This is a genomic window from Pseudomonas sp. FP1762 (assembly GCF_030687105.1).
Lineage (GTDB): Bacteria > Pseudomonadota > Gammaproteobacteria > Pseudomonadales > Pseudomonadaceae > Aquipseudomonas > Aquipseudomonas siliginis.
The window spans coordinates 5,346,404-5,404,074 of sequence record NZ_CP117458.1 but is presented as its reverse complement, the minus strand read 5'-3'; the positions used below and the strand labels follow the sequence as shown (position 1 = coordinate 5,404,074).

At 60.4% G+C, this 57,671-nt stretch carries 48 protein-coding genes and 1 tRNA gene (2 of these 49 running past the window's edge); 20 read left to right on the top strand and 29 right to left on the bottom strand.

Translation table 11 applies throughout. The annotated features are described in order from the left end of the window. Both PSH90_RS24215 and PSH90_RS24210 read left to right on the top strand, forming a co-directional pair. Positions 1–476, top strand: partial view of an aspartate aminotransferase family protein gene (locus tag PSH90_RS24215; RefSeq protein ID WP_305381640.1) — the final stretch only. The gene continues 751 nt to the left of window position 1, outside the view; the window shows 476 of its 1,227 coding nt (coding positions 752–1,227); the start codon falls outside the window, past its left edge; its stop codon occupies positions 474–476. Positions 477–668: 192 nt separating this feature from the next. After that, entirely contained in the window at positions 669–827 is a 159-nt protein-coding gene (locus tag PSH90_RS24210; protein ID WP_003228885.1) for a YqaE/Pmp3 family membrane protein, read from the top strand. A 142-nt stretch (positions 828–969) separates the two neighbouring features. Here the strand turns inward: PSH90_RS24210 and PSH90_RS24205 are convergent, their stop codons facing one another. From PSH90_RS24205 to rpsU, 15 genes are all read right to left on the bottom strand, one after another. After that, on the bottom strand, positions 970–2,769 hold the full coding sequence (locus PSH90_RS24205) for a S9 family peptidase (protein WP_252868389.1): 1,800 nt from the start codon (positions 2,767–2,769) through the stop codon (positions 970–972). Next, the gene (gene pqqE / locus PSH90_RS24200; RefSeq protein ID WP_305381639.1) at positions 2,735–3,907 is read right to left on the bottom strand and encodes a pyrroloquinoline quinone biosynthesis protein PqqE; all 1,173 of its coding nucleotides are present in this window, start codon (positions 3,905–3,907) and stop codon (positions 2,735–2,737) included. Before pqqE ends, PSH90_RS24205 begins: the two co-directional genes overlap by 35 nt. Beyond that, entirely contained in the window at positions 3,879–4,154 is a 276-nt protein-coding gene (gene pqqD / locus PSH90_RS24195; protein ID WP_041476711.1) for a pyrroloquinoline quinone biosynthesis peptide chaperone PqqD, read from the bottom strand. Before pqqD ends, pqqE begins: the two co-directional genes overlap by 29 nt. Further along, positions 4,151–4,903: a pyrroloquinoline-quinone synthase PqqC gene (pqqC, locus tag PSH90_RS24190; RefSeq protein ID WP_039757691.1), complete on the bottom strand. Its 753-nt coding sequence runs from the start codon at positions 4,901–4,903 to the stop codon at positions 4,151–4,153. Before pqqC ends, pqqD begins: the two co-directional genes overlap by 4 nt. 135 nt (positions 4,904–5,038) lie before the next feature. Then, a complete protein-coding gene (gene pqqB / locus PSH90_RS24185) occupies positions 5,039–5,950 on the bottom strand; it encodes a pyrroloquinoline quinone biosynthesis protein PqqB (RefSeq protein ID WP_305381638.1) in 912 nt (303 codons plus the stop codon). 81 nt (positions 5,951–6,031) lie between these two features. Beyond that, positions 6,032–6,106: a pyrroloquinoline quinone precursor peptide PqqA gene (gene pqqA, locus PSH90_RS24180; protein ID WP_003444522.1), complete on the bottom strand. Its 75-nt coding sequence runs from the start codon at positions 6,104–6,106 to the stop codon at positions 6,032–6,034. A gap of 156 nt (positions 6,107–6,262) precedes the next feature. Next, complete coding sequence (gene pqqF / locus PSH90_RS24175) at positions 6,263–8,674, bottom strand: pyrroloquinoline quinone biosynthesis protein PqqF (RefSeq protein WP_305381636.1); 2,412 nt, start codon at positions 8,672–8,674, stop codon at positions 6,263–6,265. Positions 8,675–8,712: 38 nt separating this feature from the next. After that, positions 8,713–9,507: a carbon-nitrogen hydrolase family protein gene (locus tag PSH90_RS24170; protein ID WP_252877002.1), complete on the bottom strand. Its 795-nt coding sequence runs from the start codon at positions 9,505–9,507 to the stop codon at positions 8,713–8,715. Between the two features lie 12 nt (positions 9,508–9,519). Next, the gene (locus PSH90_RS24165) at positions 9,520–11,202 is read right to left on the bottom strand and encodes an NAD(P)/FAD-dependent oxidoreductase (protein ID WP_024014552.1); all 1,683 of its coding nucleotides are present in this window, start codon (positions 11,200–11,202) and stop codon (positions 9,520–9,522) included. Positions 11,203–11,425: 223 nt separating this feature from the next. Further along, complete coding sequence (locus tag PSH90_RS24160; protein ID WP_041476707.1) at positions 11,426–11,887, bottom strand: Lrp/AsnC family transcriptional regulator; 462 nt, start codon at positions 11,885–11,887, stop codon at positions 11,426–11,428. A gap of 453 nt (positions 11,888–12,340) precedes the next feature. After that, positions 12,341–12,417 (bottom strand) — tRNA-Ile (locus PSH90_RS24155). Between the two features lie 15 nt (positions 12,418–12,432). Beyond that, positions 12,433–16,179, bottom strand: a complete 3,747-nt coding sequence (locus tag PSH90_RS24150) for a bifunctional diguanylate cyclase/phosphodiesterase (RefSeq protein ID WP_305381634.1) — start codon at positions 16,177–16,179, stop codon at positions 12,433–12,435. Between the two features lie 125 nt (positions 16,180–16,304). Beyond that, positions 16,305–18,152 carry an RNA polymerase sigma factor RpoD gene (rpoD, locus tag PSH90_RS24145; RefSeq protein ID WP_024014550.1) on the bottom strand — a complete coding sequence of 616 codons (1,848 nt, stop codon included), beginning with the start codon at positions 18,150–18,152 and terminating at the stop codon, positions 16,305–16,307. A gap of 67 nt (positions 18,153–18,219) precedes the next feature. Further along, a complete protein-coding gene (gene dnaG / locus PSH90_RS24140) occupies positions 18,220–20,184 on the bottom strand; it encodes a DNA primase (protein ID WP_056786653.1) in 1,965 nt (654 codons plus the stop codon). A 486-nt stretch (positions 20,185–20,670) separates the two neighbouring features. Continuing rightward, positions 20,671–20,886, bottom strand: a complete 216-nt coding sequence (rpsU, locus tag PSH90_RS24135; protein WP_002551877.1) for a 30S ribosomal protein S21 — start codon at positions 20,884–20,886, stop codon at positions 20,671–20,673. Positions 20,887–21,085: 199 nt separating this feature from the next. Here rpsU and tsaD point away from each other — a divergent pair, with 199 nt between their 5' ends. Then, a complete protein-coding gene (gene tsaD / locus PSH90_RS24130) occupies positions 21,086–22,111 on the top strand; it encodes a tRNA (adenosine(37)-N6)-threonylcarbamoyltransferase complex transferase subunit TsaD (RefSeq protein ID WP_039757706.1) in 1,026 nt (341 codons plus the stop codon). A gap of 23 nt (positions 22,112–22,134) precedes the next feature. Here the strand turns inward: tsaD and plsY are convergent, their stop codons facing one another. Next, positions 22,135–22,704 (bottom strand): glycerol-3-phosphate 1-O-acyltransferase PlsY, encoded by a 570-nt coding sequence (gene plsY, locus PSH90_RS24125; RefSeq protein WP_041476705.1) that lies wholly within the window; start codon positions 22,702–22,704, stop codon positions 22,135–22,137. Between the two features lie 74 nt (positions 22,705–22,778). Here plsY and folB point away from each other — a divergent pair, with 74 nt between their 5' ends. After that, positions 22,779–23,135: a dihydroneopterin aldolase gene (gene folB, locus PSH90_RS24120; RefSeq protein WP_016772885.1), complete on the top strand. Its 357-nt coding sequence runs from the start codon at positions 22,779–22,781 to the stop codon at positions 23,133–23,135. Further along, a complete protein-coding gene (folK, locus tag PSH90_RS24115; protein ID WP_305381633.1) occupies positions 23,126–23,644 on the top strand; it encodes a 2-amino-4-hydroxy-6-hydroxymethyldihydropteridine diphosphokinase in 519 nt (172 codons plus the stop codon). Before folB ends, folK begins: the two co-directional genes overlap by 10 nt. Positions 23,645–23,729: 85 nt before the next feature. On the opposite strand, the gene PSH90_RS24110 is transcribed toward folK, so the two are convergent. From PSH90_RS24110 to PSH90_RS24060, 11 genes are all read right to left on the bottom strand, one after another. Then, on the bottom strand, positions 23,730–24,959 hold the full coding sequence (locus PSH90_RS24110; protein ID WP_252878992.1) for a multifunctional CCA addition/repair protein: 1,230 nt from the start codon (positions 24,957–24,959) through the stop codon (positions 23,730–23,732). Between the two features lie 63 nt (positions 24,960–25,022). Further along, on the bottom strand, positions 25,023–26,585 hold the full coding sequence (locus PSH90_RS24105) for a SpoVR family protein (protein ID WP_024014545.1): 1,563 nt from the start codon (positions 26,583–26,585) through the stop codon (positions 25,023–25,025). After that, a complete protein-coding gene (locus tag PSH90_RS24100) occupies positions 26,582–27,853 on the bottom strand; it encodes a YeaH/YhbH family protein (RefSeq protein WP_039757709.1) in 1,272 nt (423 codons plus the stop codon). The genes PSH90_RS24105 and PSH90_RS24100 overlap by 4 nt, the downstream gene beginning before the upstream one ends. A gap of 119 nt (positions 27,854–27,972) precedes the next feature. Further along, complete coding sequence (locus PSH90_RS24095; RefSeq protein ID WP_016772892.1) at positions 27,973–29,895, bottom strand: PrkA family serine protein kinase; 1,923 nt, start codon at positions 29,893–29,895, stop codon at positions 27,973–27,975. 296 nt (positions 29,896–30,191) lie between these two features. Next, entirely contained in the window at positions 30,192–30,521 is a 330-nt protein-coding gene (glpE, locus tag PSH90_RS24090) for a thiosulfate sulfurtransferase GlpE (RefSeq protein WP_095181409.1), read from the bottom strand. 34 nt (positions 30,522–30,555) lie between these two features. Beyond that, positions 30,556–31,437, bottom strand: coding sequence for a symmetrical bis(5'-nucleosyl)-tetraphosphatase (locus PSH90_RS24085; RefSeq protein ID WP_056786666.1), 882 nt, complete (start codon positions 31,435–31,437; stop codon positions 30,556–30,558). Then, positions 31,437–31,817 carry a Co2+/Mg2+ efflux protein ApaG gene (gene apaG / locus PSH90_RS24080; RefSeq protein WP_122506055.1) on the bottom strand — a complete coding sequence of 127 codons (381 nt, stop codon included), beginning with the start codon at positions 31,815–31,817 and terminating at the stop codon, positions 31,437–31,439. The genes PSH90_RS24085 and apaG overlap by 1 nt, the downstream gene beginning before the upstream one ends. A 113-nt stretch (positions 31,818–31,930) precedes the next feature. Further along, positions 31,931–32,749 (bottom strand): 16S rRNA (adenine(1518)-N(6)/adenine(1519)-N(6))-dimethyltransferase RsmA, encoded by an 819-nt coding sequence (gene rsmA, locus PSH90_RS24075; RefSeq protein ID WP_016772896.1) that lies wholly within the window; start codon positions 32,747–32,749, stop codon positions 31,931–31,933. Then, positions 32,746–33,735: a 4-hydroxythreonine-4-phosphate dehydrogenase PdxA gene (pdxA, locus tag PSH90_RS24070; protein WP_136493051.1), complete on the bottom strand. Its 990-nt coding sequence runs from the start codon at positions 33,733–33,735 to the stop codon at positions 32,746–32,748. The genes rsmA and pdxA overlap by 4 nt, the downstream gene beginning before the upstream one ends. Continuing rightward, complete coding sequence (gene surA, locus PSH90_RS24065; RefSeq protein WP_252886887.1) at positions 33,732–35,054, bottom strand: peptidylprolyl isomerase SurA; 1,323 nt, start codon at positions 35,052–35,054, stop codon at positions 33,732–33,734. Before surA ends, pdxA begins: the two co-directional genes overlap by 4 nt. After that, a complete protein-coding gene (locus PSH90_RS24060; protein ID WP_095181412.1) occupies positions 35,029–37,827 on the bottom strand; it encodes an LPS-assembly protein LptD in 2,799 nt (932 codons plus the stop codon). Before PSH90_RS24060 ends, surA begins: the two co-directional genes overlap by 26 nt. 130 nt (positions 37,828–37,957) lie before the next feature. On the opposite strand from PSH90_RS24060, the gene PSH90_RS24055 reads away from it, so the two are divergent. Genes PSH90_RS24055 through PSH90_RS24045 form a run of 3 tightly spaced genes read left to right on the top strand, consistent with a single transcriptional unit; the run spans position 37,958 to position 40,414 of the window. Further along, on the top strand, positions 37,958–38,977 hold the full coding sequence (locus tag PSH90_RS24055) for an aminoglycoside phosphotransferase family protein (protein ID WP_041476695.1): 1,020 nt from the start codon (positions 37,958–37,960) through the stop codon (positions 38,975–38,977). Further along, positions 38,974–39,645, top strand: coding sequence for an N-acetylmuramate alpha-1-phosphate uridylyltransferase MurU (murU, locus tag PSH90_RS24050; RefSeq protein WP_252884915.1), 672 nt, complete (start codon positions 38,974–38,976; stop codon positions 39,643–39,645). Before PSH90_RS24055 ends, murU begins: the two co-directional genes overlap by 4 nt. Before the next feature lies 1 nt (position 39,646). Further along, positions 39,647–40,414 (top strand): TerB family tellurite resistance protein, encoded by a 768-nt coding sequence (locus PSH90_RS24045; RefSeq protein ID WP_056786687.1) that lies wholly within the window; start codon positions 39,647–39,649, stop codon positions 40,412–40,414. Positions 40,415–40,537: 123 nt separating this feature from the next. On the opposite strand, the gene PSH90_RS24040 is transcribed toward PSH90_RS24045, so the two are convergent. Then, positions 40,538–41,524 (bottom strand): alpha/beta hydrolase family protein, encoded by a 987-nt coding sequence (locus PSH90_RS24040; RefSeq protein ID WP_236167646.1) that lies wholly within the window; start codon positions 41,522–41,524, stop codon positions 40,538–40,540. A gap of 74 nt (positions 41,525–41,598) precedes the next feature. On the opposite strand from PSH90_RS24040, the gene PSH90_RS24035 reads away from it, so the two are divergent. The 10 genes from PSH90_RS24035 (at position 41,599) to trpE (ending at position 54,192) form a co-directional block, all read left to right on the top strand. After that, a complete protein-coding gene (locus PSH90_RS24035) occupies positions 41,599–43,995 on the top strand; it encodes a transporter substrate-binding domain-containing protein (RefSeq protein ID WP_305381632.1) in 2,397 nt (798 codons plus the stop codon). Positions 43,996–44,079: 84 nt separating this feature from the next. After that, positions 44,080–44,709: a response regulator transcription factor gene (locus PSH90_RS24030; RefSeq protein WP_305381631.1), complete on the top strand. Its 630-nt coding sequence runs from the start codon at positions 44,080–44,082 to the stop codon at positions 44,707–44,709. Positions 44,710–45,042: 333 nt separating this feature from the next. Further along, a complete protein-coding gene (locus tag PSH90_RS24025; protein WP_252868383.1) occupies positions 45,043–46,167 on the top strand; it encodes an ABC transporter ATP-binding protein in 1,125 nt (374 codons plus the stop codon). Positions 46,168–46,215: 48 nt separating this feature from the next. Continuing rightward, entirely contained in the window at positions 46,216–47,259 is a 1,044-nt protein-coding gene (locus PSH90_RS24020) for an ABC transporter substrate-binding protein (protein ID WP_016772907.1), read from the top strand. A 258-nt stretch (positions 47,260–47,517) separates the two neighbouring features. Next, complete coding sequence (locus PSH90_RS24015; RefSeq protein ID WP_252886884.1) at positions 47,518–48,765, top strand: ABC transporter permease; 1,248 nt, start codon at positions 47,518–47,520, stop codon at positions 48,763–48,765. 12 nt (positions 48,766–48,777) lie between these two features. Beyond that, the gene (locus PSH90_RS24010; protein ID WP_016772909.1) at positions 48,778–49,602 is read left to right on the top strand and encodes an ABC transporter permease; all 825 of its coding nucleotides are present in this window, start codon (positions 48,778–48,780) and stop codon (positions 49,600–49,602) included. Positions 49,603–49,887: 285 nt separating this feature from the next. After that, on the top strand, positions 49,888–51,036 hold the full coding sequence (locus PSH90_RS24005; RefSeq protein ID WP_252868381.1) for an iron-containing alcohol dehydrogenase: 1,149 nt from the start codon (positions 49,888–49,890) through the stop codon (positions 51,034–51,036). A gap of 114 nt (positions 51,037–51,150) precedes the next feature. After that, complete coding sequence (gene rpe, locus PSH90_RS24000) at positions 51,151–51,825, top strand: ribulose-phosphate 3-epimerase (RefSeq protein WP_007918813.1); 675 nt, start codon at positions 51,151–51,153, stop codon at positions 51,823–51,825. Then, the gene (locus PSH90_RS23995; RefSeq protein ID WP_041476686.1) at positions 51,822–52,640 is read left to right on the top strand and encodes a phosphoglycolate phosphatase; all 819 of its coding nucleotides are present in this window, start codon (positions 51,822–51,824) and stop codon (positions 52,638–52,640) included. Before rpe ends, PSH90_RS23995 begins: the two co-directional genes overlap by 4 nt. A 70-nt stretch (positions 52,641–52,710) precedes the next feature. Then, positions 52,711–54,192 carry an anthranilate synthase component I gene (trpE, locus tag PSH90_RS23990; RefSeq protein WP_252886883.1) on the top strand — a complete coding sequence of 494 codons (1,482 nt, stop codon included), beginning with the start codon at positions 52,711–52,713 and terminating at the stop codon, positions 54,190–54,192. A gap of 173 nt (positions 54,193–54,365) precedes the next feature. Here trpE and estP read toward each other — a convergent pair whose 3' ends face one another. Then, the gene (gene estP / locus PSH90_RS23985) at positions 54,366–56,273 is read right to left on the bottom strand and encodes an esterase EstP (protein ID WP_258707264.1); all 1,908 of its coding nucleotides are present in this window, start codon (positions 56,271–56,273) and stop codon (positions 54,366–54,368) included. 407 nt (positions 56,274–56,680) lie between these two features. On the opposite strand from estP, the gene PSH90_RS23980 reads away from it, so the two are divergent. Together PSH90_RS23980 and trpD are read left to right on the top strand one after the other, a co-directional pair. Beyond that, complete coding sequence (locus tag PSH90_RS23980; RefSeq protein ID WP_041476683.1) at positions 56,681–57,274, top strand: aminodeoxychorismate/anthranilate synthase component II; 594 nt, start codon at positions 56,681–56,683, stop codon at positions 57,272–57,274. Positions 57,275–57,283: 9 nt separating this feature from the next. Next, a protein-coding gene (trpD, locus tag PSH90_RS23975) for an anthranilate phosphoribosyltransferase (protein WP_041476682.1) crosses the window boundary here: on the top strand, positions 57,284–57,671 show its beginning. It continues 662 nt past the right edge of the window; 388 of the gene's 1,050 nt are visible here — the first part of the coding sequence; its start codon is at positions 57,284–57,286; the stop codon falls past the right edge of the window.

The following is a 57,671-nucleotide window of genomic DNA, read 5'->3' as shown; positions in this document are numbered from 1 at the left end:
GCAAAGGCCTCGGCGGCGGCTTGCCGCTGGCGGCCTTGCTGGCGCGAGGCAAGGCCTGTTGTTTCGCCATCGGCGAGCTGAGCGGCACCCATCACGGCAACGCATTGATGACGGCGGCCGGTCTGGTAGTGCTCGACAGCATCCATGACCGCAGCTTTCTCCAGCAGGTTAACGACAGCGGCCAGCATTTGCGCGAAGGCCTTGCGCGACTGGCGCACCGCTACGGCCACGGCGAGTTGCGCGGCCAAGGCCTGTTTTACGGGTTGACGCTGTCCGACGAATGCGCCGACGCCGTCGTCCATGCCGCACTTCACGAAGGCCTGATATTGAACGCCGCGCAGCCTGACTGCCTGCGCTTCACCCCGGCCCTCACTGTCAGCAAAGCCAACATCGACGAAATGCTCCTGCGCCTGGGCCGCGCCTTCTCGCGAGTGCGCACCGCCCAAGTGCAATGTCGCAAGGGCATTGCCGTGTGAGCTGAGCAGCCCCAACCGATTACCCGAACCGTCTCGCGGTATAACGCACGCCCCACGCCTGATTCTTTTGGCGTGGGGCGTTTTTTTGTGGTGCTGGCGATCAAATAGCAAGCGTAATGAACCCTGACGAACGGCGCGTGTCGATTAGCTTGTATGGCTCAAGTGAGCCAACCCCCATTCAGGAGCTGCCCCATGGATTTCATTCGTATCATCATCGCTATTCTGTTGCCGCCACTGGGCGTGTTTCTGCAGGTCGGGTTTGGCGGGGCGTTCTGGCTGAACATTCTGCTGACGCTGTGCGGCTACATTCCAGGGATCGTGCATGCGGTGTATATCATCGCCAAGCGTTGAGTCCAGTGGCGTCTGATCAATAGCTATCGCGGGCAAGCCCGCTCCCACAGTGTTATGAGTGATCACAATTTTTGTGTACACCAAATAACCTGTGGGAGCGGGCTTGCCCGCGATTGGAGCGACGCAGTCTCAAAGTGAGGGCTCAGTCAGTTAGCCCCATCACCCGCCGATAAAACGTCCACTCCTGCTCCAGCGCATGTGCCTGGTTGGCCGCGCGGCGGAAGCCGTGGCGTTCGTCAGGGTAGTAATGCGCCTCGACCGGGATGCCGTTGTGCTCCAGCGCCGCGACCATGTCGCGGGTTTGTTGCGGCACGACCACCGCGTCCAGTTCACCTTGAAAGAAACTCACCGGCACGCGAATGTTGTCTGCGTGCAGCAGTGGCGTGCGGGAGGCATAGCGTTCGGCATCTCCTTCGGGATCGCCGATCAGCCAATCCAGATAATCGCCCTCGAACTTGTGCGTGGCCCGGGCCAGCGCGACCGGGTCGCTGACGCCGTAGAGGCTGGCGCCTGCGCGGAAAACCTGTCTGAACGCCAGCGCACACAGCGTTGTGTAGCCACCCGCACTGCCGCCGCGAATGAACGCGCGGTCACCATCGATCAAACCTTGGCCAGCGAGATAGCTGACCACCGCGCAGGCATCCTCGACATCCACCTCGCCCCAGCGCAGATGCAGCGCTTGGCGATATTCGCGACCATAGCCACTGCTGCCGCGATAGTTGAGGTCGGCGACAGCAAAGCCGCGCTGCGTCCAGTACTGGATGCGCGGGTCGAGTATCGGATAGCACGCCGACGTCGGGCCGCCGTGGATAAACACCACCAGCGGAGGTTTCGCTTCACCGCTCATGGCCGGGTAAAAGAAACCGTGCGCCTCGCCGGAGCCGCTCGGATAACGCAAGGTCTGCGGACGGCTGATGCGTTCGGCAGGCAATGGAGCCACGCCGCCAGCGAGGATTTTCACGGCATGCGACACACGATCAATGGCGATCACTGCCGACGGGCTGGTCGGCGATGCAGCGATGCAATAGATGAATTGTTGATCCATCGCCAAGTGGCGGAAGCGGCTGTAGTCACCGCTGAAATCTTCACTTCCAAGGGCCAGGCGACCGAAACCATCCTCGCTCCAACTGGCTAAAAATTGATCACCGACAGGCAGCCACGTGCAGCCGCCTAGCTGCCACGGCGCGGGCGCGTGATCGGCCGCGACGCTGGCCAGCGCTTTCAGGCCATCGGTCGTTTCGCCCCACGGCTGCCAGTAGCCGTCACGGTCCGTCAGGCAATAGAGCCGCCCATCAGCGTCGAATCGCGGCTGCTGGATCGACTCCTCCATCTGCGTACCGGCAACACAGCGAGGCGCAGAAAAATCGCCTTGCGCGACCATCAAGCGCGTCGAGGTCCACGGCTGATGCGGGCGACTCCACTCGATCCACGCCAGCCGCTGGCCATCGGGGCTGAGCGTTGGTGACGCATAAAAATCCGCACCCTCGGCCAGCACCTGTCGCGTACCGGTCGCCAGATCAATTGCCACCAGGCGATGCCGATCCTGCTGCTCTTCAACCGCCAATACCCGGCCAGCGGCGAATTGCAGATCGCCGTAGCGGCAGTCAGTCGACGTCAGCGCGACCGGCTCGCCATCCAGCGCCTGCCGATACATCTGCTGATCCGCTTCATTGACGAAAACCACCCCGTCAGGCGTCAGACAAAACGCACCACCGCCATATTCGTACACGCGGCTACGCACGCTGAAGCCGTCCGGCGTCAGACTTTTCGCTGCGCCATCGCGCCAATGCCAGATCCGGCATGCGGCATCCTCGGGGCGGTATTCATTCCAGAACACACCATGGGCGCCGAGCTGCAGTTCGGCGAAGTCGGTTCCGGCGGCGACGGCTTGGGCGGCGCTGAAAGGCTCAGCCCTTGGCGATGAGGCGTGAGTTTCGTTCATTGCGAAAGGCCAATTGTTCGATGGTTTGAGTGGCGGTCTCGGCTTCTTCGCGGGCCTTGAGGATCACGCCGTGATGTTCGGACTTGCTGCACACCGGGTCGGCATTACTGGCATCACCGGTGAGCGTGAACGCCTGGCAACGGCAGCCGCCGAAGTCTTTTTCTTTCTCGTCGCAAGAGCGGCATGGCTCGGGCATCCAGTCGTAACCGCGAAAACGGTTGAAGCCGAACGAGTCATACCAGATGTGCTGCATGCTGTGCTCGCGCACGTTGGGAAACTGCACCGGCATCTGGCGGGCACCATGGCAGGGCAGGGCGGTGCCGTCCGGGGTGACGGTCAGAAAGATGCTGCCCCAGCCGTTCATGCAGGCTTTCGGGCGTTCTTCGTAATAGTCCGGAGTGACGAAAATCAGCTTGCACGGATGCCCTTCGGCTTCCAGCCTGGCCCGGTATTCGTTGGTGATGCGTTCGGCGCGCACCAGTTGCTCCTTGGTCGGCAGCAGGCCAACACGGTTGAGCTGCGCCCAGCCGTAGAACTGGCAAGTGGCGAGTTCGACGAAGTCGGCCTCCAGCGCAATGCACAGTTCGATAATGCGGTCGATCTTGTCGATGTTGTGCCGATGGGTGACGAAGTTCAGCACCATCGGATAGCCGTGGGCCTTGACTGCGCGAGCCATTTCCAGCTTTTGCGCAAAGGCCTTTTTCGAACCGGCGAGCAGGTTGTTCACTTGCTCGTCGCTGGCCTGAAAACTGATCTGGATGTGATCGAGCCCGGCCTTTTTGAAGTCGCTGATTTTCTGCTCGGTCAGGCCAATGCCGGAGGTGATCAGGTTGGTGTAGAAACCCAGCTGCCGCGCTTCATGGATCAGTTCGGCCAAGTCCTGACGCACCAGCGGTTCGCCGCCGGAAAAGCCCAATTGCGCCGCGCCCATCTCCCGCGCTTCGCGGAACACCTTGATCCATTGCTCGGTGGTCAGCTCTTTGCCCTGCTCGGCGAAATCCAGTGGGTTTGAGCAATACGGGCATTGCAACGGGCAACGGTAGGTCAGCTCGGCGAGCAGCCACAGCGGCAGGCCGACTTCAGGTTTTGGCGGGACTTGCACGGACGAATCAGGCAAGTTCGATCCAGTGCTGCGCACGGGCAACCTCCATGAATTGCTCGATGTCGTCACCAAGCTCGGGCACGCCGGGGAACTGCTCGTCGAGTCTGGCAATGATCGCCGCGACATCGCGTTCACCATCAATCAAGCCGCCGATCAGTGCGGCGCTGTCGTTGAGTTTGATCATGCCTTCAGGGTAGAGCAGCACGTGACCCTTTTGCGCCGGCTCGTATTGGAAGCGATAGCCCGGGCGCCAGCTCGGCACTTTGCTGCGGTCGAAACTCATAAGATGATTCCTTTATGCCAGACCCGTTGTTCGGTCACGCTGTGATACGGCGGACGGTTCAGTTCGTAGGCCATGCTCATGGCATCGAGCATGCTCCAAAGAATGTCCAGTTTGAACTGGAGAATTTCCAGCATGCGCTCCTGGCCTTCGCGGGTCTTGTAGTGCTCGAGGGTGATCGCCAGCCCATGTTCGACGTCACGCCGCGCCTGACCGAGGCGGGTGCGGAAATATTCATAACCGGCCGGGTCGATCCATGGGTAATGCTGCGGCCAACTGTCCAGACGCGACTGGTGGATCTGCGGCGCGAACAGTTCGGTCAGCGAGCTGCTGGCGGCCTCCTGCCAACTGGCGCGACGGGCGAAGTTGACGTAGGCATCGACGGCGAAACGCACGCCGGGCAGCACCAGTTCCTGGGAGCGCAATTGGTCCGGGTCGAGGCCAACAGCCTGGCCCAGACGCAGCCAGGCTTCGATGCCGCCATCTTCACCGGGTGCGCCGTCGTGGTCGAGCAGGCGCTGAATCCACTCGCGGCGGATTTCCCGATCCGGGCAATTGGCGAGGATCGCTGCGTCCTTCAGGGGAATGTTCACCTGATAGTAGAAGCGGTTGGCGACCCAGCCCTGAATCTGCTCGCGGGTCGCGCGGCCTTCGTACATCGCCACGTGGTAAGGGTGGTAGATGTGGTAGTAGGCGCCCTTGGCGCGCAGGGCCGCTTCGAATTCGGCGGGGGACAGCGGGGTGTCGGTCATGTCTGTTCTCCGGAAACAACCCTGGAAATCTCTGGTGTCTGTCAGGACGTCATCGCTGGCAAGCCAGCTCCCACAGGTTTTGTGTACGGCACAGATCCAGTGTGGGAGCGAGCTTGCTCGCGAAGAGGCCGGTCGCTACAACACAATACTCATGCCGTCGTACGCTACTTCAACGTCACGCCGCGCCAGTTCGGCACGCTCCGGCGAATCCTCGTCGAGGATCGGGTTGGTGTTGTTGATGTGGATAAGTACCTTGCGCTGCTCGGGCAACTGCTCCAGCACTTCGAGCATACCGCCGGGGCCGTTCTGCGCCAGATGGCCCATCTCGCGACCGGTGCGGGTGCCGACGCCACGGCGCTGCATTTCATCGTCATCCCACAGCGTGCCGTCGACCAGCAGGCAATCGCTGCCCGCCATGATTTCCAGCAACGGCGCATCGACCTTGCCCAGTCCCGGCGCGTAGAACAGCTTGCCGCCAGTGTTGAGGTCTTCAACGATCAAACCGATGTTGTCGCCCGGATGAGGATCGAAACGGTGCGGCGAATACGGCGGCGCGGCGCTGCGCAACGGCAACGGGGTGAAACGCAGATTCGGGCAGGCGGCTACGGTGAAGCTCTGGTCGAGCTCGATACGGTTCCAGTCCAGCCCGCCGTTCCAGTGGGTGAGCATCTTGAACAGGGGAAAACCGGTGCTCAGGTCTTCGTGAACCATGTCCGTGCACCAGACCTGATGCGGGCAGCCTTCGCGCAGACTCAGCAGGCCGGTGGTGTGGTCGATCTGGCTGTCCATCAGGATGATCGCGCTGATGCCGGTGTCGCGCAGCGCCCGGCCCGGTTGCATCGGGGCGAAGCTTTGCATTTGCGCGCGGATGTCCGGCGAGGCATTGCACAGCACCCAGTTCACGCCGTCATCGGAAATGGCGATGGACGATTGGGTGCGGGCCTTGGCATTCAGGCTGCCGTCGCGAAAGCCTGCGCAGTTGACGCAGTTGCAGTTCCACTGCGGAAAACCGCCACCGGCGGCCGAACCCAGAATCTGGACGAACATGAACGCTCCATCATTTCAACGCGGAAAATAAAACGCCTCGGCGAGCCGAGGCGTTGCACTGCGATTCTGCGTAGGCAGAACTCAGCGGCTTGCGAAGTACATGGTGACTTCGAAGCCGATACGCAGGTCGGTGTAAGCAGGTTTGGTCCAGGCCATGAGATGTCTCCTTCTGAGGGTTGGGATAGCGCTATCCATAGTTATAGTCCACGGCAGCGCGGTGATGTTCCAATTAGTTAGGCGGCTATGTTACTCAAAATTTCAACGCCGTGACCCGTGAATCTTTGAGAAAGCTCCTTGCAGCCTCGGTAATGATCAGTTTGCCGCTTGCCACGGTGTGCCCGGCATCGATTCATTGGCCAGGCAATGCCAGCCACTCTCGGCATTGATCAGGCGCTGCGCAGCGGCCAGCAAAGCCTGGCGATCGAGTTGCCGGATCGCCGTGACCAACTGCTCCCGGTAATCCGACGAATGGCCGACAAGCTTGCCTTGCCAGAGGAGTTCGGCGGCATCCTTGGTGGACAGTGTGGTGTCGTCGAACTGATCGGCGAGGCTTTGACGCTGTTGCTCGAGGCTTGCTTCATCGAGCGTTTCGATCAACGCGGGAATGCTGTTGAAGAACTCCTGAATGTATTCGAGCAACTTGCCCGCCGGGTTCGTCGGCGATTGCACGCCAAAGACAATCGCGGTCATGCCGTGCAACTGGCGCAGCGCGCTGAACACGGCGTACCCCAATTGCAATTCGACACGCAGGCGCTGATAGAAAGGCGTCTGGTACAACTGAGCCAGAAGGCGCCACGCTGCTTCATCAGCGATGTCGCTGCTGGCAGTCGGGCAGATCAGCAGCAAGGCGTGTTCGCTGGAGGCCGTGTTGATCTGGCTCCAGTGGTACTTGCCTTGGGCGATCGGTGTCACCGGTAGCTGATTGTCCGGTGTGCCGGGAATGCGGCTCAGCGCCAGGCCCAAGGCTGACTGGGTTTGTTGGTTAAGGCCTAGAGCGAGGCCGTCCCAGCGCGAAGTTGTCCACAGCTGATTGGCGTCATCGCTGGTTTCAATCGTGGGCAGGGATTTCTCTGGCAACGCTTCGAGTAGTTGGCGGATCGGCATCGACGGTATCTGCACCTCGTCGCGCGGCGAATCGGCGCCGATCATCGTCAGACATTTCAGCGCATGCTCGAGGACGCTGGGCATCGGTTCCTGTAGTCCGGTCATTTTCAGCAGGCATTGGTTACCTGCGGCGCTGAAAGACAAGTCCACTCCGGCTTCGGACGCATCCTGTCGGGTCTGGCGCAGACTGCGCTGCAATCTTGCGCGCAGATCGGCGCTGGCCGCCGTCTCGACCTGCCAGCGCAGGTAAATCGCGCCCTCATCGCTGTTGTCCGGCAGCGCCTGGCTGAACTGCATGGGCGATCGCTCGCGGCGACTGCGCGAGCGATCCTGGGCGAAGGTGCGCAGGCCACGGTGGGCGCTGGTCTGGCCGCGAATCAGCCCGGCGTTTGCCAGTGGCTCGCTGGCTCGCAGAAAAGGATTGGCGGCGGGCAGATGCCAATGATCGCTGAAGTTATCCACAACGCCGATTTCGCGAAGGATGTGCTCAAGTGCGGCAGCGCCGGATTCGGACAGGCCGAATGCTTGCTGCTCAATGTCTAGGCGCGCCAGTTGCAACGCGCCGCTGACTTGCTGCTGGCGCTGAAGCAGGGCGGCGTATTCCTCGCGCAACGGCGTCCAGTCCTGACGGGCGAAGAAGCTCAGCCAATCCAGCAGCCGTTCGTGAATGGCGTTCAACTGCTCGCCGTCGGCATGGAATTGAAGATGCAGCAGCGCTTGGCCGGCGAACTGGTAAAGCGGCGTGGCTTTCAGGCTGTCAGCCAGATTCTGTTGATGCAGGTATGCGAGCAATCCACCAGGTTTTGCGCTATTCAACCAATGACAGAGAAAGGCCATCGCCTCGGCGGATGACTCGGGCAATGCGTCGAAAGCAAATAACAGGTTCGTGTGAACGCCGACCTGTTGATAACTTTTCACTGCCAACGGTGGCGGTGCGGCCTGGGCAACTTTATCCCCAACCGGCAACACCGCTGCGAATTGCTGCGCCAGCTCCCCAAGCTCATCGATACTTTGTGGCCCGACCAGACTCAGGCTCATTTGCCCGGTTCGATAAAAGCGCTGATGGAGATCTTTCAGCGCCGACTGAAACCCAGGCGATTCGACCTGCAAGCTGTCCCGATTGCCCGCATGAAACCCACGCAACGGGTGCTGCGCGGGTAAACCTTCATACAGGGCAAACTGCTGCTGTGCTGTCGGATCCTGCGACCAGGCGACAAATTCCGCCTGCAGCACTTCCCGTTCACGCAGTTGATCGTCCCGATTCATCCGTGGCCGGGCGAGCATGTCTGACAGACGCTCGAGCCCCGCGCTGAAGGACGACACAGGCAACTCGAAGAAAAAGTCCGTGGTGCGCTCACGGGTGCTGGCATTCACTTGGCCGCCGTGACGTTGCACGTAGGCCATCAGCCCTTCGTCTGTGGGAAAACGCTCGGTGCCGAGAAACAGCAAGTGCTCGAGAAAATGCGCCAGCCCCGGCCATGCCAATGGCACGTCATGGCTGCCGGCCGCCACGCGCAACGCGGCAGCGCTGCGCTTGAGACCGGGCACGTGGCGCAGGGTCACGCGCAGGCCGTTGGCCAGGGTTTCAGAGTGGGGGCGGGGATGAGTCGGCGCGGGCATGGGCACTTCCAGAACAGTGAAGTGCTCATGCTAGCGGATTAGCGGCGGTTGAGCGCGCCGTAAAGCTCCGGGCGGCGATCGCTGAGATAGCGATTGGCCTGGCGTGAATCGTTCATCAGTTGTCGGTCCAGTTCGCCGACGATCAACGCCTCGTCCAGACCTGCCAGAGCGATGCGGCTGCCGTCCGGCGCGGCAATGCTGCTTTGCCCGCAATACTGGATATCGCCTTCATGTCCGCAGTAATTGGCGTAAGCCACGTAGCACTGGTTTTCGAAGGCGCGGGCACGCACGGTGACATCGGCAACGAAATCGAACGGAATCATGTTGGCCGTCGGCACCACGATCAGCTCGGCGCCGGCCAAGGCCAGGCGCCGCGCGTTTTCCGGAAACTCCAGGTCGTAGCAGATCAGGAAGCCGAGCTTCCAGCCGTTCAATTCAACCACCGGCAAGTCGGAGTCACCGGGGCTGAACATCGACCGATCGAGGTCGCCGAACAGATGCGACTTTCGATAGTTGCACAGGCGCTCGCCGTGGGCGTCGATCAGTTGCACGGCGTTGTAGATCTGCCCGTCGGCGGTGCGCTCCGGGTAGCCGTAGACAATCGCCAGACCGGCAGCCTTGGCAATCCGGCCGATCTGCTGCGCCCATTCACCGTTATAGACCTCGGCCAGCGTGCCGACCGCTTCGGCGCCGATGTTGTAGCCGGTCATGAACATCTCCGGCAGCACCAGCAGATCGGCGCCTTTGGCCTCCATCGCTACTTGATGCAGGCGATGCAGGTTGGCGGCGGGGTCCAGTGGCAGCGGTGGACATTGGTAAACGGCTACGCGCATCGGGGAATCCTCTTACTCGGGCAGGGCGATAGGGCCGATGTCTTTGAACACATCACCCGGGCCGGGGTTCTCTTTATGTGTGGATCCGCCGAAATGTTTCATGATGCCCCACACCGCGTTGAGCGAAGTCTGCACCGCGCCTTCGACCCACGCCGGTGTCCACGACACGTCGTCGCCGGCGATGAAAATCCCGCGCTGTTCGGCCGGCATGTCGTCCTGCATGAAGTGCGCATACATGCGCTGGTTGTAGCGGTAATGGCCGGGCAGGGCGCCTTTGAAGGCACCGAGGAAATACGGATCGGCTTCCCACGACACGGTGATCGGATCGCCGATGATCCGCGCGGCGATGTCGACTTTCGGGTAGATCTTCTTCAGCGCGTTCAACGCCAGCTCAACACGTTTCTCCACCGGATGCGGGAGCATTTTCAACGCGTCGCTCATCCACGAGTACGACAGGCAGATCACCCCCGGCTTGTCGTCGCCGTTGTCGAACAGATAGGTGCCACGGGTCAGGCGATCGGTGAGGGTCATGCTCATCACGTCGCGGCCGGTCTCCGGATCCTTGTCTTTCCAGAATGGCCGGTCGACCATCACGAAGGTTTTCGACGACTGCATGTAGCGCGTGCGGTCGAGGGCCATCCACATCTTCTGCGAGAACAGGGTTTCATCGCATTCGATCTGAGTGGTCAGCAGCCAGCTCTGGCAGGTTGTCAGGACGGCGGCGTATTCGCGGGTGTCACCGTTGTTGTCGGTAACGGCGAAACGGCCCTCCGGTGCATGAGCAATTTTCTTCACGCCGGAACGCGGCGCGCCACGGTGCAGGGATTTCAGGCTGGTGCCGGCCGGCCAGTGCACACAGCGCTCCGGCACATGGCGCCAAATGCCCTGTGGCACCTGCTCGACGCCACCGACCACCAGGTGTTGGTGATCGTCGCAATTGGTCATCACCACGCGGAAGATTTCCAGCATCGAATTGGGGAAGTCCGAATCCCAGCCGCCGGTGCCGAAACCGACCTGCCCGAACACTTCGCGATGCTGGAACGACAATTTGGCAAAGGCTTTCGAGGTGGCGACGAAGTCATAAAAGGTCCGGTCGTCCCACAGCGGCACCAGCTTGTTCCACAGCTCTTTCAGGCGCGGCACATCGCGATCGCGAATGGCTTGCTGGATATCGGAGAACTGCGAACCGGCTTCCAGCGCATCTGCCCAGGCGTCAGCGACTTCCTGGAACAAAGCAGGAAGATCCTTCAGGCTTTCGGCGTAATAGGTTTCGCCTTCCAGATCGATCACGGTACTGCCCGAAGCACCGGTCAGCGGGTTGGGGAAAGGCTTGGTTTCGAGGCCGAGCTTGTCCACGTAGTGATAGAACGCCGTGGAGGACACTGGAAAGCGCATGCCGCCAAGCTCCGCGACGATGGCGTCGGTACCGTTGAAGGCTTGCGAGCGCAGACGACCGCCGAGTTTCGACGCCTCGTACACCACCGGTTTCAAACCGAGTTTCATCAGTTCATACGCAGCCACCAGACCGGCAATGCCCGCCCCGACAATCGCCACCTCAGCGCCATGGTGCTGCTCGGGAATGCTCCCCAGGCCGGCGGGATGCTCGATCCAGTCGTCAAACGCGAACGGAAAGTCCGGACCGAAAATGGTGACTGGTTTTTTTCCGTCTGCAGGATGGCGGTTGTTCTTGTTCATGGCTGACCTTGTTGACGACCCGACGCAGGATTCGCGTCTGAGTATAGGAAAAGATGTCAGCCATTCTAGGGAGCGTGGAGCGCGTTAATAAGACGCAATGTGTCGTCGTTTTGCCTGATTATTGTGCAGATTGACGATTTCAGGCTGCATACCGACCAAAATGTGGGAGCGAGCCTGCTCGCGAAGAGGCTCTGAAATTCACCCGAGAAGCTCGATCAAAATCTTAAACCGGCTGCCCCCGATCTATCTTGCTACTCAGAATGATCGACGTCGTGGTCTTCTCCACCCCATCGACACTGCCAATCTGATCCAGCAGCTGATCGAGCTGCTCCGGCGAATCGGTGCGTAACCACGCCACATAATCAAACTCGCCACTCACCGCACACAACTGCTGCACCTGCGCCATCGCACTCAAACGCCGCAACACGTCCTTGCCGGAACGCGGCTGCACCTTGATCCCGACGTACGCCTGCAAGCCACCATCGACCACACGCTGACCAAGACGCACGCCATAACCGGTGATCACTCTGGCCTTTTCCAGCCGGGCCAGGCGCGACGTCACCGTCGTGCGAGCAATGCCTAGCTGACGGGCGAGCATGGCCACGCTTTCGCGGGCGTTGATTTGCAGCGCGGCGATTAGCTGACGGTCGATTTCGTCGAGGATGGGTTGGCGGGTGTCTGGCAAGGTGGGCTCCGATGGCGTGGGCGATGAGATTGCCGATGGTACAGGGTCAAGCGCATTGGGGCATATTTGGAACCCATCGCTCGATGAGAGGGATAACGGCTGTGACGGTTGCTCTTGTCAGGTTCAAGGGCTATGATCGGTACGTCAGCACAGACCGGAACTTTGTAAGCAAAGGGTGTTGATTTCGGTGGCGCAAGCCACTCCTAGCCAGTGAGCGGGATAAGCGGGAAACCGTAAAAGGACAGGCCGATATTTCAGATTTACAGAAAGCCCCGTTGCGCACGCATCGGGGCTTTTTGCTTTCTCTCACACGGATTTTTGTCTAACCGCTCAAAACCGCAGCTTAGGATCTTTCCTACAGCTCTGGTTAGGTCTTCCGAACATTGCGCCCGCCGAGACGAAACCCAACCACTCGCCCACAAAAAAGCCGCGCATCAAGCGCGGCTTTTAATTTGGTGGGCCCACACGGACTCGAACCGTGGACCAAAGGATTATGAGTCCTCTGCTCTAACCAACTGAGCTATAGGCCCTCAGTAGGCCGCGGATTATAGCGACGGTTTCGCGGCTGTGCTATCCGAAAAATCCGATACGGTTATATGCAGAAACGTCGCGGCGAATTCGTCCGGGGGCAGCGGCAGGCTGACGATGTAGCCCTGTATCTGTTCGCACCCTTCAGCAGCGAGGAATTGTTGTTGCGCCTGGGTTTCCACGCCTTCGGCAATCACGGTGAATTGCATGCTGCGGCCGAGCGCGATGATGGCGCGCACAATGGCCGCGTCGTGGGGATCGTCAGGCAGTCCGCGGACGAAGGACTGGTCGATCTTGAGGATGTCCAGCGGCAGGCGTTTGAGGTAGCTGAGCGAGGAGTAGCCGGTGCCGAAGTCATCGATCGCCAGTTGCACGCCGAGGTGTTTGAGCTGGTGCAGCACTGCCAGCGCCTCTTCGGCCTGACTCATGATGAAATTCTCGGTAATTTCCAGTTGCAGTAAATCCGGCCTGAGGCGGTTGTCCTTGAGCAGTTGCTCGATGCGCACCAACAGGTTCGGCTGACGCAGCTGCGCGCCAGCGAGGTTCACCGAGAGCGGCCCCAGCGGTTGGTAGATTCGGCTCCACTCGAACATTTGCCGGCAAGCGGTCTCCAGCACCCAGTCACCGATCTGCAGGATCATGCCGTTCTCTTCGGCCAGCGGAATGAAATGCTCGGGCGGCACGTCGCCGAAGGTTGGGTGGCGCCAGCGAATCAGCGCCTCTGCACCGACCAGACTGTGGTCGACCAGGCTGATTTTCGGTTGGTAATAGAGAAACAGCTCATCGCGCTCGATGGCGCGGCGCAGTTCGTGTTCCAGCGCTACGCGCTCGCTGGCCTGGGCGGTGAGGTCGCGGGTGTAGCTTTCGACGCGGTTACGCCCCTTGGCTTTGGAGCGGTACATCGCCGCGTCCGCGTTTTTCACCAGGGTGGCGACATCGCAGCCGTCGCGGGGATAGAGGCTGGTGCCGATGCTCGCGCTGATAAAAAACTCGTGTTCGCCGGCCTGGAACGGCGCACCGAAGCAGTTGAGCAGTTTCGTCGCGATGTTGTCGGCATCGCTGGCTTGCTGCAGGCCCGGCAGCAGAATGATGAACTCGTCGCCGCCCAATCGCGCGACCGTGTCGATATCGCGCAATTGTTCTTTCAAGCGCACGGCAATGCCCTTGAGCAACAGGTCGCCGACCGGGTGGCCGAGGCTGTCGTTGATGTGTTTGAAGCGGTCGAGATCGAGAAACAGCACCGCGCCCTGGCCGCCATTTTCCTGCTGGCTGGTCAGGGCCATTTGCAGGCGGCTCTCGAACAAGGTGCGGTTTGGCAAGCCGGTGAGCGGGTCGTGGTGAGCCTGGTAATCAAGCTTGGCCTGCGCATGCTTGAGGCTGGAAATATCGGCGAACACCGCGACGAAGTGAGTGATGAACTTGTCGCGATTGCGCACGGCGCTGATGGTCAGCCAGCTCGGGTACAGCTCGCCGTTCTTGCGCCGGTTGGAAATCTCGCCTTGCCAGTGGCCTTCGTCAGTCAATTGGTGCCACATCGCCGCGTAGAAAGCGCTGTCATGCAGCCCTGACGCCAGCAAGCGTGGCGTGTGGCCCAGCGCTTCACTTTCGCTGTAACCGGTGATTTCGGTGAAAGCGCGATTGACGGCGCTGATGTGTTGTTGAGTATCGGTGATCAACACGCCCTCGGCGGTGCTCTCGAAAACGGTCGCGGCCTGCTGCAGTTTTTCCTGCATGAGATGGCGTTCGGTGATGTCGCGGGCGATGGTCAGCATGCAATCCTCGTCGCCGATCGGCAGCGGTCGACTGGACACTTCGCACAGGCGAATCTGCCCGTCGCTGCGACGGATGTGGCAAGTGAAGTCGCGGACAAACCCGTCGCGCTTTAGCAGATCGAGCATCTGCTTGCGTTCGTTGAGGTTGACCCAGATACCCAGGTCCAGTGTCGACCGATCCACCGACATGGCGCTGTTGAAACCGGTGATGCGGCTGAAACCTTCGTTAACCTCCAGCAGCAGGCCGTCGCTCTGGCGCGACAGCAACAGGCCGTCGGGCGACGCATGGAAAGCCTTGGCGAATTTCTCTTCAGAGGTTTGCAGTTGCTGTTGGGTTTCCTTGAGCTGGCTGATGTCGCGAACTACCACCACCAGCGCCGGGGTGGTGTCGAGGTCGAAAGGCTCGGCGGAAATCAGCCCGGTGAACAATTGGCCGTTGTTGCGGCGAAAGGGCATTTCCAGATTACGGATGCTGCCGGCCTGCAAACGCTGCAAGAGGCCCGGCCCGACCCCGGGAATGCCCCAGATATTGAGGTTGGTGGCGGTCTGGCCGATCACATCCTCGGCCCTGAGGCCGATCTGCTCCTCGAAGGCCTCGTTGACCTCCAGCAGGCAGCCGTCGGACAGGCGCGCAATCACCAGAATGTCCGGGCATTGCTCAAACACCGAAGCGAACTTCTGCTCGGACAGCCGCAGCGCTTCTTCGGTGCGTTTGATTTCGCTGATATCGATCATCAACCCGCGCATCACCGGTTCGTGGCCATGCTCGATCAGGCTGACAATGTCGCGCACCCACAGGCAGCGGCCGTCGGCGGTGATCACGCGATAATCGACGATGTGATCGCGGCCCTGGCGCAGCGCTTCCCTGCAATAGTTTTGCGTGCGGGTCAGGTCGGCCGGGTGAATGATGTTGTGCCAGAAACCCGGAATCAGCCAGTGAGACTGTGGATACCCGAGCAGGTCTTCAGCATGGGGCGACACATAGCTGTAGGTGAAGTCGCTCATCCGCGCTTCCCAAGCGATCGCCGACAAGCTCTCCACCAGACCGCGATAGTGATATTCGCTGCTGCGCAGTTCTTGTTCGAGGTCGATGCGCCGGCTGATTTCCGAGCTCAGGCGGCGGTTGATACGAATCACCACGGCCAGCACCGTCATCAACAACAACAGACCGGGCAGGCCATACATCAGCAGATCTGACCAGAATGTGCGGTGGTCGAGCACATTACCGACCCAATGTTCCTGAATGCTGCTGATTTCCGCCGGTGTCATATCGGCCAGGACTTTATCGAGGATGCCCACCAACATCTTGTTATCGCGAGGCACGGCCATTGCCAGTTGATAACGATACGGGGTTTCGCCGCTGACGTAGAGGCCGTCGAGTTTGAGCTGGCGCAGGCTCCACACGCTCGAAGCCAGATCGCCGACCACCGCGTCCACTTCGTCAGTCGCCAGGGCTTGCAGCGCCGAACTGACATTGGGCATGGCCACCAGATTCAGATCGGGATGGTGAGTGCGCAGCAGTTCGTGGGGGGCATAGTTTTCCACTACGGCGATTTTCAGACCGTACAGGTCGTCGAGTTTGCGCGGCTGGGCGCCGCCCACATGGGCGAGGATGACGATCGGGAAGTCCAGGTACGGCCGGGTAAACGACAGATAGTTCTGGCGCTCCGGCGTGGACATGATTCCCGGCAGCAAATCGATCTTGCCTTTTTTGACCTGCTCCAGCACCACTGTCCAGCTTGCTGGCTCGATGGGCGTCAGCTTGATCGCCAAACGTTGGCGAATCACGTCGATATAGTCAGCGGCGAGACCCTGGTAGCGGTTCTGGTCGTCACGAAATTCGAAAGGCGGCCACGATGCATCAACACCCAGGCGCAAGTCAGGGTGAGCCGCCAGCCAGCTGCGTTCTTCATCGGTGAGAGTCAGCGCGTCAGCCGTGGCGGTGCAGATCATCAATGACAGCAGAAAAAGCACGGGCGCCAGTCTGGGCATAACGCTCTCGTCAGGGCTTGAAGTGATTGTTTCGAGTGTAGACGGGGTACGCGGCGGGGAGGGCGGAGCGGGGAATTTAATCTGCCATAAAACAAAACCCCCGGCCTGGGCCGGGGGTTCTGGTATCACTCGTCGAGGAAGGAGCGCAGATGCTCGCTTCGCGTCGGGTGGCGCAGCTTGCGCAGCGCCTTGGCTTCGATCTGACGGATCCGCTCACGCGTTACGTCAAACTGTTTGCCCACCTCTTCGAGCGTGTGGTCGGTGTTCATGTCGATACCGAAACGCATGCGTAGTACCTTGGCTTCACGGGCAGTGAGGCCGGACAGCACTTCGCGAGTCGCTTCCTTCAGGCTTTCCACTGTGGCGACATCGATTGGCGACTGCATGGTCGAGTCTTCGATGAAGTCGCCCAGATGGGAGTCTTCGTCATCACCGATCGGGGTTTCCATGGAGATCGGCTCTTTGGCGATCTTCAGTACCTTGCGGATCTTGTCCTCAGGCATTTCCATGCGTTCGCCCAGCTCTTCCGGAGTCGGTTCGCGACCCATTTCCTGCAACATCTGCCGGGAAATACGGTTGAGCTTGTTGATCGTCTCGATCATGTGCACCGGGATACGGATGGTGCGCGCCTGGTCGGCGATCGAGCGAGTGATCGCCTGACGGATCCACCAGGTGGCATAAGTCGAGAACTTGTAACCGCGACGGTATTCGAACTTGTCCACCGCCTTCATCAGGCCGATGTTGCCTTCCTGGATCAGATCGAGGAATTGCAGGCCGCGGTTGGTGTACTTCTTGGCGATCGAGATCACCAGACGCAGGTTGGCTTCAACCATCTCTTTTTTCGCGCGGCGGGCCTTGGCCTCACCGATCGACATGCGACGGTTGATGTCCTTGATTTCTGCGATGGTCAGGCCGGTCTCGGTTTCCAGCGCAATCAGCTTCTGCTGGCAACGGATGATGTCCGGCTGCACGCGACCGATAGCTTCGGCGTACTTGCTCTTGCCTTTGGCCAGGGCGTCGGACCAGCTTTCGTCGACTTCGTTGCCCGGGAACTGACGCAGGAAATCGGCGCGCGGCATACGTGCATCACGTACGCACAGCTGCATGATCGCGCGCTCTTGCTGACGCAGGCGATCCAGGGCACTGCGTACACGCTCGACCAGGGCTTCGAATTGCTTCGGCACCAGTTTGATCGGCATGAACAGCTCGGCCAGGGCCAGCAACTCGGCAACGGCTGCCTTGTTGTGACGACCGTGCTTTTTCAGGGCCTTGCGGGTGATTTCCATCTGGTCGGCGACGGCACCGAAGCGCTGCGCAGCGATGACCGGATCCGGACCGCTTTCGGCTTCTTCTTCATCGTCGGAAGATTCGGCATCATCGTCGTCGGTATCGTCGTCGGCCTTGACGGCTTTCGGGTCAACCGGCGGCGGCACTTCTGCCGCAGGCGGCGCGATGCCGTCGTCCGGGTCGATATAACCGCTCAGGACGTCGGACAGGCGACCACCTTCGGTGGTGACGCGGGTGTACTCGGAGAGAATGTGGTCAACCGTGCCTGGGAAGTGCGCAATCGCGCTCATCACTTCACGAATGCCTTCTTCGATCCGCTTGGCGATTTCGATTTCGCCTTCACGGGTCAGAAGCTCGACCGTACCCATTTCACGCATGTACATGCGCACCGGGTCAGTGGTGCGACCGATATCGGTCTCCACCGCCGCCAACGCAGCGGCTGCTTCTTCCGCAGCGGCCTCGTCGGTATCGGCGTCGGCCAACATAAGGGCGTCCGCATCCGGAGCACTCTCGTGTACGGGGATCCCCATGTCGTTAATCATGCGGATGATGTCTTCCACCTGCTCCGGATCTGAAATATCCTCGGGCAGGTGGTCGTTGACCTCGGCGTAAGTCAGATACTTCTGCTCACGACCCAGTTTGATCAACTCAATAATACGAGACTGCTGTTGCGCTTTTCCGGACATAACACCCTATCCACTGAAGGTCTTGGCGGGCAAAAAACAAGCCGAGGATTATACCTGAGCTATGACCTCACGCGCCAGTTGAGGTCGGGTTTGATGCGGAAACATTGCGACTTAAAAGGTCGCGCAGTTGATTTTTCTCTTCGACGCTCAGTTCGCTTTGCCGCGCTTTCCTGAGTAACTGTTCGAGATTTCGCTCGCGTTGGCGGGCGGACAAGCTAGTAATGGTGTCGAAAAACTGTTGTTCAAGGTTATCTCCGTCAATCAGCCATTCCTTTTCTGCCAGCGCCTTGAGCAAGCGACCCTGTTCAGTACCGTGCCATCGCGCGATCAGCTGAAATGAGTTTAGCTTGGGATTCTTCTGTACGGCTTCGAGCAGGGCCACAAGCAGCTGGGCGTTGGTCTGATTTTCATCGGCAATGTGCCCGGCGTCTTCGACGCGCTTGGCCAGTTGCGGATGATGGAGCAATGTTCGCAGTGCCGTCAGGGTTGGCGATTCAACGCCAATCGGCGTACGCGGGCGCTGCTGTTCGCGATCGCCACCACGTTTGCCGTTCTTGTCCCACGGTTTTTTGTCCCACTTCTTGCCGCCGGCGCCGGGTTTCTTCGGCGTCCATTCCTGCTGCGGCACATACATGTCCTGTGCCTGCGGCTGATGGTAGTCGCTGTAGTCCGGCATGGCGTCATAATCGAAGCCCGGATCGTAGGCGGGCGGTGCTTCCTGCGGCGCATTCTGAACCAATTGGCTGACGGTCTCGCTGCTCAGGCCGGTAATCTCGGTCAGGCGCTGACGCATGAGGATGCGCAGGTTCGCTCCCGGCACCTTGTCGATCAATGGCGCGGCGAGGGTGGCCATGTGCGCCTTGCCCTCAAGTGAGCGCGGGTCGGCTTCTTCGGTCAGTTGCTGGAAAAAATAATCGGCCAGCGGCTGCGCGTGCTGATTGATGCGCGCCTTGAAAGCATCGGTGCCTTCGGCGCGAACCAGGGTGTCCGGGTCTTCGCCTTCGGGCAAAAACAGGAACCGCGCGCGACGACCGTCCTGCAGGCACGGCAGGGTCGCTTCCAGTGCACGCCAGGCTGCGTTGCGGCCGGCCTGGTCGCCGTCGAAGCAGAACAATACGTTCGGGACGACGCGGAACAAGCGCTTGAGGTGTTCTTCGCTGGTCGCGGTACCCAGCGTGGCGACGGCATTGCGCAAGCCTTGCTGGGCGAGGGCGATGACGTCCATGTAACCCTCGACGACGATGATTTCGTCGAGGTTGCGATTATTTTTGCGTGCTTCATAAAGGCCGTAGAGTTCCTGGCCTTTATGGAATACCGGTGTTTCCGGTGAGTTCAGGTACTTGGGCTTGTCGTCGCCCAGTACGCGGCCGCCGAAGGCGATGATTCGTCCGCGGGTGTCGCGGATCGGAAACATCACGCGATCGCGGAAGCGATCGTAACGCTTGCCGGTTTCGGCGTTCTCGATCAGCAGGCCGGCTTCGATCATGGCTTTCTGTTGCAGGGTGTCGCTGCTCAGATGCTTGAGCAGGTTGTCCCAGCCCGGCGGCGCAAAACCGAGGCCGAAATCCCGAGCGATCTCGCCCGTCAGCCCGCGCCCCTTGAGGTAATCCACCGCAGCCTTGCGCGACGGATGACTCTTGAGTGCCTGCCGGTAAAAATCAGCGGCGGCGGTCAGCAGCGGGTACAGCGGCGAATCGGTCGGCTGGCGCGGCTTGCGCTCGCGACCGCTTTCTTCGCGGGGGATTTCCATGCCGGCGGCTTTGGCCAGATCTTCGACGGCCTGGGGGAAGTCCAGGTTGTCGTGATCCATGAGAAAGCCGAGGGCGTTGCCGCCGGCGCCGCAACCGAAGCAGTAATAGAACTGTTTGTCGGGGCTGACGCTGAATGACGGGGTTTTCTCTTTATGGAACGGGCAGCAGGCGGTGTAGTTCTTGCCGGCCTTCTTCAATTGCACGCGCGAGCTGACCACGTCGACGATGTCGGTGCGGTTCAGCAGGTCGTCAATGAAGCTCTGGGGAATCAGCCCGGCCATGGCGTTCTCGTCGTCTGCGCTGCAATAAATCCGTTGCGACAGGCCGTCGGACGCGGGCCATTGCTGGAAACGCACAAAAAGTGCGGCTCGACCGGTGTCGTCTGCGTAATCGCTGTCGGGAAGTGTATCTGCCGAAAATCCACTGACGTTAGTACCTATCAGTCTTCGACTATGTGAAAGTGTTGCGCTGAATCCGCTGACGGCCGATTGTCGACCTCGGATAGCTCAATAAAGCGGGCACGCATGCAGGTGCCTTGGGCTGATCGTCGTAAGAGGAATCAGTGGGTGTGCTCGTCAGTAGCCTTGAAAGGCTCGTCAGAAAAGACGTGCACCGCTGGCAAAAGAGCCAGGCCTGACGCGGTGAAGCAGATTTGTCTCGGTCGCATCGGCGGCGTCGACGGTGAAGCATCAAGCGTTTTACGCAAATGCCATTAGCCCGGCTGAGGGCCGGGCTTAGGCAAGAAGCTTGCTACGAACGTCTGTGGATTAGTACAGACGAACGGCGCGGCGCTGTTCGCGCTGAACTTTCTTGGCGTGACGCTTAACAGCGGCTGCTGCCTTGCGCTTACGCTCAGAAGTTGGCTTCTCGTAAAATTCGCGGCTACGAACTTCAGCCAGTACACCGGCTTTTTCGCAGGAGCGCTTGAAACGACGCAGAGCTACGTCGAAGGGTTCGTTCTCTTTTACTTTGACGGCTGGCATCCAGAGCTACCTTCATTCATTACCGGGGTCAACATCCTCGCGGCAAAAGAGCACTTGAAGACGTCGGTTTTTAAGGGTTGCGGATGTTAACCCCTCATCGCTCGGAATGCAAAGCCTCTGATCGAAAACCGCTGGTCGGGGCATCACGTGGCGACTATTATGCGCGCCTTCGAATTCAGCCTAAACAAGGCGCAAACCCATGCTAGTACTGGGATTAGAAACCTCCTGCGACGAAACCGGCGTCGCATTGTATGACAGTGAACGCGGTCTGCTGGCCGACGCGCTGTTCAGTCAGATCGACCTGCACCGTGTCTATGGCGGTGTGGTGCCGGAGCTGGCCTCGCGTGACCACGTCAAACGCATGCTGCCCTTGATCCGTCAGGTGTTGGCCGAGGCCGACTGTGTGCCGACCGAGATCGATGCAATCGCCTATACCGCAGGTCCTGGCCTGGTCGGCGCGTTGCTGGTCGGTGCTTCCTGCGCGCAGGCGCTGGCGTTTGCCTGGGGCATTCCGGCTCTCGGTGTGCACCACATGGAAGGCCACTTGCTGGCGCCGATGCTGGAGCCGAAACCACCGGAATTCCCGTTCGTCGCTTTGTTGGTTTCCGGTGGCCATACGCAGTTGGTTCAGGTCGACGGCATTGGCCAATACAGCCTGCTCGGCGAGACGCTCGACGATGCGGCCGGCGAAGCTTTCGACAAAACCGCGAAGATGATGGGCCTCAATTACCCCGGCGGGCCGGAAATCGCCAAGCTGGCCGAGAAGGGCGTCGCAGGACGTTTCACCTTTCCGCGTCCGATGTGTGATCGCCCGGGTCTGGACTTCAGTTTCAGCGGCCTGAAAACCTTCGCCCTCAATACCTGGCAGCAATGCGTCAGCGCCGGGGACGACGGCGAGCAAGCCCGTTGCGACATCGCGCTGGCGTTCCAGCAGGCCGTGGTGGAGACTTTGACCATCAAGTGCAAGCGCGCCCTGAAACAGGCAGGCATGAAGCGGTTGGTGATTGCCGGCGGCGTCAGCGCCAACAAGGCGTTGCGGGTTTCGCTGGAAAAAATGCTCGGCGATATGAAGGGTGATGTGTTCTATGCGCGCCCGGAGTTCTGCACCGACAATGGCGCGATGATCGCATTTGCCGGTTGCCAGCGCCTGAAGGCCGGTCAGCAGGAAAGTCTGGCAATCACCGTGCAGGCACGCTGGCCAATGGAGCAGTTGTCGGCGCTGTAATGAGCGACGCTCATGGACGGCAGTCAGAAATGCCGTTCGCGCCCGGCAAACAGGTCGCGTAGATTGCCGCGATGGCGCCAGACAATCAGCAAGGTCAGCGCGCTCATTGGCAGCAAGGCTTCCGGCTCCTGCCAGGCCAGCAACGGCAGGGTCAGTGGCGTGGCAATCAGCGCCGCCAGCGAGCTGGTGCGGGTCAGGTAAAACGTCAGTAGCCAGGCACATACTGCCAGCAGCGCGGCGGGTGGATACAGGCCGAGCAGCATGCCGGCGGCAGTGGCAACGCCTTTGCCGCCACGAAAGCGAAAGTACAAAGGGAACAGGTGACCGATCACGGCGCATACGCCAATCCAGGCCTGATCCTGCACTGAAAGGCCCGCGCCCGAGGCGATCAGCACCGGCAGCAGGCCTTTGCACAGATCACCGAGCAGGGTCAGGATCGCCAGTTTGCGACCGGCCAGGCGCAGCATGTTGGTGGCGCCGGCATTACCCGAGCCACTCATTCGCGGATCCGGATTTCCGGTCAGGCGGCTGAGCAAAATGGCAAAGGACAGCGAGCCGAGCAGGTAGGCGAGAATCGCCAGTAACCAAAACATGCTAACTATTCCGGGCGAGGACGCCCTGATTCTAACGGCGCATCGCGCCCTTGTCGTGCAGCGGAGAGAAGTGCTTGGACAGAGTGTTTATCGAGGGCCTGGAAGTCGACACCGTGATCGGTGCCTACGACTGGGAGCGTGGCATCCGTCAGTGCCTGCGTCTTGATCTGAGCTTCGCCTGGGACAATCGCCCGGCCGCCGCCGGTGACGACCTGACCCTGGCGCTCGATTACGCCAGTGTTTCCACGCGCATTCAGGCCTTTGCCGAGCAGGCGCAGTTCCAACTGGTCGAAACCTTTGCCGAGCGTCTGGTTGAAGTGCTGATGGCCGAATTCAAGATCACCTGGGTGCGGCTGAAACTGACCAAACCGGGCGCGGTGCCGGCGGCCAAGGGCGGTGTGGGTGTGGAGATCGAGCGCGGATGTCGCTGACTCAGGTCTACCTCGGGCTCGGTAGCAATATCGAGCGCGAAACCCATTTGCGCGCCGGTCTCGATGCGCTGGCCACGTTCCTGGTGGATATCCGTTGTTCGGCGGTGTTCGAGAGCCAGCCGGTGGGCATCAAGAGCGGGCCGTTCTTCAATTTCGTGGTCTCGGCCTACACCGATCTGCCGTTGATGGAGCTCGACCGCCGCTTGAAATCCATCGAGGCTGACAACGGTCGTTATGCCCCGGATCGCAAAGGTCTGCCGCTGGATATCGACGTGCTGCTGTATGGCGATCTGGTGGGTAATTTTGATGGATTGATGCTGCCGCGTGCGGAAATCCTGAAAAACGCATTTGTGCTGTGGCCGTTGTCGTTGATTGCGCCGGATCGGGTGCATCCGGGGGAGGGCAAGAGCTTTGCGACGTTGTGGGCTGAGGCGCAAATTGATCAGGTGTTGGCGCCGGTTGCGTTCGAATGGCGGGGGGAGCAGCTCACGCCTTCGGATTTGCGGTGATATCAAATGCGCTTTCGCGAGCAGGCTCGCTCCCACATTGGATCGAGGTCTCATGTGGGAGCGAGCCTGCTCGCGAAGTTTTTTATCAGGCTGTCGCCGCCTCTTTGTAGGCTTTCAACGCCTTCAGTCGTTCCCGCTTCAGCGCTTCACCCAGTTCCGGCCCCTTGAAGCCCTTTTCCAGCAGCGGCTGCACCGCCACCGCTCGCGCAGCTTTCGCCGCTCCGCGCAAATAATCCGCCTGTGGATAACTGCGCTGCTCCAGGCCCTTGCGGCCACGGGCATCCATCTCGCACGCGGCGATAAACTCTTCGAATCGCTGCGGTCGGCGATAGATATCGAAGCTCTGCAGCAACTCCAGCAGCGTCGAGGCTTTCAACTCCAGCGCCCGGTGCCCATGGGTGTGGTACTGCCCCACCAGCAGCGCCAGTTCCTGACAGTCCTTGGGGACCTTGAAGCGCTCGTTGACCGCTTTGATCAGCTTCAGCCCGGTGTGCTCATGGGCGATATGCCTGGGCCACTCATCTTCCGGCGTCAGGCCTTTGCCCAAGTCATGCAGCAGGCAGGCCCAGCGCACTGTCAGTGGTTGTTTGTGCTGGGCTGATTGCTCCAGCACGCTCAGGGTGTGCAGGCCTGTGTCAATTTCCGGGTGATGGGTCTCTGGCTGCGGCACGCCGAACAAGGCGTCGACTTCCGGCAATAGCTCTTTGAGTGCGCCACAGTCGCGCAAGACCTGGATGAACACCTGTGGATGATCTTCCATCAGTGCCCGGGAAATCTCCTTCCAGCTACGTTCGGCAGTCAGCGCCTGCAATTCGCCGGACTCACTGAGCTGGCGCATCAAGTCCATGGTCTCATCGGCGACCGTAAAGCCCAATCCTGCGTAGCGCGCAGCAAAACGGGCAACACGCAGGACACGGAGCGGATCTTCGGCGAATGCCGGGGATACATGGCGCAGGATTCGCGCTTCAAGATCGCGCTGGCCATGGTACGGATCGGTAAGGTTGAGCTGATCGTCCTCGGCCATGGCATTGATCGTCAGGTCGCGGCGAATCAGGTCTTCTTCAAGCGTCACTTCGGGACTTGCGTAGAAGGTGAAGCCGCCGTAACCCCGGCCACTCTTGCGTTCCGTACGGGCGAGGGCATATTCCTCACCGGTTTTGGGGTGCAGAAACACCGGAAAATCGGCGCCAACCGGGCGGTATCCCTTGGCGAGCATTTCCTCCGTGGTGGCGCCCACCACGACCCTGTCGATGTCAGTGACCGGCAACCCCAACAGGCGATCACGTACTGCGCCGCCAACCTTGTAAACCTGCATAAAAAACCTCCGTCAGTCCGACAGGATAACCCTTGCGTCAGACTTTCGGAGGCCAGAACCGGATCAAAGATGAATCACGGCCAGATCGAGCCGGCCGTAATCGCCTTCGCTGTGTTCACTGCGTGGCGGCACGTGATGGGTTTTCATGATCTGGTCGCCTTGCAGGGTTTCCAGATGAATGTCGAAGCCCCAGAGCCGGTGCAGGTGCTTGAGGACTTCTTCGGTGGAGTCGCCCAATGGTTTGCGGTCGTGCTGCTGATGGCGCAGGGTCAGCGAGCGATCGCCCCGACGATCAATGCTGTAGATCTGCACGTTCGGCTCACGATTGCCGAGGTTGTATTGCGCTGCCAGGGTTTCGCGGATGATGCGGTAGCCGCCCTCATCATGAATGGCCGGCACCAGCAGGTCGTCTTTCTGGTCGTCATCGAGAATGCTGAACAGCTTCAGATCGCGGATCACCTTGGGCGACAGGTACTGCAGGATGAAGCTCTCGTCCTTGAAACTGCTCATGGCGAACTTGATGGTCGACAGCCAGTCGGAACCGGCGATGTCCGGGAACCAGCGGCGATCCTCTTCGGTAGGCTCTTCGCACATGCGCCGAATGTCGCGGTACATGGCGAAACCCAATGCATAGGGGTTGATGCCGCTGTAGTACGGACTGTCGAAACCCGGCTGGAATACCACGCTGGTGTGCGAGGTGAGGAATTCCATCATGAAACCGTCGGTCACCAGGCCCTCGTCGTACAGATCATTCATCAATGTGTAATGCCAGAACGTTGCCCAGCCTTCGTTCATGACCTGGGTCTGGCGCTGCGGATAGAAATACTGGGCGATCTTGCGCACGATGCGCACGATCTCGCGCTGCCAGGGTTCCAGCAGCGGCGCGTGTTTCTCGATGAAATAGAGGATGTTTTCCTGCGGTTCGGCCGGGAAGCGGGCGTTGTCCTTGTCGCTGTATTTGTCCGCGCCTTTGGGAATGGTGCGCCACAGATCATTGATCTGCTTCTGCATGTGCTCTTCGCGATCCTTCTGCCGCCGGCGCTCTTCTTCGGCGGAAATCGGATACGGGCGTTTGTAACGGTCGACACCGTAATTCATCAGGGCATGGCAGGAATCGAGCAGATCTTCCACGGCATCGATGCCGTGGCGCTCTTCGCACTGCATGATGTACTGCTTGGCGAACACCAGGTAATCGATGATCGAACTGGCGTCAGTCCAGGTACGGAACAGGTAGTTGCCCTTAAAGAAGCTGTTGTGGCCATAGCAGGCATGGGCCACCACCAGCGCCTGCATGCAGATGGTGTTTTCTTCCATCAGATAGGCGATGCACGGGTCGGAGTTGATCACGATCTCGTAAGCCAGGCCCATTTGCCCGCGACTGTAGGATTTCTCTGTGCTGAGGAAGTGTTTGCCGTAGGACCAGTGGTGATAGCCCAGCGGCATGCCCACTGAGGCATAGGCGTCCATCATCTGCTCGGCGGTGATCACTTCGATCTGGTTGGGATAGGTGTCCAGAGCATAACGGGCCGCGATCCGGGCGATTTCGCGGTCGTAGGTCTGGATCAGCTCGAATGTCCATTCGGAGCCGGTGGAAATCGGTTGGCGCTTCTGCTCTTTGGCGGTCATGTCACTAACCTGCGCTGGAAGAGTTCACGGAAGACCGGATAGATATCTCCGGCCGAGACCAGTTGCTGCTGGGCAAATGTGTCAGAGAAGGCTTCGGCGATGCGTTCGTATTCGTACCACAGGGCCTGATGTTCGCGCGGGGTGATCTCCACATAAGTGTAGTACTGCACAAACGGCATGATCTGGTTGATCAGGATGTCGCGGCAGATCGGCGAATCGTCGTTCCAGTTGTCGCCATCGGAGGCCTGAGCGGCGTAGATGTTCCACTCGTTGCTCGGATAGCGCTCGGCCATGATTTCCTGCATCAGCTTCAGGGCGCTGGAAACAATGGTGCCGCCGGTCTCACGAGAATAGAAAAACTCCTCCTCGTCCACCTCTCGGGCGCTGGTGTGGTGACGGATGAACACCACGTCGATCTTGTCGTAGTTACGCTTGAGAAACAGGTACAGCAGGATGAAAAAGCGCTTGGCGATGTCCTTGGTGGCCTGCGTCATAGAACCGGACACGTCCATCAGGCAGAACATCACTGCTTTGGAACTGGGATTGGGTTGCTTGACCAACAGGTTGTATTTCAAGTCGAAGGTGTCGAGGAACGGCACGCGGTGAATGCGCGCGCTGAGTTTCTCGATTTCAGCTTCGAGTTCCTGAATATCGCCGAAGTTGTCCGGTTCTTCGCGCTTGAGCCGCGCCAGCTCTTCCTTGGCTTCGCGCAGTTTCGCGCGACTGCTGCCGGACAGGGCGATACGACGCGCATGAGCCGAGCGCAACGTGCGGATGATATTGATGCGTGAAGGGTTACCTTCGTTGCTGATCCCGGCGCGGACGGTTTTGAACGTGTCGGTGCCGGTCAGGTTGCGTTTGACCAGATTCGGCAATTCAAGGTCTTCGAACATGAATTCGAGGAACTCTTCCTGAGTGATCTGGAAGACGAACTCGTCCATGCCTTCGCCGGAATTGCCCGCCTTGCCCGGACCGCGTCCACCGCCGCCTCCTGGTGGGCGAGCGATATGTTCACCGGCCGTGAATTCTTTGTTACCGGGATGCACCACGGTCTGCTTGCCGCCGCGTCCATGATGAAGCACCGGCTCGTCGATATCGCGGCCGGGAATGCTGATCTGCTCGCCGTGCTCCATATCCGTGATGGAACGGCGACTGACTGCCTCTTCGACAGCCTTCTTGATGTGGTCACGGTAGCGCCGCAGAAAACGCTGGCGGTTCACCGTGCTCTTGTTTTTGCCATTGAGGCGTCGGTCGATCACATAGCTCATAAGGCCCCTCCGGGGAGCTTCAAGTTTTGAGCTGCAAGCTGCAAGTAGAGGCCGATTCACCCGGATGGGGATTCACGCGCGTTCTCCTTGCAGCTTGTGGCTTATAGCTTGCAGCTGCCTCACTGCGACTTGCGGACCCGCAGGTACCATTCGGACAGCAGGCGTACCTGTTTATCGGTGTAGCCACGTTCAACCATTCGCGTAACGAAGTCGTTGTGTTTCTGCTGATCCTCCTTGCTGGCCTTGGCGTTGAAGCTGATGACGGGCAGCAGGTCTTCGGTGTTGGAGAACATTTTCTTCTCGATGACCACCCGCAGTTTTTCGTAGCTGAGCCAGGTCGGGTTCTTGCCGTTGTTGTTGGCCCGGGCGCGCAGGACAAAGTTGACGATCTCGTTGCGGAAATCCTTCGGATTGCTGATTCCGGCCGGTTTTTCGATTTTTTCCAGCTCTTCGTTCAGGGCCACGCGGTTGAGGATCTCGCCGGTTTCCGGGTCGCGATACTCCTGATCCTGAATCCAGAAATCCGCGTACAGCACGTAGCGGTCGAAGATGTTCTGGCCGTATTCGCTGTAGGACTCCAGATAAGCGGTCTGGATTTCCTTGCCGATAAACTCGATGTAGCGCGGCGCCAGGTATTCCTTCAGATAGCGCAGGTAACGTTCGCGGGTTTCGGCCTGGAACTGTTCCTGTTCGATCTGCTGCTCCAGCACATAGAGCAGGTGCACCGGGTTGGCGGCGATTTCATGCGGGTCGAAGTTGAACACCTTGGAGAGGATCTTGAAGGCGAAGCGGGTCGACAGGCCGTTCATGCCTTCGTCGACACCGGCCGAATCGCGGTACTCCTGAATCGACTTGGCCTTCGGATCGGTGTCCTTGAGGTTTTCGCCGTCGTAGACGCGCATCTTCGAATAGATGTTGGAGTTTTCCGGCTCCTTGAGGCGCGACAGCACGGTGAACTGCGCGAGCATTTTCAGAGTATCCGGTGCGCAGTGCGCCTTGGACAGGGAGCTGTTGAAAAGCAGTTTGTCGTAGATCTTCACTTCGTCGCTGACACGCAGGCAGTACGGCACTTTGACGATGTAGATCCGGTCGATGAACGCCTCGTTGTTCTTGTTGTTGCGGAAGGTGTGCCACTCCGATTCGTTGGAGTGAGCCAGCAGGATGCCGGTAAACGGAATCGCGCCGAGGCCTTCGGTACTGTTGTAGTTGCCCTCCTGGGTAGCAGTCAGCAATGGGTGCAGCACCTTGATCGGCGCCTTGAACATCTCGACGAACTCCATCAGGCCCTGGTTGGCCCGGCACAGCGCACCGGAGTAGCTGTAGGCATCGGCGTCGTTCTGTGGAAATTCTTCGAGTTTGCGGATATCGACCTTGCCAACCAGTGCCGAGATGTCCTGGTTGTTCTCGTCACCGGGTTCGGTCTTGGCCACGGCAATCTGATTGAGGATCGACGGGTACAGCTTGACCACGCGGAACTGGCTGATGTCGCCGCCGAATTCGGCCAGGCGCTTGGTCGCCCATGGCGACATGATGGTGTTCAGGTAGCGCCGTGGAATGCCGAAATCTTCCTCGAGGATCGCGCCATCTTCGGTGGCGTTGAACAGACCCAGAGGCGACTCGAAGACCGGCGAGCCCTTGATGGCATAAAAGGGCACTTTCTCCATCAGCTGTTTCAGCTTCTCGGCCAGGGACGATTTACCGCCACCGACGGGGCCGAGTAGATAAAGAATCTGTTTCTTCTCTTCCAGGCCTTGGGCGGCGTGGCGGAAATACGAGACGATCTGGTCGATGCATTCTTCCATCCCGTGGAAGTCTTCAAAGGCCGGATAGCGGCGGATCACCTTGTTGGAGAAGATGCGCGACAGCCTCGAATTGGTCGAAGTGTCGAGCAGTTCCGGTTCGCCGATCGCCATCAACAGACGTTCGGCGGCGGAAACGTAGGCGCTGCGATCGTTTTTGCACAGCTCCAGGTACTCCTGCAGAGAGAGTTCTTCCTGGCGTGTGGATTCGAAGCGTTGTTGGAAGTGGCTAAAGATACTCATGACGTCACCTCGCTCGATACGTGGAGCCGACGCCGGATCACTCAGTCGATGCTGGCAGCAGTCGCTGTGGCAGCTGCTGTTTACCCCCCAGAATTCTCCCACGGTCGACAAACCGCGAAAGCTACTCCCGATGACCCGCGCGCCGGTGTACCGGCTCTCCCCTGTTTTGGATGGCCTGCGCTTAAGGATAGTTGGGAATTCGAGAGGTAAAGGCGAGATACGTAATTAGTTGTGGCAGACCGTTCGTCTGCCGCGCGCAGGCCCACGGCAGCCGGGGCCTGCGCTGCGCAAAAAAATTATTCGGCGGTGCCTTGCGCGGTTTCCGACGGATAAGTCGTACGCCACAGCTCAAAGCCGCCGTCCATGCTGTAAACGTCGGAGAAGCCTTGGCTGACCAGATAGGCGGCTGCGCCCTGGCTGGAATTGCCGTGGTAGCAGACCACGACGGTCGGTGCATCGAGGTCGGCGCCTTGAATGAAAGCGTGCAGGGAATGGTTGTCGAGATGTTTGGAGCCGCTGATATGCAGCGCGGCAAAGGTCGCCGGATCGCGTACGTCGACTACGACTGCGCCCTGTTCACGCAGGGCCTGCGCCTGTTCCGGGGGGATTCGTTTGAATTCGGTCATGACAAAGTACCTGTTGCTCTACTGAAGGCGCAGTCTAACGCGAGGCGTTGACGGGCGAATCGTTGGGGGTGAGTGGGGCGACTGATGGCGCAAGTCCGCCGTGCTCGTCGCATTTGCATGACAGGCGTTCGCCGCTGTCGACGTTCATAAGCGTCAGGCTGCCGCCCCATACGCATCCGGTGTCCAGCGCGGAAATGCCCGGCTCGTGGATATTGCCCTCGAGCGCGGCCCAGTGACCGAAGATGATGCGCAGGCCTTTGGTCTTGCGCTCCTTGTGCTGAAACCACGGCTTGTAGCCGGGCGGTGCGCTGTCGAGGCCTTCCTTGCTTTTGAGGTCGAGCTTGCCCTCAGCGGTGCAAAAGCGCATGCGCGTGAAGTAATTGGTGATCACCCGCAGCCTATCAATGCCTTTGAGATCGTTGTCCCATTTTGCCGGCTCGTTGCCGTACATACCGTCAAGGTAGGCGGGGAATACGTTGTCGTCGCGCAGGGCGGTCTCCACTTCGGCGGCGCACTTCAACGCACGGCGCAGCGACCATTGCGGCGGGATGCCTGCATGGACCATCGCAACATCGCGTGTTTCGTCGTAATGCATCAGCTTTTGCTGGCGCAGCCATTCCATCAGCTGCGGCCCATCGGGGGCCTCGATGATTTCGCGCAGTGTGTCGCTTTTCTTCAAACGCTCGATCTTCTTCGCGGCGGCCAGCAGGTGCAGGTCGTGATTGCCGAGCACGCAGACTAGCGACTCACGCATGCCAAAGAGAAAACGCAGGGTTTCCAGCGACTGCGGGCCACGGTTGACCAGATCGCCGACCAGCCACAGCCGGTCAAGCGCCGGGTCGAAGGCAACTTGTTTGAGCAGGCACTTGAGCGGTTCGAGGCAGCCTTGCAGGTCACCGACGGCGTAAGTCGTCATCAGTGCAGGGCTCCGGGTACGGCGAGGCGAAACGGTTTGATGACGGCATCGAAATGTTTGCCGTCATCGGCGAGCATTTGATAAGTGCCCTGCATGGTGCCGACCTTGGTGGTCATCACCGTGCCGCTGGTATACGTGTGGCTCTTGCCTGCATCGATCAACGGTTGCTGGCCGACGACGCCTTCACCGCGCACTTGTTCGACATGGCCGTCACCATCGGTAATCACCCAGTGCCGGGACAGAAGCTTGGCCGCAATCTCGCCGTTGTTCTGCACGGTGATGGTGTAGGCAAAGGCGAAACGGTCGTGTTCGGGTTGCGATTGGTCTGCCAGATAGTGAGTGACGACGCTGACATCGACCTGATAACGGGAATCGGACATGCAAGAAGGCCTTAACGAAGCGGAACGCGGGGCGTAGCTGATGGGGAATCAGTCTAGGCAAGTATCGGGCAGTAAACCAGAGTGGTGTGCTGCCCGATAGCGTTCATCGCGAGTCAGTCGGCGGCAGGAGTGGCCGGGACCTGTATCGCGAGCTGGTCGGCCAGGCGCACGAATGCAGCCAGATCCAGCTGCTCGGGACGCAGGCTGCCATCGACGCCGGCGGCTTCGATTTCGGCATTGCTGAGCAATTGCTTGAGGGTGTTGCGCAAGGTTTTGCGGCGCTGATTGAAGGCTTCGCGTACCACGCGCTCCAGCAACTTGTGATCCTTCGCCGGGTGCGGCAGTACCGCGTGGGGCACCAGACGAACGATCGCCGAGTCGACTTTCGGCGGCGGGTTGAATGCGCCCGGGCCGACGTTGAACAGATGTTCCACGCGGCAATGGTACTGGACCATGATCGACAGACGACCCCAGTCACCGCCACCCGGGCCTGCGGCCAAGCGCTCGACCACTTCTTTCTGCAGCATGAAGTGCATGTCGCGAATGATGCCGGCGTTGTTCAACAGGTGAAAAATCAACGGCGTGGAGATGTTGTACGGCAGGTTGCCGACCACCCGCAGGCTGTTTGGCGCGGCGTTCAGTGTATTGAAGTCGAACTTCAGCGCATCGCCCTGATGCAGGTTGAAATTACTCATGCCGGCAAACTGCTGGTTGAGGATCGGGATCAGATCCTTGTCCAGCTCCACTACGTCGAGTTGCGCGCCGGAGCCCAGCAAACCTTGGGTCAGCGCACCCTGACCGGGGCCGATTTCCAGCAGGCGATCGTCAGGCTTGGCATGGATGGAGCGCAGGATGCGGTCGATAACGCCGGCATCGTGCAGGAAGTTCTGACCAAAGCGTTTGCGCGCCTTGTGTTGATATTGCTCGTTCATAAACGGGTCTCGGCCATCTGGTAGGCGGTTTCCAGGGCGACTTGCAGGCTGCCGGTATCGATCCTGCCGCTGCCGGCCAGATCCAGGGCGGTGCCATGGTCGACCGAGGTGCGGATGATCGGCAGGCCCAGCGTCACGTTGACGGCAGCGCCGAAGCCTTTGTACTTGAGCACGGGCAAGCCCTGGTCGTGGTACATCGCCAGCACTGCGTCGCAGTGCTCCAGATATTTGGGGGTAAACAGAGTGTCGGCAGGCAGCGGGCCACGAAGGTCCATGCCCTCGCCGCGCAGGCGCTCTAATGTCGGTTCGATGATGTCGATTTCTTCATGGCCCAGGTGGCCGCCTTCACCGGCATGCGGGTTGAGACCGCAGACCAGGATGCGTGGCCGGGCGATGCCGAATTTGTCTTGCAGGTCGGCGTGCAGGATTCGCGTGACCCGCTCCAGCCGCTCCGGGGTGATCGCGTCGGCAATCTCGCGCAGGGGCAGGTGGGTGGTGACCAGCGCCACGCGCAAACCGCGAGTGGCCAGCATCATCACTACTTGCGCGGTGTGCGTCAGGTCGGCGAGAAATTCAGTGTGTCCAGAGAACGCGATGCCCGACTCGTTGATCACACCTTTGTGCACCGGCGCGGTGATCATCCCGGCGAAGTCGCCATTCAGGCAGCCGTTGCCGGCGCGGGTCAAGGTTTCGAGGACGAATGCAGCGTTGGCCTTGTCCAGTTGCCCGGCGATTACCGGTGCGCTGAGCGGCGTGTCCCAGACGTACAGGCTGTTGGCCGGTGCTGGAACATCTGGCCACTGACCCGGCGCGACATCCAGCAGATTGACGGCCAGCCCCAACTGCGCGGCCCGCTCAAGGAGCAGGTCGCGGCTGGTGATGGCAATCAGGGGATGTGGCTGGGCTTGCGAGGCGAGCAGCAGGCACAGGTCGGGACCGATGCCGGCTGGTTCGCCGGGTGTCAGCGCGAAACGCTTGGGTTTCACTGCGCTGCCTGGTCTGCACCAGGAAGTTTGATCTCTACGTACGCTTCGTCACGGATCTGACGCAGCCAGGTTTGCAGCTCTTCATCGTATTTGCGGTTACGCAGTACGGACATCGCTTGCTGCTCACGGGCCTGTTCGGTGCCGTCAGTGGCGCGACGGCCAAGGACTTCCAGCACGTGCCAGCCGTATTGGGTCTGGAATGGCTTGGACAGCTGACCTTGTGGGGTCGAAGCCATCACTTCGCGGAATTCCGGTACCAGCACGTTCGGGTCGATCCAGTTCAGGTCGCCGCCGTTGAGGGCGGAACCCGGGTCTTCCGAGTAGTTTTTCGCCAGCTCGGCAAAGTCTTCGCCGGCGGTGATGCGGTCATACAACGATTGCACCAGTGCCTTGGTCTTGGCTTCGTCGCGGATCGGGCTCGGCTTGACCAGGATGTGGCGGACATGCACTTCGTCGCGCATCTGCGCTTCGCCGCCACGTTTGCCCAGCAGCTTCAGAATGATGAAGCCGCCCGGCGTGCGCGCAGGCTGAGTGATGTCGCCAACCGCCATGCTGCTCAGCTCACGATCGAACGGCGGTGGCAGTTGTGCGGCTTTACGCCAGCCCATCTCGCCGCCTTCCAGCGCGTTGTCGCTACCGGATTTGGCCACGGCCATCTGACCGAAGTCGGCGCCTTGCTTGAGCTGCTGGTATACATCCATCGCCTGACGATAAGCGCTCTGAATGGCTTCAGAGTTGGCGCTTTCCGGGGTCGGAATCAGGATGTTGGCCAGGTGCAGTTCTTCGGACAGCTGCATCTTACCGAGGTCGGAGGCGAGGAAGTTCTTCACTTCCTGCTCGGACACCTGGATGCGCTCCGCCACACGACGCTGACGCACACGGCTGATGATCATTTCGCGCTTGATCTGATCACGGGCGTCGTCATAGTTCAGGCCATCACGAGCGAGCGCAGCACGAAACTGATCGACACTCATGTTGTTGCGCTGAGCAATGGTGCCGACAGCCTGGTTCAACTCTTCGTCAGTGATGCGGATGCCGGAACGTTCGCCGATCTGCAGTTGCAGGTTTTCGACGATCAGACGCTCGAGCACTTGTTGATCGAGCACACCCGGAGGCGGCAGACCGCCACCGCGCTTGGCGATGGTCTGCTGAACTTCGTGAACGCGTTGGTCCAGTTGGCTCTGCATGACCACGTCGTTATCGACGATCGCCACCACTTTATCGATGGACTGTACGGCGGCGTTGGCCGCCGTACCCAGGAACAGCGCGCCCAGCAGCACCGGGCGCAGACAATCAGAAAGCTTGGTCTTCACGTTCACGATAACCTTGAATGCCTTTGTCGAGGAAGCTCTCTACCTTGGCGCCAGTCAGGCCGCCGAGTCCCTTCAGAACAATTTGGAGGAAGATGCCATGGTCGCCTTTTTCGTTTTCCGGGGCGTTCTGACTGTTTTCGTCATAGGCGACCCAGTAACGGTTGATCAGGCGCAGTTTCCAGCAGCAGTTGTCGTATTCGAAACCACCGAAGGCTTCCAGCGTGCGATTGCGGTTGTAGTCGTACTGCCAGCGACTGATGGCGTTCCACTGCGGAACGATCGGCCAGATGACCGAGAAGTCATGCTGCTGGATCTTGTAGTAGTCCTTCACGTAGCCAGGTTGACCCGGGGTGCCGTAGTCGCCGCCGCCCACCGACCATTGACCAGTATTCTGATCGTATCGAACCTGGTCGTTGCGATAGCGGTAACCGGCGTTGATGACCTTGTTCGGGTTGTCCGCAGGCTGGTAATGGAACATCGCGCTGCCGGAGCGCGGGCTGCGGCTGTCCGGATCCCAGTTGTAATCGGCAGTGGCGCGCCAGTCACGGTTCCAGCGGTATTCATATTCGAGCGCGTACGGCGAAACACTGGATTTGGAGTCTTCACGAGTTTTCGCATCGATACCAGGCAATTGCACTTCGCGGTTCTTGAAGTAGTACGCCTGGCCCACGCTGATGCGCTGACGTTCAAACCCGTTTTCTTCGATCCAGCGACTGGTAACGCCCAGCGATAGTTTGTTCTCGTCGCCTACACGGTCGGCGCCGGAGAAGCGGTTGTCGCGGAACAGCGAAGAGTAATTGAAGGTATATTCGCTGGTGTCGAAGACCGGAATGTCTTCCTGATCTGTTTCGGGAACATAGAGGTAGAACAGGCGCGGTTCCAGAGTCTGGCGGTAATTCTTGCCGAAGTAGGAAGTATCGCGATCGAAATACAGGCCGCTGTCGATGCTGGCAATCGGGACGCCACGGCTCTGGTTGCTGTCGAACTTGCCATAAAGCTTCTGGTTTTCCGGCGACAGCGCATCAATCTGGGATTTGCCGGTGTTATCCAGATCAAGCTGATACTGCGTGTACTGATACTTCAACGATGGTTTGAGGAAACCATACGTCCAGTTCATCGGCAGGCTGACGCCCGGCTTCAGATTCAGGCGATCACCGTTGGCGCGGGCCAGACCGCTGATGTTTGTGTCCAGACGACGTTCGGCAATGCCATCTTCATTGATGAAGTCGCCATCACGTAGATCGCGATCGAAACGAACCAGCTCGGTCTCGTAATCGAAATTCAGACCTTCCGGATGGTACGGCAGCTGACCATTGAAGGTGATCTGCGGCAGACGACCATAGGGTGTGATGTTGGAAACGGTAGCCAGCTGATATTGCTGAGCATTCAGGCGTGCGGTGTAGTTGTCGCCACGGTAGCTGACCGCACCCTGCTGATTGACGAAATCATCGCTCTTCACACCAATCTGATCGGTCTGCAGATCCTGGAAGTAATACGGATCGCTGATCTTGGTGTAATCAACTTCTGTGAGCACACGGGAGTCGAGACCGCCCTTGTGCTGCCAGTTGTACATATAGCGGGTGTCTTTGTAGTCGGACTGAAGCTTGCGATCGTCGTTCTCATCGTTGAGATACGCCGCACCGAACTGCCCTTCACTCGACTTGGTCAGGTAGCGGAACTCGCCCTCCACCAACATGCCGCGCTTGCTCATGTAGCGCGGGTACAACGTGGCGTCGTAGTTCGGCGCCAGGTTGAAGTAGTACGGGGTGACCAGCATGAAGCCGGTGTCGCTGCCCGAACCGATGGTCGGCGGGAGGAAACCTGACTGGCGACGGTCGTCGATCGGGAAGTAGATGTACGGGGTATACAGAATCGGGATGTCTTTGACGCGCAACGTCACGTTGGTCGCGGTGCCGAAACCGGTCGCCGGGTTCAAGGTGATGTTGTTGCCCTTGAGCTGCCAGGCGTTGCTGTTCGGTTCGCACGTGGTGTACGTGCCGTCCTTCAAGCGGATGATCGCGTTTTCGGCACGCTTGGCATACAGCGCGTTACCGCGGATGCGCGATTTGTGCATCACGTATTCGGCGTTGTCGACCTTGGCTTCGCCGGTGTCGAGCTGCACATCGGCGTGGTCGCCGACGATAAGCGCGCCGTTGTCGCGGATGCGCACGTTGCCGGCCAGTTCGCCACGGCTCTCGGCCTGATACAGATTGGCCTCGTCGGCTTCGACCTGCATGCTGCCCTGACGCATGATCACGTCACCGGCAAGGCTGGCGACCTGGGTGTCCTGCTCGTAACGCGACGCTTTGGCACCGATGAAGGTCGGCGCGTCACTTTTATTCGTCTTGTCATTCATGCCAGGACGAATCGGTTCGATATAGGAACCAGAGCAGTAAGGACCGGTCTCGGCCAATTGCGCGGCGGTGAGCTTCTCGCGCGGAACCCAGTCGAGGTGACTGTAGTCTTCGCTACGGGATTTCAGGCCACGGCCCTTGGACTCGGTGACCAGTGCGGTTTTCGCGCCAGTGTCGGCGTCGGAACCCTTGTCGGCCGCAGGCTCGCCGGCGGCGCTGACGGCACTGCCGTCATGCACCGGACGCGGCGGCAATGCCGCGGCGGGCGACTTGGGCGCACAGTCCCAGCCACCCGTAGCCGAGACGGAGCAGTCATACTGCTCGGCGGCAACAACGAATTGACTGGCCAGAGGTTGCATAGCCAGCAGACTGCCGGTTACCAACAATGGAAATTTTTTACGAAACGCGGGGGATTTCAATGCCATCTTATTAGTCCGGGCTTCCTGCGTGCCATCTGCCCGCGGTGTGGGCCGCACGCCTCTCGATGGTCTGAAAAAGATGCTGGATAATAAAGCATGACCCGCTTGACGGCTAGCGCCGTCGGAGACCCTTGCAATGCCTGACCAAGATGTACGCTTGCAACACCTGAAAGTTTGGCTCGATGAGCAGTTGGCAAAGCTGTTTGCCGAGCAGGGCTGGGGCACCGTGCCCCCGGCCACGTTGACTGCGGCCAGCAGCGACGCGAGTTTCCGCCGCTACTTCCGCTGGGAGGGCGATGGTCGCAGCTTCGTCGTGATGGACGCGCCGCCGCCCCAGGAAAACTGCAAACCGTTCGTGGATATCGCTTTTTTGCTGGCGAAATCCGGAATTAATGTGCCGAAAATTTACGCCGAAGACCTCGAGCGCGGCTTTCTTTTGCTCAATGACCTGGGCAACAAGACCTATCTCGACGTCATCGATGGCGAAAATGCCGACGCGTTATTCCACGATGCCCTGCAAGCGCTGTTGGCTTTTCAACAGTTGCCGATGGTTGCGCCGTTGCCGAGTTACGACGTCGCCTTGTTGCGTCGTGAGCTGGAACTGTTCCCCGAGTGGTACGTCAAGCGCGAGCTGGGCGTCGAGTTCGATGCGGCCCAGCAGCAACAATGGCAACACATCAGCGAGTTGCTGATCGACAGCGCGTTGGCGCAGCCGAAAGTGCTGGTGCACCGCGACTACATGCCGCGCAACCTGATGCTCAGCGAGCCCAACCCCGGTGTGCTGGATTTCCAGGACGCGGTGTACGGCCCGGTGACCTACGACGTGACTTGCCTGTTCAAGGACGCTTTCCTCAGCTGGCCGGAAGAACGTGTACGCGGCTGGCTGGAAAGTTATTGGCAGCAAGCCTCGGCATTGGACATCCCGGTGCAGGCGGACTTCGAAGAATTCCTGCGCGCCAGCGACCTGATGGGCGTGCAGCGTCACCTGAAAGTCATCGGCATCTTCGCGCGTATCTGCCATCGCGACGGCAAGCCGCGTTATCTGGCGGACGTGCCGCGCTTCTTCACTTATATAGAAGCAGTGATCGCGCGCCGCCCTGAACTGGCGGAACTGCAAGCGCTGTTCAGCAGCTTGCGTGCTGGAGCGACGGCATGAAGGCAATGATTCTGGCAGCGGGCAAAGGCGAGCGCATGCGCCCGCTGACCCTGACTACGCCGAAACCGCTGGTGCGTGCCGCTGGCGTGCCGCTGATCGAGTATCACCTGCACGCCCTCGCGGCCGCAGGTTTCAACGAAGTTGTCATCAACCACGCGTGGCTTGGTCAGCAGATCGAGGATCATCTGGGCGACGGTTCGCGTTTCGGCCTGAGTATTCAGTACTCGCCGGAGGGCGAGCCGCTGGAAACCGGTGGCGGGATTTTCCGTGCGCTGCCGTTACTTGGTGACGATGCTTTTCTGGTGGTCAACGGCGACATCTGGACCGATTACGACTTCAGCGTGCTGCACCAGCCAATCAATGGCCTGGCGCATCTGGTGCTGGCGGACAATCCGGCGCATCACCCGAAAGGCGACTTCACTCTCATCGACGGCAAAGTGCAGGACGGCGAGCCTGATGCGCAGACGCTGACTTACAGCGGCATCGCCGTGCTGCATCCGCAGTTGTTCGATGGTTGCAGCGATGGCGCGTTCAAGCTCGCGCCGCTGCTGCGCAAGGCCATGGCCAAAGGTGAAGTGACGGGCGAGCGCCTGAAGGGGCATTGGGTGGATGTCGGTACCCACGAGCGTCTGGCCGAAGCCGAAGCCTTGATAAGAGCGAGTCACTGAGATGCTGTGGCCAGGGACTCTGATTGGAGCCGGAGTGGGGTACGCGATTGCCAGCATTCCGGGGGCCATGCTTGGGGCGTTGTTGGGGCAGGCGCTGGATCGGCGCCTGCACTTGCAGAGCTGGGGACACTTACGCGAGAAGCTCGGCGGCCGGCCGATGCTGCGTAACGATGAACTGCTGTTCGTGTTGCTCGGGCGTCTGGCCAAGAGCGACGGGCGCGTCACTGACGGGCATATCCAGCAGGCGCGCAATGAAATGCGCGCGCTGGAAATGAGCGAGCCGGCGACTCGGCGGGCGATTGCCGCGTTCAATCGCGGCAAGTCCGGCAGCGACAATCTGCGCGGCTATCTGCGTCGTTTGAGTGCGCAACCGCACGCGGCCGAAGGTGTGTTGCGCGCCTGTTGGCGAATGGTTTGGGCTGATGGTCGCGCCGGGGTCAGCGAACGCGAGTTGCTGGCGCAGTGGGGCAAGTGGCTCGGCTGGACGTCGCAGCAGGTGCAAGCGCTGGCCAGCGATTACGAGCCGGGCAAGCGGCCGATCGTCAGTGCGGCAGTGAGCTATCAGGAGGCGATGAAGCTGCTTGGGGTGTCGGCGAGCAGCGAGCCGGCACAGATCAAGCGCGCTTACCGGCGATTGCTCAGTCGCCATCACCCGGACAAAATCGCCGGCAGCGGCGCGACCCCGGCGCAGGTGCGTGATGCGACCGAGCGGACGCGGGAATTGCATAGCGCCTATACGCTGATTCGCGAGCGGCGGGATTTTCGCTAGAAGTTAGATGGGTGTTGCTTGTGCTTGCCCCTTCGCGAGCAGGCTCGCTCCCACATTGAATTGTGCATAGATCCAATGTGGGAGCGAGCCTGCTCGCGAATTAAGGGCGATTCGGTGTGACAGTCAGTCAACAGCCTGAGGATTCAACCAGCCCCGCACCCGCCGAAACAACTGTTCCTGCTCAGCCTTCTTGTCCGGCAACACCTTCAGCGCCACCTGGCTGAACGCCGAGGTCTTCAGGCGCTTGCTCGCTTGCATGCGCTCCAGCGCTGCGTTGCGATCCAGCGCTCTGTCCATGTAGAAAATATCCACCGTCGGCAGCTTCAGTGTCGGCGTCAGTTCGGCGAGTGGCGGCAGGGCTTTGGCTGGTGCTTGCGCGTCAACCATGACCAGTTTTTCCACCTGCGGCGTTTGTCGCTCGCTGAGAAAACGCGCCGCCCAGTAGGCACCGGTGCCGTGACCGAGCACGACAATGCTGCGCGCGCTTTGCTGTTCGGCGTAGGCAATCGCCGCGTCGATCCGTCCGAAAATGCGCTCGGCGTCGGCTTTGGTTTGTTCTTCGCTGGTCTCGGCCACTACCTGTTCGGCGACTTCCGCTTCACCGCCAGCGGCCTGTTCGATCGGTTGTGCGGTGGTGGCGTCTTTGCTTGTGGTTTCCGGGGCTTTCGGCGCGGCGGCCGGTTCGATTACGCGCGGAGCAATGGCGTCGCTTTGCAGATCCGGCAGGGTGATGCTCAGGCTGCTCCACTCGGCATCCGGCAATTTGCCTCGCAACGGGCCAACTGCCTGCGGCCAGTCAGCGGTTTCGCCGGCACCGGGAACGATGATCACCGCGCCTTTGGGCTCGGCGCTGTTGGCCGGTTTCCACAGGGCGAGGAAAGTGTCGCTGCCAGCCTGCAGTTGTTGCTGCTCTTGCGCCGGCAGTTTACGTTGCAGTGCGGCGGCCTCTTCCTGACTACGCTCAAGCAGTGGCTGGCGCTCGGCCGGTTTTTCCTCGGCGGGTTTATCCGTGGCGGCGGGCGCCGGGTCGGCGGCTTCGACGGAAAACGCACAAGGCAGGATCAGCGACAGGCACAATGCTGGCAGTGCCAGGCGGTAGACAGAGGGCATCGGTTATTCCAGGCCAGAAAAGTATCCCGGCAGCCTAATGGGTTGGTCAGAATTTGTCAGTGTATGAGACTTCAATGAAGCGATTTTGCTGCCTGTGGGTTATCGGCTGTTTGTGGTTTCCCTTGATGGGCTGGGCGGCGCCTGCGCCGCCGGGCCATGCCGCGCAATTGTCGCCAGAGCAGCAGCAATGGCTGGCGCAGCACAACGAATTGCGCGTCGGCCTGGTCTTGCAGGCGCCTTACGCGACCTACGATCGGCGCCTGCAGCGATTGTCCGGGGCCAATGTCGAGTTGATGAAGCTGCTGGCCAAAACCCTCGGCGTGGAACTGAGTTGGCGCAACTTTCAGGATCTCGGGCAGTTGGAAAGCGCTTTGCGCGAGGGCGAGATCGACATCGCTCCGGGCCTCAGCCAGACCCCGAGCGCGCTGCGTCTCTGGCAGTTTTCCGACCCGTACATGCGCGTGCCGCAACTGGTGGTCAGCGATCAGAAAAGCAGCGGCGCGGTCGATCTGGAAAAGCTCGACAGCCAGACCCGCGTCGCCGTGCGTATGCCGAGCAGCACCGCCGATTATCTGCGCAGCAACTATCCGCACTTGAATCTGCAAGGCGTGCCGCTGGAGCGTCAGGCCTTGCAGCTGCTGTTGAGTCAGCAAGCCTCCTACGCGGTGGTCGACGAAGCGCAGTTGGGGCGTCTGTCGGTGGAGCCGGAGTTTGCCGAACTGGTGGTGGTCGGCGATATCGGCCTGCCGCAGTTGCTGCGCGTGGCCTCGCGGCGCGATTGGCCGGAACTGGCCGGCATCGTCCAGAGCGCCTTGCGCGCAATACCGGCCAAGGACCTGGAACAACTGCACAACCAATGGCTGCAGCCGAAATACCCACGGCTGACCGAGTCGCCGGGGTTCTGGCAGAACCTCAGCCTGTTGTTCGCGGTGATGCTGCTCAGTTGCGCGGCCATCGTGGTCTGGCAGCGGCGCCAACAGCACAGCCTCGAACAACGCCTGCTCAGCGCCCGCGAAGACATTGCGTTGCGCGCGGCCAGTGAAGAGGCGCTGCGGCTGACGCAGTTTTCCATCGATCAAAGCACCGTCGGCATCCTCTGGGTCAATTGGGACAGCCATGTGCGCTACGCCAACCGCGCAGCGGAAAACATGCTCGGCTATCCCTCGGGCGGGCTGATCGAACGGCCACTGATCGATTTCGAGCCCGGCCTGCACATGGATCGCTGGCTCAATCTGTGGAAGCGTGCGCGGGCCAGTGAAGAAGGGCCGCTGAGCTTCGAAACCAGCTGCCTGCGCGCCGATGGCAACGTACTGCCGGCCGACGTGTCTTTGAGTTTTCTGCGTTTTCGCGACAGTGAATATCTGGTGGTCTACCTCACCGACGTCACCGACCGCCGCCGCGCGCTCGCCGCTTTGCAGGAAAGCGAGGCGCGCCTGCAAGGCATCGCCGCCAACGTTCCGGGTCTGGTGTTCAGGCTGGAGCGGGCACCGGTCACCGGGCAGATCGACTTTGCCTACATCAGTGAGGGCAGCGAAAGTCTGGTCGGTTATGCACCGGCAGCCATCGCCCATCGCGACATGGGCCTGCGCAGTCTGGTGCACCCCGATGACAGGGCCAGTTATCACCGTACCCAGGATCAGGCGCTGGACACTGACAGCGATTGGTCGTGGCAGGGCCGCATCGTCACGCGCCGGGGCGAGCAGCGCTGGGCCGAGATCAAGGCGATCACCCGCCAGCTGGAGGATGGCGCCTACGTGTGGGACGGCATTGTCTGGGACATCAGCGAAAGCAAACGCATCGAGCTGGAACTGGCGGCCTCGCGCGAGCAACTGCGCGAACTGTCGGCGCACCTGGAAAGCGTGCGTGAAGAAGAGAAGGCGCGCATCGCCCGGGAAGTCCATGATGAGTTGGGACAGATGCTCACCGTGCTGAAACTGGAGACATCGATGTGCGAATTGGCCTACGCGCAACTCGATCCGGGACTCAACGAGCGGCTCAACAGCATGAAGCGCCTGATCGCACAGTTATTTCAGCTGGTGCGCGATGTGGCGACCGCGTTGCGTCCGCCGATTCTGGATGCCGGGATTGCCTCGGCCATCGAGTGGCAGGCGCGGCGTTTCGAGGCGCGCACGCAGATTCCGTGTCTGGTGCAGGTGCCGGACAATCTGCCGGCGCTCAGCGATGCCAAAGCGGTGGGGCTGTTCCGGATTCTGCAGGAAGCGCTGACCAACGTGATGCGCCATGCTCAGGCACATACGGTGGAGTTGACGCTGGCGCTGGATGGCGATGAATTGTGCCTGACGGTCAGCGATGATGGCGTAGGATTTGTCGCGGCCGAGGGTAGGCCGACGTCGTTTGGTCTGGTCGGTATGCGTGAGCGGGTGCTGATCATGGGCGGGCGGCTGGAGCTTGTGAGTGAGCCGGGGGAGGGCACCAGTCTTCAAGTGTGGGTGCCGGTAAGTGAGGTCTGAGGTTTTGTATTGTGAGTGCTGACGCCTTCGCGAGCAGGCTCGCTCCCACAGGGATTGGTGTGTACCTGAAATCTGGAGAAGAACGTGATCCGTGTACTGGTAGCCGAAGACCACACCATCGTCCGCGAGGGCATCAAGCAACTGATCGGCTTGGCCAAGGATCTGCAAGTGGTGGGGGAGGCGAGCAATGGCGAGCAACTGCTCGAAACCCTGCGCAGCGTGCCGTGCGAGGTGGTGCTGCTGGACATCTTCATGCCCGGCGTCAACGGCCTGGAAGCTATCCCGCGCATTCGTGCACTGAACAATCCGCCGGCGATTCTGGTGCTGTCGATGCACGACGAAGCGCAAATGGCCGCGCGCGCATTGAAGGTCGGCGCGGCCGGGTATGCGACCAAGGACAGCGATCCGGCGCTGCTGCTCACGGCGATCCGCAAAGTTGCGGCGGGCGGGCGTTACATTGACCCGGAACTGGCCGACCGCATGGTCTTCGAAGTCGGCCTGACCGATACCCGGCCGCTGCATTCGCTGTTGTCAGAACGCGAATTCTCGGTGTTCGAACGCCTGGCCCAAGGCGCCAACGTCAACGATATCGCCCAGCAACTGGCCTTGAGCAGCAAGACCATCAGCACGCACAAGGCGCGGCTGATGCAGAAGCTCAACATCACCTCGCTGGCGGAGCTGGTGAAATATGCGATGGAGCACAAACTCCTTTGACCGTCACCGCCCTCATGTGGGAGCGAGCCTGCTCGCGAAGGCGGCGTAACAGTCAGCCATTCAGTTTGATGACCCACCGCATTCGCGAGCAGGCTCGCTCCCACAGGTTCGGAGTTGGCATATCCATTAGCGACAGACGCTTTTGCCTTTACTAGCGGCTTGCAGCTTGCCCCTTGCCGCTGCGTTTGCCCAAACGCGCCATCCTTGTAGGGCATTCCCTACCCCCAACCTTCCATTGCGCTTAAGCGATTCTCTCCTGCACCCCGATTTGCGTGGCCGCCGCCAGCCACTAGGCTTGATGAACAAGCAGTCATCAACAACAAAGGTGTGGGTATGAGCCAGGTCGATACAAGCGCAGGGACCAGTGATGTGCTGGTCAGCTTTCGTGGTGTGCAGAAGAGCTACGACGGCGAGAACCTGATCGTCAAAGACCTCAACCTGGACATTCGCAAAGGCGAATTCCTCACCCTGCTCGGGCCGTCCGGTTCCGGCAAGACCACCAGCCTGATGATGCTCGCCGGATTCGAAACGCCGACCGCCGGTGAAATCCTCCTGTCCGGGCGTTCGATCAACAACGTGCCGCCGCACAAGCGCGATATCGGCATGGTGTTCCAGAACTACGCGTTGTTCCCGCACATGACTGTCGCGGAGAACCTTGCTTTCCCGTTGACCGTGCGCGGCTTGAATAAAAGCGATGTCAGCGAGCGGGTGAAGAAAGTTCTCAGCATGGTTCAGCTCGATGCCTTCGCCTCGCGTTATCCGGCGCAGTTGTCCGGCGGTCAGCAGCAGCGTGTGGCACTGGCCCGCGCGTTGGTGTTCGAGCCGCAACTGGTACTGATGGACGAACCGCTGGGCGCCCTCGACAAACAACTGCGTGAACACATGCAGATGGAGATCAAGCACCTGCACCAGCGCCTCGGCGTGACCGTGGTCTACGTGACCCACGACCAGGGCGAAGCACTGACCATGTCCGACCGCGTCGCGGTGTTCCATCAAGGCGAGATCCAGCAGATTGCGCCGCCGCGCACGCTCTACGAAGAGCCGAAAAACACCTTTGTCGCCAACTTCATTGGCGAGAACAACCGCCTCAACGGTCGCCTGCTCAGCCAGAGCGGCGAGCGCTGCGTGGTCGAGTTGGGTCGTGGCGAAAAGGTCGAGGCACTGGCAGTCAACGTTGGCCAGACCGGCGAGCCGGTGACCCTGTCGATCCGTCCGGAGCGCGTCAGCCTCAACGGTTCGAGCGATCAATGCGTCAACCGCTTCTCAGGGAGGGTGGCGGAATTCATCTATCTGGGCGACCACGTCCGGGTGCGCCTGGAAGTCTGCGGCAAGACCGACTTCTTCGTGAAACAACCGATTGCCGAGCTCGATCCTGCGCTCAGCGTCGGCGACGTGGTACCGCTTGGCTGGCAGATCGAGCACGTTCGTGCGCTCGATCCGCTTTTAGAGGCGCACTAAGCGCCCCGGCAATACCAACACCAACCCTGCACGTGGAGAGAACAATAAATGTTGAGATCCCTGAAGTTCACCGCCCTGACTCTGGGCCTGATGGGTGCGACCGGCGCAATGGCCGCCGGCCCGGACTTGACCGTGGTGTCGTTTGGCGGGGCGAACAAGGCGGCGCAAGTCAAAGCCTTCTATGCACCGTGGGAAGCGGCGGGTAACGGCAAGATCGTCGCTGGCGAATACAACGGCGAGATGGCCAAGGTCAAAGCCATGGTCGACACCAAGAGCGTGTCGTGGGATCTGGTCGAAGTTGAATCGCCAGAGCTGTCCCGGGGTTGCGACGAAGATATGTTCGAGCAACTCGACCCGGCCCTGTTCGGCAAGACCGAAGACTACGTCAAAGGCGCCATTCAGCCGTGCGGCGTAGGTTTCTTCGTCTGGTCGACCGTACTGGCTTACAACGCTGACAAGCTGAAAACCGCGCCGACCAGTTGGGCGGATTTCTGGGACACCAAGAAATTCCCGGGCAAGCGCGGCCTGCGCAAAGGCGCCAAGTACACCCTCGAATTCGCTTTGATGGCCGACGGTGTGGCGCCGAAAGACGTCTACAAAGAGCTGGCAAGCAAGGGTGGCCAGGATCGCGCGTTCAAGAAACTCGATGAGCTCAAGCCAAGCATTCAGTGGTGGGAAGCCGGTGCACAACCGCCGCAATACCTCGCTTCCGGTGACGTGGTGATGAGCTCGGCGTACAACGGTCGCATTGCGGCGGTGCAGAAAGAATCCAACCTGAAAGTGGTGTGGAACGGCGGCATCTACGACTTCGACGCCTGGGCCATCCCGAAAGGTCTGGATGCCAAACGCGCGGAAGCGGCGAAGAAATTCATCGCCTTCTCGGTGCAGCCGCAGCAGCAAAAGACCTACTCGGAAAACATCGCCTACGGCCCGGCCAACACCCAAGCCGTGCCGCTGCTGGCCAAGGATGTCCTGAAAGACATGCCGACCACCCCGGAAAACATCGCCAACCAGGTGCAGATCGACGTCAGCTTCTGGGCTGACAACGGCGAGCAACTGGAACAGCGCTTCAATTCCTGGGCGGCGAAATAACCACTTATTTACCTGTATGGAGATGGCAAGGGGGCTTTTGTGGTGAGGGGATTTATCCCCGTCGGGTTGCGAAGCAGCCCCAAAGCCATACCCGCTCGGTGGGTCAGATAAACCGCATTCTCAGGTTTTACGACTGCTGCGCAGCCGAACGGGGATAAATCCCCTCGCCACCAGGCTCGCTCCCACAGGTAGCAGTGTTTCAACGCAACAGAGGTGGTTCGCCACCTCTGTAACGATCAAAGATTTGCGGAGTACGTCATGGCCATCGCCGTTCCCCTGAACGAGGGCAACAGCCCCACCTTGAAGCAGAAGCTCAAGCACGCCGAGCGGGTCAACCGCTGGAAGGCCCAGGCACTGATTGCGCCGCTGGTGCTGTTTCTGCTGCTGGTGTTTCTGGTGCCGATCGTGGCGCTGCTCTATAAAAGCGTCGGCAACCCGGAAGTGGTTGGCGGCATGCCGCGCACTGTCACTGCCATCGCGAGTTGGGACGGCCGTGGTCTGCCGGCCGAGCCGGTGTACAAGGCTGCCAGCGAAGACCTCGCCGAAGCCCGCAAAAACCAGACGCTGGGCGATCTGTCCAAGCGCTTGAACATGGAGTTGGCCGGCTACCGCAGCCTGCTGACCAAAACCGCCCGCGCGCTGCCGTTCGCCAGCGAACCGGCCTCCTACAAGGAAGCGCTGGAAGCGCTCGACGAACGCTGGGGCGACCCGGCCTACTGGCAAGCGGTGAAACGCAACACCAGCAGCATCACTCCGTATTACCTGCTGGCGGCGGTCGATCACCGTATCGATGACCTTGGCGAACTGGCCCCGGCCACCCCGGATCAGGCTATCTACCTCGACATCTTCGCCCGCACCTTCTGGATGGGCCTGGTCATCACCGCGATCTGCCTGCTGCTCGCCTATCCATTGGCCTACCTGCTGGCGAACCTGCCTTCGCGGCAGAGCAACCTGCTGATGATCCTGGTGCTGCTGCCGTTCTGGACCTCGATTCTGGTGCGGGTCGCCGCGTGGATCGTGCTGCTGCAATCCGGCGGCCTGATCAACAGTGCGCTGCTGGCCATGGGCATCATCGATAAACCGCTGGAACTGGTGTTCAACCGCACCGGCGTGTACATCTCGATGGTGCACATTCTGCTGCCGTTCATGATTCTGCCGATCTACAGCGTGATGAAAGGCATCTCGCCGACCTACATGCGCGCGGCGATTTCCCTCGGCTGTCATCCGTTCGCCAGTTTCTGGCGGGTGTACTTCCCGCAGACCTACGCCGGCGTTGGCGCCGGCTGCCTGTTGGTGTTCATCCTCGCCATCGGCTACTACATCACCCCGGCGCTGCTCGGCAGCCCGAACGACCAAATGGTCAGCTACTTCGTCGCTTTCTACACCAACACCAGCATCAACTGGGGCATGGCCACCGCGCTCGGCGGCTTGCTGTTGCTGGCGACCGTGGTGCTTTATCTGATCTACAGCTGGCTGGTCGGCGCCAGTCGCCTGCGCCTGAGCTAAGGGGAATTTGCGATGCTGAGTCCTTACATGTCGCCCATTGAACGGGTGTGGTTCTACAGCCTGCGGATCCTCTGCGGCCTGATTCTGTTGTTTCTGATCCTGCCGGTGCTGGTGATCATTCCGCTGTCGTTCAACTCGGGGAGTTTCCTGGTCTATCCGCTGCAGGGTTTCTCGCTGCAGTGGTACCACGACTTCTTCGCCTCGGCGGAATGGATGCGTGCACTGAAGAACAGCATCATCGTCGCCCCGGCGGCGACGGTGCTGGCGATGATCTTCGGCACCTTGGCGGCGATCGGCCTGACCCGTGGCGACTTCCCCGGCAAGTCGCTGGTGATGGCGCTGGTGATTTCACCGATGGTGGTGCCGGTGGTGATCATCGGCGTGGCGAGTTATCTGTTCTTCGCGCCACTGGGGCTGGGTAACAGCTTCTTCTCGCTGATCGTCGTGCATGCGGTATTGGGTGTGCCGTTTGTGATCATCACCGTGTCGGCGACGTTGCAGGGCTTCAATCACAATCTGGTGCGTGCTGCTGCGAGTCTCGGTGCATCGCCGCTGACTGCATTCCGCCGGGTGACCTTGCCGCTGATTGCGCCGGGAGTGATTTCCGGGGCGCTGTTTGCCTTTGCGACTTCTTTCGATGAGGTGGTGGTGACGCTGTTTCTCGCCGGGCCTGAGCAGGCGACATTGCCTCGGCAGATGTTCAGCGGGATTCGCGAAAACCTCAGCCCGACGATTGCAGCGGCGGCGACGTTACTGATTGCCTTCTCGGTGATTCTGCTGCTGACCCTGGAATGGCTGCGCGGGCGTAGCGAGAAACTGCGTACTGCGCAGGTCTGAGATCAAGGTCAAAAGCCACCCCTCACCCCAGCCCTCTCCCCAAGGGGGCGAGGGGGAAGGGAGCAGATCTTCGAGGCTTTCGCGGCCGGAGTTCGACTCGGTAATTCAGGTCGATGTATTTCGAGAGTACAACCCGGTCAGTCCCCTCTCCCTCCGGGAGAGGGTTAGGGTGAGGGGCTCTTGATCTTCCTATCCGATCAACCATTCACACCCTGAATAGCAGACAACCCCAAATCCCCAGCTAATCTTGTGCCCAGCTCCCACATCTATAAGAGGCTGCGCACCATGAGTCTGTCCCAGTTCAAAATCGCTCATAAACTGATCACCGGCGCCGCAGCCATCGAACAACTGGCCGCCGAACTCACCCGTCTGGACATCGATAACCCGCTGATCGTCACCGACGCCGCGCTGGTCAAGTCCGGTACTGTCGAGCTGGCGCTGGTGCAACTCGGCGGGCGCGAATACGAGATTTTCGACCGTGTGCTGCCCGATCCGGAAATCGCCATCGTCGAAGACTGCATGCGCGCCTATCGCGAGGGCGGCCATGACGGTTTGATCGGCCTCGGGGGCGGCAGCGCCATCGATATTGCCAAAAGTGTCGCCGCCTACGCCGGATATCACGGCGCGCTGGAAGATCTGTTCGGCGTCGATCAGGTGCCGCGCAAAGGCCCGCCGCTGATCGCCATCCCGACCACCGCCGGCACCGGCTCTGAAGTCACCAACGTGGCAATCCTCTCGGACAAGGTCGCGCAGGTGAAGAAAGGCATCGTCAGCGACTATCTGTTGCCGGACGTGGCGCTGGTCAGTCCGCAAATGACCCTGACCTGTCCGCGCAGTGTTACCGCCGCCAGTGGTGTCGATGCACTGGTGCACGCCATCGAATCCTACCTGTCGGTGAATGCCTCGCCGATCACCGACTCCCTCGCCATTGGCGCAATCAAGTTGATCGCCAGCGCCTTGCCCAAGGCCTACGCCAACGGCGCCAACCTGCAAGCCCGCGAAGACATGGCCACCGCCAGCCTCATGGCCGGCATGGCGTTCGGTAACGCCGGGGTCGGTGCGGTGCATGCGTTGGCGTATCCGCTGGGCGGGCGCTTCAACATTGCCCACGGTGTCAGCAACGCCTTGCTGCTGCCCTATGTGATGACCTGGAACAAAATGGCCTGTGTCGAACGCATGCAGGATATTGCCGAAGCCATGGGCGTGAAGACCGCGCATCTGAGCGCCAGCGAAGCCGCGGACAAAGCCGTGCAGGCCATGACCGACCTGTGCGCGGCAGTGGAAATCCCTGCCGGGCTGCGCAGTTTCGGCGTGCCGGAGGAAGCAATTCCGGCGATGGCCGTGGAGGCCGCCGGCATCGAGCGCTTGATGCGCAACAACCCGCGCAAACTCAGCGCCGGCGACATCGAGAAGATCTACCGCGCGGCTTACTGAGGCGCGGGCGCTGAGGGCACATGGCACAACCCAATCATCGCGGTCCCGGTGCGCGCGTGGAAACTTGAGGTATACAATGCGCGCCATCGTGATTTAGCTCAGCACAGGTGCGTCATGCAGCCCTTCGTAATTGCTCCGTCGATCCTCTCCGCCGACTTCGCCCGCCTCGGCGAGGAAGTGGACAACGTTCTCGCCGCCGGCGCCGACTTCGTCCACTTCGATGTCATGGACAACCACTACGTGCCCAACCTGACGATCGGCCCGATGGTCTGCGCGGCGCTGCGCAAGTACGGCGTCACCGCGCCGATCGACGCGCACCTGATGGTCAGCCCGGTGGACCGCATCGTCGGCGACTTCATCGAAGCCGGCGCGACTTACATCACCTTCCACCCGGAAGCCACTTTGCACGTCGATCGCTCGCTGCAACTGATCCGCGAAGGTGGTTGCAAATCCGGTCTGGTGTTCAACCCGGCGACCCCGCTGGACGTGCTCAAGTACGTGATCGACAAGGTCGACATGGTCCTGCTGATGAGCGTCAACCCGGGCTTCGGTGGGCAGAAGTTCATTCCCGGCACCCTCGACAAATTGCGTGAAGCGCGGGCGATCATCGACGCTTCCGGTCGCGACATCCGTCTGGAAATCGACGGCGGCGTCAACGTCAACAACATCCGCGAAATTGCCGCTGCTGGCGCCGATACCTTCGTCGCCGGCTCGGCCATTTTCAACGCGCCAAACTATCAGGAAGTCATCGACAAGATGCGTTCCGAACTGGCACTGGCGCGCCCATGAGCGGTTTTGAGCAGTTGTTCCCGGGGCAGTTGCCACGGTTGGTGATGTTCGATCTGGATGGCACGCTGATCGATTCGGTTCCCGACCTGGCAGCGGCGGTGGACACCATGCTGCTCTCCCTCGGCCGTCCGCCGGCAGGTATCGAAGCGGTGCGCGAATGGGTCGGCAATGGCGCGCCGGTGCTGGTGCGTCGGGCCTTGGCGGGTGGTATCGATCACTCGGCAGTGGACGACGCTGAAGCCGAGCGCGCACTGGAGATTTTCATGGAGGCGTACGGCGCCAGCCATGAACTGACCGTGGTCTATCCCGGTGTGCGCGACACGCTCAAGTGGCTGCACAAACAAGGCGTGGCCATGGCGTTGATCACCAACAAGCCGGAGCGCTTCGTCGCGCCGCTGCTCGATCAGATGAAAATCGGCCGCTACTTCAAGTGGATCATCGGCGGCGATACCCTGCCGCAGAAGAAGCCTGACCCGGCGGCGCTGTTTTTCGTGATGAAAATGGCCAACATTCCGGCCTCGCAATCGTTGTTCGTCGGCGACTCTCGCAGTGATGTGCAGGCCGCGAAAGCAGCGGGGGTCAAGTGTGTGGCGCTGAGTTACGGCTACAACCATGGCCGGCCGATTGCCGAGGAATCGCCGGCACTGGTGATCGACGATTTGCGCAAACTAATTCCCGGTTGCCTGGATCTGGCTGGTGGGATAACGTTGCCCGACGCTGTTCAACCCCCTTCTGGAAACGCCATCGTGGTGGTCACCCGCAAACTCTGGATGAAAGTCATCAAGGCCCTGGCCCGCTGGCGTTGGCGCGCCTGACTGATTCTGGCCGGCCCTGCCGGCGCGTTTGCATACCTGACTGATTGCACCTCACCCCACGAGGCACTTTATGAATCGCGAAGAATTCCTGCGTCTGGCCGCTGACGGCTATAACCGCATCCCGTTGGCCTGCGAAACCCTGGCCGACTTCGACACGCCGCTGTCGATCTACCTGAAACTGGCCGACCAGCCCAACTCCTACCTGCTCGAATCGGTGCAGGGCGGCGAGAAATGGGGCCGTTACTCGATCATCGGCCTGCCGTGCCGCACCGTGCTGCGCGTACATGACCATCACGTCAGCATCACCGTTGATGGCGTCGAGACCGAAAGCCATGACGTCGAAGACCCGCTGGCCTTCGTTGAAACCTTCAAAGCGCGCTACAACGTGCCGACCATCGCCGGCCTGCCGCGCTTCAACGGTGGACTGGTCGGTTACTTCGGTTACGACTGTGTGCGCTATGTCGAGAAGCGTCTGGGCAAATGCCCGAACCCGGATCCGCTGGGCGTGCCGGACATTCTGCTGATGGTTTCCGACGCCGTTGTAGTGTTCGACAACCTGGCCGGCAAGATGCATGCGATCGTCCTCGCCGACCCGGCCCAGGCCGATGCCTTCGAGCAAGGTCAGGCGCGTTTGCAGGAACTGCTCGAGCAACTGCGTCAGCCGATCACCCCGCGTCTTGGCCTGGATTTCAGCAAACAGCGATCCGCCGATCCGGTGTTTCGTTCCAGCTTCACTCAGGACGATTACGAAAAAGCCGTCGACACCATCAAGGAATACATCCTTGCTGGCGACTGCATGCAGGTGGTGCCGTCGCAGCGCATGTCGATCGACTTCAAGGCTGCGCCGATCGATCTGTATCGCGCGCTGCGTTGCTTCAACCCGACGCCGTACATGTACTTCTTCAACTTCGGCGATTTCCACGTCGTCGGCAGTTCGCCGGAAGTGCTGGTGCGCGTCGAAGACAATCTGATCACCGTGCGCCCGATCGCCGGCACGCGCCCACGCGGCGCCACCGAAGAAGCCGATGTGGCGCTGGAGCAGGACCTGCTCTCGGATGACAAGGAAATCGCCGAGCACTTGATGCTGATCGATCTGGGCCGCAACGATACCGGCCGCGTTTCGGAAATCGGCTCGGTGAAGCTCACCGAGAAAATGGTCATCGAGCGTTATTCCAATGTGATGCACATCGTCTCCAACGTCACCGGCCAGTTGAAGTCGGGCCTGACCGCGATGGACGCACTGCGGGCGATTCTGCCGGCGGGTACGTTGTCGGGCGCGCCGAAGATTCGCGCGATGGAAATCATCGACGAACTGGAACCGGTCAAGCGCGGTGTGTACGGCGGTGCGGTCGGTTACTTCGCCTGGAACGGCAACATGGACACCGCCATTGCCATTCGCACGGCGGTGATCAAGAACGGTGAATTGCACGTGCAGGCCGGCGGCGGCATCGTCGCCGACTCGGTGCCGGCGCTGGAATGGGAAGAAACCCTGAACAAACGCCGCGCGATGTTCCGCGCCGTGGCCCTGGCCGAGCAAACCCCGGACGCCTGATCCACGCAATTTCCCATGTGGGAGCGAGCCTGCTCGCGAAGAGGGTGTGTCAGTCACCGTTGATGCTGACTGACCCAGCGCTTTCGCGAGCAGGCTCGCTCCCACATTGGGTTTTGTGTTGAGGCATAAAAAAAGCGGCGCCCTGACAGGCGCCGCTTTTTTGCATCTACGACTCAGAAATCCAGCACAACCCCGACATTCAGGCCCTGCTGCTTGAAGTCATCATCCTTGCGAAACGTATAACCCCCACGCAGCGCCAGATCTGCCGTCAGCTTGTGACTGACACCCAGGCTCAAGCGGTTCAGGTGACTTGCCGGTGTGTAGCCTTCAAGGGTGAAGTCATTGGCCGGCAGGGTGTTGAGGGCGATGTTGACCTTCTGCACGTCATCTTCGTACTCACGCTCGTGAGCGTATTCGCCATACACCTGGGTTTGCGCGGTGAAGTTGTACTTGCCTTGAATCCCCAGGCCCAAGCGTTTCGAATCGCGGCTCTGGTCATCGAAGGTCAGCGCGGTGGCGCGGTTGCTCTTTTCCGAGTAACCGTCGACATCGACACTGGCGTAATCGGCGCTGACAAACGGCGACAGATGCCATTGGCTGCCCGGTTGCGCAATGTCATAGCCCAGGCGGGTGCTGAACGCCCACAGACTGCCGTCGGTATCGCCTTTCTCCGCGCCCTCGCTGGCGCCGAGGTCGAACTTGCGCTTGAGGTTGTCGTAGTCGAGTTTGCCGCCGGTCAGCGCCGCGTCGGCCCACCAGCGGTTCTGCTGGAACTGGGCGAACGCGGTGGCCATGTAGCTGTTGAGTTTGTAGTCGGAATCGTTGTGCCCGGCCTCGAGATTCTGCCGGTACAAACCGGCTGCCACGCCCACGCGCCAAGCCTCATTGAGGCGATAGCTGCCGCCGACGTTGAGGTTGTAACCGCTGCCATCGGCGCTGGCGCCGCTGCTTTGGCTGTCGACATCCAGACGCTGTCCGCCGGCCGAGACAATCGCACGCCATTGGCCGACCGCTTGCCAGTTCTCCCAGTCCGCCTGCCATTGGTTACGCAATTCATCCTGATGCGCGCGCACCGTGCCGTGGGCCATCTCCGGTAGAAGGCTCAATTCCCACGGCGCAGCCAAGAGCGAATAGGCGTAATCGGCGATCAGTTTTTGCCCGGATTCGGTCGGGTGTACGCCATCGTTGTAGATCAGCTTGGTCGGATCCGGCGTGGCGCTGTTGATCCCGTAACGGGCGTTTTCCGTGCAGCTATTGCCACTGAAGCAGGTCGCGGTGAGGTTCTGGTCGGTAGCCAGACCAAAGCGCCCCGGGTCGGCGAAGACTTCCGAGAGCAGCACCGGAATGTTCAGCGGAATGACTTCGGCGTCGATGCCTTGCAGGCGCGTCACCAACTGACTGTTGAACTGGTTGGCGAGGGTGCTGCTGAACGCTTGCAGCGGCGTGCCGTTCAGAGCAGGTGTCAGGCCCACGTCGGGCAGCAGCCAGACCATCACGTATTTGGCGCCGGCGGTCTGCAGGGTTTGCACGCTATCGGCCAGTCGATCGGCTGCGGCGTTGGCCTGGGGCAGGCTGAGAATGCGGCCCTGGAGGAAATCGTTGCCGCCACCGGAAATGTAATACAGCGCATTCGGGTCGGCGCGGAAGCCGTTCGACGGCAGGTAACCGGCGCGGGTGCGTTCGCCGGTGGCAGATTGGGTGGTGATCGAGTCGAGAATCTGGTCGGTGCGATAACCACCGACTGCCCAGTTGTTGCCGTCGGGCTGGCCGTTTTCCGCGCGCACCGCGGAGCTGGAAGAGGCTGTCTGGTCGGGCGAAAAGCCCAGGCGGCCGCCAAGCAACTGGGTGGAATTCAATGAAAAAACTTCGCCGCTGCCATCCTGATACACCGGCCCGGTACGGTTGGTGTAACGCTCGGTGGAGCCCGCCGGGCCGCCCGTGTCGGCGAAGGTGCCGGCATCGTTGAGGCTGTCACCGAAGACGATGAAACTGGAATAAGGATTGGGCGCTGCATTGGCCTGGGCGCAGGCGAGTGCGAGCAAGCAGCTGGCCAGCGGTACAAACAACGTCTGTCTGATCATGAGCAAGTCCGTTTATTTATTGTTGTAGGTGAACGAAACGACAGTACCAAAAACGTTCGGCCTTTTGCCATCGGTCGCGAATCCTTCTGCCGTTTTATAACCCGCAGGCCCCGCCATATTGCACGCTCCGCCCAGCTAAGTTACTGTGCCGGAACGTATGAACGAGACCTTCCCCGTGTTGATCACCAGCAAACTTCTGGATCAAGTCATCAAGGCACACGCCCGCTGGCGTTGGCGCGCCTGAATCTTCTCTGCCGGCTCCGCCGGATCTGTATCGCTTTGCCTTCCTTGTCTGTTTGAAATGCCGCTGTGCTGGCGCCCTGTGCGCGTCCGACATCGCGCAGCCACCCGCGGGCAAGTCATCTGAAGGCTGTCATCAAGTCAGAATTCAAGAGGTTCGAAACGCCATGTTGCTGATGATCGACAACTACGACTCCTTTACCTACAACGTTGTGCAATACCTCGGCGAGCTGGGTGCCGAGGTCAAAGTGGTGCGCAACGACGAACTGACCATCGCCGAAATCGAAGCGCTGAATCCCGAGCGCATCGTGGTTTCCCCGGGGCCGTGCACGCCCACCGAGGCGGGCGTTTCCATTGATGCGATCAAGCACTTCGCCGGCAAGCTGCCGATCCTCGGCGTCTGCCTCGGCCACCAGTCCATCGGCCAGGCCTTCGGCGGTGATGTGGTGCGTGCCCGCCAAGTCATGCACGGTAAGACTAGCCCGGTATTCCACGAGGACAAGGGCGTGTTCGCCGGCCTCAATCATCCGCTCACTGTTACCCGTTACCACTCGCTGATCGTCAAGCATGACAGCCTGCCCGATTGCCTCGAGCTGACCGCATGGACCCAGCACGACGACGGCTCGGTCGACGAGATCATGGGCCTGCGTCACAAGACCCTGAACATCGAGGGTGTGCAGTTCCACCCCGAATCGATCCTCACCGAGCAGGGTCATGAACTGTTTGCCAATTTCCTCAAACAAACCGGCGGCACGCGCTAAGGACTTCCCATGAATATCAAGACAGCCCTCAGCCGTATCGTCGAACACCTCGACCTCAGCACCGATGAAATGCGCGATGTGATGCGCGAGATCATGACCGGCCAGTGCACCGAAGCGCAGATCGGCGCGTTTATGATGGCCATGCGCATGAAAAGCGAGAGCATCGACGAAATCGTCGGCGCCGTGTCGGTGATGCGCGAGCTGGCCGATCAGGTCGAGCTGAAAACCCTCGACGGCGTAGTCGATGTGGTTGGCACCGGCGGTGACGGTGCGAATATCTTCAACGTATCGACCGCGTCTTCCTTTGTTGTCGCAGCCGCCGGTTGCACCGTCGCCAAGCACGGCAACCGCGCGGTGTCCGGCAAGAGCGGCAGTGCCGATCTGCTGGAAGCTGCCG

Coding starts and splice junctions, on each gene's coding strand:
- PSH90_RS24060 (WP_095181412.1), bottom strand. CDS start 37,827: ATGGCATTGAAATCCCCCGCGTTTCGTAAAAAATTTCCATTGTTGGTA.
- PSH90_RS24170 (WP_252877002.1), bottom strand. CDS start 9,507: ATGCGCGTAGCCGTTTACCAATGTCCACCGCTGCCACTGGACCCCGCC.
- glpE (WP_095181409.1), bottom strand. CDS start 30,521: ATGACCGAATTCAAACGAATCCCCCCGGAACAGGCGCAGGCCCTGCGT.
- PSH90_RS24040 (WP_236167646.1), bottom strand. CDS start 41,524: ATGCCCTCTGTCTACCGCCTGGCACTGCCAGCATTGTGCCTGTCGCTG.
- apaG (WP_122506055.1), bottom strand. CDS start 31,817: ATGTCCGATTCCCGTTATCAGGTCGATGTCAGCGTCGTCACTCACTAT.
- rpe (WP_007918813.1), top strand. CDS start 51,151: ATGCAGCCCTTCGTAATTGCTCCGTCGATCCTCTCCGCCGACTTCGCC.
- rpoD (WP_024014550.1), bottom strand. CDS start 18,152: ATGTCCGGAAAAGCGCAACAGCAGTCTCGTATTATTGAGTTGATCAAA.
- PSH90_RS24055 (WP_041476695.1), top strand. CDS start 37,958: ATGCCTGACCAAGATGTACGCTTGCAACACCTGAAAGTTTGGCTCGAT.
- PSH90_RS24105 (WP_024014545.1), bottom strand. CDS start 26,585: ATGACCGCCAAAGAGCAGAAGCGCCAACCGATTTCCACCGGCTCCGAA.
- PSH90_RS24210 (WP_003228885.1), top strand. CDS start 669: ATGGATTTCATTCGTATCATCATCGCTATTCTGTTGCCGCCACTGGGC.
- rpsU (WP_002551877.1), bottom strand. CDS start 20,886: ATGCCAGCCGTCAAAGTAAAAGAGAACGAACCCTTCGACGTAGCTCTG.
- PSH90_RS23995 (WP_041476686.1), top strand. CDS start 51,822: ATGAGCGGTTTTGAGCAGTTGTTCCCGGGGCAGTTGCCACGGTTGGTG.
- PSH90_RS24020 (WP_016772907.1), top strand. CDS start 46,216: ATGTTGAGATCCCTGAAGTTCACCGCCCTGACTCTGGGCCTGATGGGT.
- PSH90_RS24085 (WP_056786666.1), bottom strand. CDS start 31,437: ATGACGACTTACGCCGTCGGTGACCTGCAAGGCTGCCTCGAACCGCTC.
- PSH90_RS24150 (WP_305381634.1), bottom strand. CDS start 16,179: ATGCCCAGACTGGCGCCCGTGCTTTTTCTGCTGTCATTGATGATCTGC.
- pqqF (WP_305381636.1), bottom strand. CDS start 8,674: ATGCCCGCGCCGACTCATCCCCGCCCCCACTCTGAAACCCTGGCCAAC.
- PSH90_RS24165 (WP_024014552.1), bottom strand. CDS start 11,202: ATGAACAAGAACAACCGCCATCCTGCAGACGGAAAAAAACCAGTCACC.
- PSH90_RS24010 (WP_016772909.1), top strand. CDS start 48,778: ATGCTGAGTCCTTACATGTCGCCCATTGAACGGGTGTGGTTCTACAGC.
- PSH90_RS24025 (WP_252868383.1), top strand. CDS start 45,043: ATGAGCCAGGTCGATACAAGCGCAGGGACCAGTGATGTGCTGGTCAGC.
- PSH90_RS24005 (WP_252868381.1), top strand. CDS start 49,888: ATGAGTCTGTCCCAGTTCAAAATCGCTCATAAACTGATCACCGGCGCC.
- rsmA (WP_016772896.1), bottom strand. CDS start 32,749: ATGAACGAGCAATATCAACACAAGGCGCGCAAACGCTTTGGTCAGAAC.
- PSH90_RS24110 (WP_252878992.1), bottom strand. CDS start 24,959: ATGCAGGTTTACAAGGTTGGCGGCGCAGTACGTGATCGCCTGTTGGGG.
- PSH90_RS24100 (WP_039757709.1), bottom strand. CDS start 27,853: ATGAGCTATGTGATCGACCGACGCCTCAATGGCAAAAACAAGAGCACG.
- PSH90_RS24095 (WP_016772892.1), bottom strand. CDS start 29,895: ATGAGTATCTTTAGCCACTTCCAACAACGCTTCGAATCCACACGCCAG.
- estP (WP_258707264.1), bottom strand. CDS start 56,273: ATGATCAGACAGACGTTGTTTGTACCGCTGGCCAGCTGCTTGCTCGCA.
- murU (WP_252884915.1), top strand. CDS start 38,974: ATGAAGGCAATGATTCTGGCAGCGGGCAAAGGCGAGCGCATGCGCCCG.
- pqqB (WP_305381638.1), bottom strand. CDS start 5,950: ATGTTCGTCCAGATTCTGGGTTCGGCCGCCGGTGGCGGTTTTCCGCAG.
- tsaD (WP_039757706.1), top strand. CDS start 21,086: ATGCTAGTACTGGGATTAGAAACCTCCTGCGACGAAACCGGCGTCGCA.
- trpE (WP_252886883.1), top strand. CDS start 52,711: ATGAATCGCGAAGAATTCCTGCGTCTGGCCGCTGACGGCTATAACCGC.
- pqqD (WP_041476711.1), bottom strand. CDS start 4,154: ATGAGTTTCGACCGCAGCAAAGTGCCGAGCTGGCGCCCGGGCTATCGC.
- PSH90_RS23980 (WP_041476683.1), top strand. CDS start 56,681: ATGTTGCTGATGATCGACAACTACGACTCCTTTACCTACAACGTTGTG.
- PSH90_RS24045 (WP_056786687.1), top strand. CDS start 39,647: ATGCTGTGGCCAGGGACTCTGATTGGAGCCGGAGTGGGGTACGCGATT.
- plsY (WP_041476705.1), bottom strand. CDS start 22,704: ATGTTTTGGTTACTGGCGATTCTCGCCTACCTGCTCGGCTCGCTGTCC.
- PSH90_RS24035 (WP_305381632.1), top strand. CDS start 41,599: ATGAAGCGATTTTGCTGCCTGTGGGTTATCGGCTGTTTGTGGTTTCCC.
- PSH90_RS24015 (WP_252886884.1), top strand. CDS start 47,518: ATGGCCATCGCCGTTCCCCTGAACGAGGGCAACAGCCCCACCTTGAAG.
- dnaG (WP_056786653.1), bottom strand. CDS start 20,184: ATGGCCGGGCTGATTCCCCAGAGCTTCATTGACGACCTGCTGAACCGC.
- folK (WP_305381633.1), top strand. CDS start 23,126: ATGTCGCTGACTCAGGTCTACCTCGGGCTCGGTAGCAATATCGAGCGC.
- PSH90_RS24205 (WP_252868389.1), bottom strand. CDS start 2,769: ATGAACGAAACTCACGCCTCATCGCCAAGGGCTGAGCCTTTCAGCGCC.
- pqqC (WP_039757691.1), bottom strand. CDS start 4,903: ATGACCGACACCCCGCTGTCCCCCGCCGAATTCGAAGCGGCCCTGCGC.